The sequence below is a fragment of the Halobacterium rubrum genome (assembly GCF_021729015.1).
GTDB lineage: Archaea > Halobacteriota > Halobacteria > Halobacteriales > Halobacteriaceae > Halobacterium > Halobacterium rubrum.
This window is the reverse complement of the sequence record NZ_JAJQQZ010000005.1, coordinates 1-57,671: the sequence shown is the minus strand read 5'-3', so window position 1 is coordinate 57,671 and position 57,671 is coordinate 1. Positions and strand designations below refer to the sequence as shown.

Annotated in this window: 51 protein-coding genes and 2 pseudogenes (1 of these 53 running past the window's edge); 7 read left to right on the top strand and 46 right to left on the bottom strand. The window is 60.8% G+C overall.

Annotation, left to right across the window (positions count from 1 at the left end):
- Nucleotides 1-628, bottom strand: partial view of a hypothetical protein gene (locus tag LT971_RS15620; RefSeq protein ID WP_237007878.1) — the 5' portion only. Its footprint begins 86 nt before the window's first position; the window shows 628 of its 714 coding nt (coding positions 1-628); the start codon lies at nt 626-628; the stop codon falls past the left edge of the window.
- Nucleotides 629-1,496: 868 nt separating this feature from the next.
- Between LT971_RS15620 and LT971_RS15615 the strand changes: the two genes are divergently transcribed.
- Complete coding sequence (locus LT971_RS15615; RefSeq protein ID WP_237007877.1) at nt 1,497-2,246, top strand: hypothetical protein; 750 nt, start codon at nt 1,497-1,499, stop codon at nt 2,244-2,246.
- A 24-nt stretch (nt 2,247-2,270) separates the two neighbouring features.
- Here LT971_RS15615 and LT971_RS15610 read toward each other — a convergent pair whose 3' ends face one another.
- The 12 genes from LT971_RS15610 to LT971_RS15555 all read right to left on the bottom strand — a co-directional run bounded on the left by LT971_RS15610 (nt 2,271) and on the right by LT971_RS15555 (nt 21,989).
- Nucleotides 2,271-6,470: a TraM recognition domain-containing protein gene (locus LT971_RS15610; RefSeq protein WP_237007876.1), complete on the bottom strand. Its 4,200-nt coding sequence runs from the start codon at nt 6,468-6,470 to the stop codon at nt 2,271-2,273.
- Nucleotides 6,471-8,039, bottom strand: a complete 1,569-nt coding sequence (locus LT971_RS15605) for a DUF8128 domain-containing protein (RefSeq protein ID WP_237007875.1) — start codon at nt 8,037-8,039, stop codon at nt 6,471-6,473. It abuts the gene before it with no gap.
- A complete protein-coding gene (locus tag LT971_RS15600; RefSeq protein WP_237007874.1) occupies nt 8,039-10,141 on the bottom strand; it encodes a VirB4 family type IV secretion system protein in 2,103 nt (700 codons plus the stop codon). The genes LT971_RS15605 and LT971_RS15600 overlap by 1 nt, the downstream gene beginning before the upstream one ends.
- A 179-nt stretch (nt 10,142-10,320) precedes the next feature.
- Nucleotides 10,321-11,433, bottom strand: a complete 1,113-nt coding sequence (locus tag LT971_RS15595; protein WP_237007873.1) for a TraC-like domain-containing protein — start codon at nt 11,431-11,433, stop codon at nt 10,321-10,323.
- 9 nt (nt 11,434-11,442) lie between these two features.
- Nucleotides 11,443-12,585 carry a TrbL/VirB6 family protein gene (locus tag LT971_RS15590; RefSeq protein ID WP_237007872.1) on the bottom strand — a complete coding sequence of 381 codons (1,143 nt, stop codon included), beginning with the start codon at nt 12,583-12,585 and terminating at the stop codon, nt 11,443-11,445.
- 121 nt (nt 12,586-12,706) lie between these two features.
- Nucleotides 12,707-14,641 carry a DUF8186 domain-containing protein gene (locus LT971_RS15585; RefSeq protein ID WP_237007871.1) on the bottom strand — a complete coding sequence of 645 codons (1,935 nt, stop codon included), beginning with the start codon at nt 14,639-14,641 and terminating at the stop codon, nt 12,707-12,709.
- Between the two features lie 81 nt (nt 14,642-14,722).
- Nucleotides 14,723-15,160, bottom strand: a complete 438-nt coding sequence (locus tag LT971_RS15580) for a DUF7985 family protein (protein ID WP_237007870.1) — start codon at nt 15,158-15,160, stop codon at nt 14,723-14,725.
- Nucleotides 15,157-15,543, bottom strand: coding sequence for a hypothetical protein (locus tag LT971_RS15575; RefSeq protein ID WP_237007869.1), 387 nt, complete (start codon nt 15,541-15,543; stop codon nt 15,157-15,159). Before LT971_RS15575 ends, LT971_RS15580 begins: the two co-directional genes overlap by 4 nt.
- A 284-nt stretch (nt 15,544-15,827) precedes the next feature.
- Nucleotides 15,828-16,445, bottom strand: coding sequence for a DUF8048 family protein (locus LT971_RS15570; protein WP_237007868.1), 618 nt, complete (start codon nt 16,443-16,445; stop codon nt 15,828-15,830).
- A gap of 50 nt (nt 16,446-16,495) precedes the next feature.
- Nucleotides 16,496-17,698, bottom strand: coding sequence for an Ig-like domain-containing protein (locus LT971_RS15565; RefSeq protein WP_237007867.1), 1,203 nt, complete (start codon nt 17,696-17,698; stop codon nt 16,496-16,498).
- 158 nt (nt 17,699-17,856) lie between these two features.
- Entirely contained in the window at nt 17,857-20,235 is a 2,379-nt protein-coding gene (locus tag LT971_RS15560; protein ID WP_237007866.1) for a type II secretion system F family protein, read from the bottom strand.
- Nucleotides 20,235-21,989 (bottom strand): type II/IV secretion system ATPase subunit, encoded by a 1,755-nt coding sequence (locus tag LT971_RS15555; protein ID WP_237007865.1) that lies wholly within the window; start codon nt 21,987-21,989, stop codon nt 20,235-20,237. Before LT971_RS15555 ends, LT971_RS15560 begins: the two co-directional genes overlap by 1 nt.
- 212 nt (nt 21,990-22,201) lie before the next feature.
- Here LT971_RS15555 and LT971_RS15550 point away from each other — a divergent pair, with 212 nt between their 5' ends.
- Nucleotides 22,202-22,957 carry an RAD55 family ATPase gene (locus LT971_RS15550; protein ID WP_237007864.1) on the top strand — a complete coding sequence of 252 codons (756 nt, stop codon included), beginning with the start codon at nt 22,202-22,204 and terminating at the stop codon, nt 22,955-22,957.
- 94 nt (nt 22,958-23,051) lie between these two features.
- On the opposite strand, the gene LT971_RS15545 is transcribed toward LT971_RS15550, so the two are convergent.
- From LT971_RS15545 to LT971_RS15520, 6 genes are all read right to left on the bottom strand, one after another.
- Entirely contained in the window at nt 23,052-23,681 is a 630-nt protein-coding gene (locus LT971_RS15545; protein WP_237007863.1) for a CAP domain-containing protein, read from the bottom strand.
- Nucleotides 23,682-23,782: 101 nt separating this feature from the next.
- Nucleotides 23,783-27,607, bottom strand: a complete 3,825-nt coding sequence (locus tag LT971_RS15540; RefSeq protein WP_237007862.1) for an RHS repeat domain-containing protein — start codon at nt 27,605-27,607, stop codon at nt 23,783-23,785.
- A 325-nt stretch (nt 27,608-27,932) separates the two neighbouring features.
- Nucleotides 27,933-28,208 carry a hypothetical protein gene (locus tag LT971_RS15535; RefSeq protein ID WP_237007861.1) on the bottom strand — a complete coding sequence of 92 codons (276 nt, stop codon included), beginning with the start codon at nt 28,206-28,208 and terminating at the stop codon, nt 27,933-27,935.
- A gap of 74 nt (nt 28,209-28,282) precedes the next feature.
- Entirely contained in the window at nt 28,283-28,648 is a 366-nt protein-coding gene (locus tag LT971_RS15530) for a hypothetical protein (protein WP_237007860.1), read from the bottom strand.
- 193 nt (nt 28,649-28,841) lie between these two features.
- On the bottom strand, nt 28,842-29,333 hold the full coding sequence (locus tag LT971_RS15525; protein WP_237007859.1) for a type IV pilin domain-containing protein: 492 nt from the start codon (nt 29,331-29,333) through the stop codon (nt 28,842-28,844).
- A gap of 85 nt (nt 29,334-29,418) precedes the next feature.
- Nucleotides 29,419-29,766, bottom strand: a complete 348-nt coding sequence (locus LT971_RS15520; RefSeq protein ID WP_237007858.1) for a hypothetical protein — start codon at nt 29,764-29,766, stop codon at nt 29,419-29,421.
- Between the two features lie 699 nt (nt 29,767-30,465).
- Between LT971_RS15520 and LT971_RS15515 the strand changes: the two genes are divergently transcribed.
- Nucleotides 30,466-31,005 (top strand): hypothetical protein, encoded by a 540-nt coding sequence (locus tag LT971_RS15515; RefSeq protein WP_237007857.1) that lies wholly within the window; start codon nt 30,466-30,468, stop codon nt 31,003-31,005.
- On the opposite strand, the gene LT971_RS15510 is transcribed toward LT971_RS15515, so the two are convergent.
- From LT971_RS15510 to LT971_RS15470, 9 genes are all read right to left on the bottom strand, one after another.
- Nucleotides 31,002-31,307, bottom strand: coding sequence for a hypothetical protein (locus tag LT971_RS15510; protein ID WP_237007856.1), 306 nt, complete (start codon nt 31,305-31,307; stop codon nt 31,002-31,004). The genes LT971_RS15515 and LT971_RS15510 overlap by 4 nt on opposite strands.
- A 17-nt stretch (nt 31,308-31,324) precedes the next feature.
- Nucleotides 31,325-31,741 (bottom strand): hypothetical protein, encoded by a 417-nt coding sequence (locus LT971_RS15505; protein WP_237007855.1) that lies wholly within the window; start codon nt 31,739-31,741, stop codon nt 31,325-31,327.
- A gap of 4 nt (nt 31,742-31,745) precedes the next feature.
- The gene (locus LT971_RS15500; RefSeq protein WP_237007854.1) at nt 31,746-32,936 is read right to left on the bottom strand and encodes a hypothetical protein; all 1,191 of its coding nucleotides are present in this window, start codon (nt 32,934-32,936) and stop codon (nt 31,746-31,748) included.
- Nucleotides 32,937-33,007: 71 nt separating this feature from the next.
- A complete protein-coding gene (locus LT971_RS15495) occupies nt 33,008-33,463 on the bottom strand; it encodes a protein-tyrosine phosphatase family protein (protein WP_237007853.1) in 456 nt (151 codons plus the stop codon).
- 65 nt (nt 33,464-33,528) lie between these two features.
- Nucleotides 33,529-34,440, bottom strand: a complete 912-nt coding sequence (locus LT971_RS15490; RefSeq protein WP_237007852.1) for a hypothetical protein — start codon at nt 34,438-34,440, stop codon at nt 33,529-33,531.
- Between the two features lie 264 nt (nt 34,441-34,704).
- A complete protein-coding gene (locus LT971_RS15485) occupies nt 34,705-34,917 on the bottom strand; it encodes a hypothetical protein (protein ID WP_237007851.1) in 213 nt (70 codons plus the stop codon).
- 116 nt (nt 34,918-35,033) lie between these two features.
- Nucleotides 35,034-35,717, bottom strand: coding sequence for an HNH endonuclease (locus tag LT971_RS15480; RefSeq protein ID WP_237007850.1), 684 nt, complete (start codon nt 35,715-35,717; stop codon nt 35,034-35,036).
- A 321-nt stretch (nt 35,718-36,038) separates the two neighbouring features.
- Nucleotides 36,039-36,413, bottom strand: coding sequence for a hypothetical protein (locus tag LT971_RS15475; protein ID WP_237007849.1), 375 nt, complete (start codon nt 36,411-36,413; stop codon nt 36,039-36,041).
- Nucleotides 36,414-36,424: 11 nt separating this feature from the next.
- Nucleotides 36,425-36,637: a hypothetical protein gene (locus LT971_RS15470; RefSeq protein ID WP_237007848.1), complete on the bottom strand. Its 213-nt coding sequence runs from the start codon at nt 36,635-36,637 to the stop codon at nt 36,425-36,427.
- On the opposite strand from LT971_RS15470, the gene LT971_RS15465 reads away from it, so the two are divergent.
- Together LT971_RS15465 and LT971_RS15460 are read left to right on the top strand one after the other, a co-directional pair.
- A complete protein-coding gene (locus LT971_RS15465) occupies nt 36,611-36,868 on the top strand; it encodes a DUF7692 domain-containing protein (RefSeq protein WP_237007847.1) in 258 nt (85 codons plus the stop codon). The two genes, LT971_RS15470 and LT971_RS15465, sit on opposite strands and share 27 nt — an antisense overlap.
- A 105-nt stretch (nt 36,869-36,973) precedes the next feature.
- On the top strand, nt 36,974-38,026 hold the full coding sequence (locus tag LT971_RS15460; protein WP_237007846.1) for an HNH endonuclease: 1,053 nt from the start codon (nt 36,974-36,976) through the stop codon (nt 38,024-38,026).
- Nucleotides 38,027-38,082: 56 nt separating this feature from the next.
- Here LT971_RS15460 and LT971_RS15455 read toward each other — a convergent pair whose 3' ends face one another.
- From LT971_RS15455 to LT971_RS15420, 8 genes and pseudogenes are all read right to left on the bottom strand, one after another.
- Nucleotides 38,083-39,771, bottom strand: a complete 1,689-nt coding sequence (locus LT971_RS15455; RefSeq protein ID WP_237007845.1) for a ThiF family adenylyltransferase — start codon at nt 39,769-39,771, stop codon at nt 38,083-38,085.
- Between the two features lie 3 nt (nt 39,772-39,774).
- Nucleotides 39,775-40,251, bottom strand: a complete 477-nt coding sequence (locus LT971_RS15450) for a hypothetical protein (protein ID WP_237007844.1) — start codon at nt 40,249-40,251, stop codon at nt 39,775-39,777.
- Nucleotides 40,248-40,919, bottom strand: coding sequence for a hypothetical protein (locus tag LT971_RS15445; RefSeq protein WP_237007843.1), 672 nt, complete (start codon nt 40,917-40,919; stop codon nt 40,248-40,250). Before LT971_RS15445 ends, LT971_RS15450 begins: the two co-directional genes overlap by 4 nt.
- 1,228 nt (nt 40,920-42,147) lie before the next feature.
- The gene (locus tag LT971_RS15440) at nt 42,148-42,510 is read right to left on the bottom strand and encodes a hypothetical protein (protein ID WP_237007842.1); all 363 of its coding nucleotides are present in this window, start codon (nt 42,508-42,510) and stop codon (nt 42,148-42,150) included.
- 23 nt (nt 42,511-42,533) lie between these two features.
- Nucleotides 42,534-43,212 (bottom strand): annotated as a pseudogene (locus tag LT971_RS15435) (IS6 family transposase).
- 351 nt (nt 43,213-43,563) lie between these two features.
- Nucleotides 43,564-44,013, bottom strand: coding sequence for a PH domain-containing protein (locus tag LT971_RS15430; protein ID WP_237007841.1), 450 nt, complete (start codon nt 44,011-44,013; stop codon nt 43,564-43,566).
- A 191-nt stretch (nt 44,014-44,204) separates the two neighbouring features.
- The gene (locus LT971_RS15425) at nt 44,205-45,686 is read right to left on the bottom strand and encodes an outer membrane protein assembly factor BamB family protein (protein ID WP_237007840.1); all 1,482 of its coding nucleotides are present in this window, start codon (nt 45,684-45,686) and stop codon (nt 44,205-44,207) included.
- 237 nt (nt 45,687-45,923) lie between these two features.
- The gene (locus LT971_RS15420; RefSeq protein WP_237007839.1) at nt 45,924-46,574 is read right to left on the bottom strand and encodes a CBS domain-containing protein; all 651 of its coding nucleotides are present in this window, start codon (nt 46,572-46,574) and stop codon (nt 45,924-45,926) included.
- A 205-nt stretch (nt 46,575-46,779) separates the two neighbouring features.
- Between LT971_RS15420 and LT971_RS16590 the strand changes: the two genes are divergently transcribed.
- Nucleotides 46,780-47,106 carry a HalOD1 output domain-containing protein gene (locus LT971_RS16590; protein ID WP_425293293.1) on the top strand — a complete coding sequence of 109 codons (327 nt, stop codon included), beginning with the start codon at nt 46,780-46,782 and terminating at the stop codon, nt 47,104-47,106.
- 197 nt (nt 47,107-47,303) lie between these two features.
- The gene (locus LT971_RS15415) at nt 47,304-48,173 is read left to right on the top strand and encodes a M48 family metallopeptidase (protein ID WP_425293292.1); all 870 of its coding nucleotides are present in this window, start codon (nt 47,304-47,306) and stop codon (nt 48,171-48,173) included.
- Nucleotides 48,174-48,300: 127 nt separating this feature from the next.
- Here LT971_RS15415 and LT971_RS15410 read toward each other — a convergent pair whose 3' ends face one another.
- The 10 genes and pseudogenes from LT971_RS15410 to LT971_RS15365 form a co-directional block, all read right to left on the bottom strand.
- Entirely contained in the window at nt 48,301-48,507 is a 207-nt protein-coding gene (locus LT971_RS15410) for a hypothetical protein (protein WP_237007838.1), read from the bottom strand.
- A gap of 131 nt (nt 48,508-48,638) precedes the next feature.
- Complete coding sequence (locus tag LT971_RS15405; RefSeq protein WP_237007837.1) at nt 48,639-49,241, bottom strand: TetR/AcrR family transcriptional regulator; 603 nt, start codon at nt 49,239-49,241, stop codon at nt 48,639-48,641.
- A 241-nt stretch (nt 49,242-49,482) separates the two neighbouring features.
- Nucleotides 49,483-50,259: a TrmB family transcriptional regulator gene (locus LT971_RS15400; protein ID WP_237007836.1), complete on the bottom strand. Its 777-nt coding sequence runs from the start codon at nt 50,257-50,259 to the stop codon at nt 49,483-49,485.
- 3 nt (nt 50,260-50,262) lie between these two features.
- Nucleotides 50,263-53,280: an MMPL family transporter gene (locus LT971_RS15395; RefSeq protein ID WP_237007835.1), complete on the bottom strand. Its 3,018-nt coding sequence runs from the start codon at nt 53,278-53,280 to the stop codon at nt 50,263-50,265.
- Between the two features lie 112 nt (nt 53,281-53,392).
- Complete coding sequence (locus LT971_RS15390; protein WP_237007834.1) at nt 53,393-54,001, bottom strand: polyprenyl synthetase family protein; 609 nt, start codon at nt 53,999-54,001, stop codon at nt 53,393-53,395.
- A complete protein-coding gene (locus LT971_RS15385; RefSeq protein ID WP_237007833.1) occupies nt 54,001-55,461 on the bottom strand; it encodes an MATE family efflux transporter in 1,461 nt (486 codons plus the stop codon). The genes LT971_RS15390 and LT971_RS15385 overlap by 1 nt, the downstream gene beginning before the upstream one ends.
- A complete protein-coding gene (locus LT971_RS15380) occupies nt 55,458-56,075 on the bottom strand; it encodes a TetR/AcrR family transcriptional regulator (RefSeq protein ID WP_237007832.1) in 618 nt (205 codons plus the stop codon). The genes LT971_RS15385 and LT971_RS15380 overlap by 4 nt, the downstream gene beginning before the upstream one ends.
- Complete coding sequence (locus tag LT971_RS15375) at nt 56,072-56,482, bottom strand: DUF7575 domain-containing protein (protein ID WP_237007831.1); 411 nt, start codon at nt 56,480-56,482, stop codon at nt 56,072-56,074. Before LT971_RS15375 ends, LT971_RS15380 begins: the two co-directional genes overlap by 4 nt.
- Before the next feature lie 97 nt (nt 56,483-56,579).
- On the bottom strand, nt 56,580-57,284 hold the full coding sequence (locus LT971_RS15370) for a DUF2705 family protein (RefSeq protein ID WP_237007830.1): 705 nt from the start codon (nt 57,282-57,284) through the stop codon (nt 56,580-56,582).
- A gap of 104 nt (nt 57,285-57,388) precedes the next feature.
- Nucleotides 57,389-57,671: pseudogene (locus LT971_RS15365) on the bottom strand (hypothetical protein); the annotation flags it as partial.

Sequence of the window (57,671 nt, the reverse complement as noted above, 5' to 3'; positions counted from 1 at the left end):
CAACTACCGAACGATAGGTAGTCTGCATCTCGCTGGCCGACGTCGACCGTGGCGTCACTGCCTCCCGCCATCGTCGCAGGCCAGCAACCCCCTGGACGTTCCCGGGCATATCCAAGAGCGTCCACGGCCCGGTGGCGCCGATGACGACCACGGGCAGCCCTGCGGTCTCCCGCTGGATTCCACGGAGGTCCTGATTCAGTGTCGCCTTCCGACGCGTCCACGGTGTCGTCTCATACTGGCCGCCGTAGAACGCGACGATGTCCACCCCGAGGTCTGCGGCTGCTCGCTCGGTGATGGCCCGGATGTTGGGCGTACTCCCCTTGATGAGCGGCACGACCGTTGTCTCGTCGGGCACACGGTCCGCCATCCACCGTGTCCCTTGAGCGCACGCTGTCGCCTGCTCGCGCTGCTTCGACAGTGGGTCGTCTCCATAGACCGCGTAGTCCGTTGGAACGTGGTAGTCCGGGCGGAACCTCTCGACAATCTCTAACTCGGACTCGTGGCCCAGCCGCGCCAGCTTATCGTCCGCTATCGTCGTGGTCGTGATAACCGCGACTCCTTGGCCGGCCCACGTCGACGCTGTCTCCCCCTGGTTCGCGAGTCGACGAGCGTGGGTGATGGGGAGCATCACTGACTCGGGACTGACGGCTTCAACAAAGCGTTCGTGGGCGGTTTGGGCCTCAACGCGAGGAATGAATCCTGTTAGTGAGGTCTCGGCAGACCGCGTCATCAGTATCTATCCCCCACTACGGCTTTGCTGCACCCTAAAACTAACGCAAAAAGCCTCCTCCCCGACCTGCCACACCGCCCCGATTCGAGCTCGAGGGTCCTCCTTCGCTCGGTAGTGATAGCGTCGTCGACGCGACACACACTGGGCCCTCCTCTCTACACTATCTGAACCCCGAGTTGTCGTAGCTATATTCGACCCCGTGTTCGAGCGTTTCGAGTTGGACAGTCAGTGTTCGTCAAGCTGGGTTCGACGTCGAATCCTCGAGCGGTCGTCGACGTCGTCAGTACTGTCCGGGGGGCTTCAGCACACTCGACCCCTCACAATCTCGATACATAGTGATAGTTCAACCCAGTATCACGACACCTCGACCCCAGACAGAGCGCACACCATATCCGACACTCAGCTATAGCACACCCGACCCCCAGATGAGCGTATCCAAGTTGTTAGCGGGGGGGTTACGAGCTATTATTGTGGCAGGTGTCGACGTATCTGCGAACAGACGGGGTGAAGCATAGCTTCTGGATGAGGTAGCTGTAAACAGATGGGGTGAACGTAGGGTGTCAAACTGATAGCTGCTGGAAGCTATGGGGGCTCGGTAGAGAACTGATAGGGTAGCTGTTAACAGACGGGGTGAACTGTAGGTGTCTTCGCTGTATATAGAGTTAGCTTCTCTGCCTAATAGCTGCTTAGGCGGTATCTTTTTTGCACTTCGGTGTCACCGTATCCGTTAACGGGGTATCTGTTGGGAGATACCCGGAGTGAGTACATGACCGACGCCGAACTACCAGATTTAGAACACAAAGACATAGAGTTCCTCGAAGCCGTCCGAGCGATCAATGCGGACCCGGACGCCTACGAGGAAACCGACCCGGGAGAAGTCGCTGCGAACAGCACTTCCATCCGGAGCGCGACCAACCTATCTCGGTCCGAAATCAAGTACCGAATGGGTGCCGACCCAGACGACTATCGGGGGTTCGGCGAGGAAGGCCTCGGGCTACTTCGCATCCACAGTGCGTCTCTTGAGAACGGACGATTTGGACCCAAGTCAGCCGAGCTCACAGAGCGTGGAGTCGAGGTGCTGGACGAAGCGAAAAGCCGAGTCAGGTTCGGGGGTGCGCCCGGACAGGCGACGGAGGAAGGAACCGCGGAAACCGCAGACCAGATGGCCGAACTTGAGGCCGAAGTGGAGGCCCTTCAGCAAAACATCGCGGACGTCGCGGAGTCCGTCCAGTCGGTCAACGAGACCCTGTCGCGCTTCGAAGATCGCGACCGCGGCGCACTCGACTCCGAGTTCGCGGACAAGCTCAATGCTGTCCTGAAGGCACTTCCACGCCACGACCAGGCACTCTCCGAAGTCCTGGGTGTAGACCTGGACCAACTCGGCAGCGACCTCGACGACGACCAGAAGCAGGCACTCCGAGCAGGGGTCCTTGACACTCTTCAGACTGCAGAGGGAGCATCCGGGACACAAGCAGACCGCTCGACTTCGGGGCCGTCTGGAGCAACTGGAGAGTAGGGTCACGCCACCCCGGGTCGTCCCCTAGTTGTAGCGTTCGAAGAACGAGTCCTCAGCGCCAGACTGGTCCTCTTCCGTCTCGTCCTCGGTCGCTGCACCTGCAGCCTGCTTCTGGTCCTCGTCGATGGTGTCTTCCTCTGTCGGGCGCGACGGTGCCTCGGAACCGGTTGTCTCCTCAGGCGTATCCGCATCTGTCTCCGCCTGGTGTCTCTCCCGGGGTGTAGACCCAGGGTCGACGACTTCGTCCAAGGAGTCTCGATGCTTCGGAGTGTGTTCTTCCTCCCCAGCGACCGCACGAGCTTCAGCGAGCGACACTCCAGGGCCTGCGTCGCTATCCTCAAGCGACTCGGTCGTGGTCGGGGAAGTTTCGTTGCCCGTGTCCGCTGCGGGCTCCTCACTACTGTCACTCTGGTCGGCACTCGTGGTGTCTTCCTCGTCGCTATCCGGACCGACTTCGTCGGTGTCGGCGGCGTCAGCGGAAGGGGCTGCCGGACTGTTCATTGCCTCCTCTCGCTTGAACCACGGCTCGTTGAACACGGGAGGCAGGTCCTCGGATGACGCATCCTGGGGGCGGAGTGCCTTGAGGGCCTTCCGGAGGCCTTCGCGGTGCTCTCTCCGCGGCTTGTACGTCCCCTGGAGGATGTCCGCGCAGAGGTCCTCGTCGACCATCGTCTTCGCGGACAGCGCCCCCGGCGAGAGCCGATTCTCTACGACGTCCATCGACTGACCGTCGGTGGGTTCCTCGACCTCCGTGGACTCGGCCGCCTCGGGCGGGTCCTCCGCGTCCTGGTTGTCGCCCCTTGTCGGCGCGGCTGTCTCGCCGAGCTCGGGCATGTCCAGGTTGACATCGGTGTACTCGAACAGCGGCGTGGTTTCTCCGCCTTCGTAGACCTGCGGTTGATCGTACTGAGGGTTATCGTCGTCGGGGAAGATGACGATGAGGAAGTCGTCCTCCGAGGGCATCTCAGGCAGGTCGGCCTCCGGGATGTACGGCTTGTTGAACCGCTCCCATTCGTCCTCGAGTTCTTCCTCGGATGGGTAGAAATTCTTGTCGCCCTCAGCCGTGTAGACGACGTACTCGCCGTCGGACTGGTCGTACTCGTAGTACGCCGGCACACTCGTCCGGCCGTTGTCGACGACGTCGTCGACGTCCTCGAACCGGGCGAACTCCCCATCTCCGGGGATGGACCCGGACTTCGAGTAGCACGCGACGATTTCGTCGGTTCCGGGGTCCCGATACCAAGCCGTCGAATCGTACTGGTCGTCACGCCGCGGCCGCAAGGCCTTCGACCCGTCGTCGACCTTGTAGTGTGACCCCTGCGTATAGAACCGCTCTCGGTCCTGGTCGTCGCGGTGCTTCATCAGCGTCAACCGGTCGTGGTGGATGGTCTTGTTGCCGCCACGGAGGGGGCCGGTCGTGTCATAGAGGACCTGTTCAAGGCGCCGGCCGTAGTGGCCGAAGTCTCCATGATCTGCGCGGCCGTCTTTCGTCGCGAACACACAGAGGTCGCCGCTCTCCATCGCTTTCCCGAGGTTCCGGAACGTCTGGAACGGGTACGTGAACGTGCTCGTTTCAGCCTCGATGCTGACGTTGTCGGCGCCGGCGAGATTCCAGACGCCGGGATACTCCTCTCGAAGTTCCTCTCGGCGGTCCTCCATCGCCGCCATCATCTCGTTCGGTGAGAGGTCGTCGTCGACGTCGGTGACGTCAATCGGGGCTTTCGAGAGTCCGTCTGGCTGTTCCTCACCTTCCTGCTCGGGGAGGGTGGTGAGGTAGCCAAGGCGCGTGAACGCGACGAACACCTGACTGAGGACCCACCGATGGTCTTCGCCACCGCCAGACCCGGAACTACCGGTGTCTTGGTGCGTCACTTCGCCTCGACCACGCGCGGTCAGGCCAAGGTGGAGCTCTCCATCGTTCCGTTCCCGGATGACGTGGTCGCCTGGTAGCTTCTCGATGGCGTTTGAGAGTTGCGAGAGGTAGCCAGTGTCGCCGAGACGACGCTCGATCTCTTGCTCCGCTGCCTCGTAGGGCACGGTCTCACCGGGCTCGAGCCCGGCCTGCAAACGCGCTGCCCAGATAGACTCGAAGATGTCCGTCTGGTAGTCCTCTGCGAGGCGCTCTGCATCAGTCGGCTCGTCCTCGCCTCCAGCTCCCGTTGCAGACAGAGACTGTGACTGGGAAGGGCTGGCCTCGTCCCCCTTCGACGTGCTCAAATTTGGTTCGCCAGTGACGAGCTCGCCGTCTTGGTAGGCCTGCCGAAGCTCCTGTTTCGCGATCTCGATAAGGGGGTCTTCCCCTTCGGAAATCGCCTGGACGAGGTCTCTCCCGAGACCGGACTCCCAGGGGCCGTTCCCCCTGTTGTAGAGTAGGGCGCGTTTCTCCTCGGAGTCCGTGGGTTCCGGCTTCCCGTACTTCTCGAGACTCCGCATGATTTCGGCGTCGCGCTCCTCGCGACCCCGACGCGGGGGATATGGTGGGTGCGTGTAGACCCGGAATGGGTCGCTGCGTTCGTTCGTCTCGTCGATAGTAATACGCATCCAGAGGTGGAATGGCGACTCGTCCAACAGCGGCTGTGAGTCCTTCCCGATTTTCGGCCCGATGATACGCGCCTGTTTTTTCGAACCGGGGTTGAACGACAGCATCGTGTCGCAGTTCACCATCATGGCGTCCACGATGTCCTCGGGGAGTTGGCTCGGGTACTGACAACAGAAGGTCAGCCCCATCCCAAGACTCCGAGACTCGGAGAGCATCGTCGGGATCGCCTCGCCCGTCTTCGCGATGTTGTCGAACTCGTCGACAAAGGTGTAGAACTGGTCGCGCTCCCACTCGTCCATTTCGGCACGCGAGCGGATGGTCGACCAGATACGCCGGAGGACCGCCATGCCGAGCATCCGCTTGAGCTCCTTCGGCTGGCCGCCCATCCGGACGATGAGGATTTTGCCCTCCTCCACGACCTTCTGGATGTTCACGTCGGAGTCCCGGAAGCCAATCATCCGGCGGGCCATGCGGTCCTGAACCCACTGCTGGAACCGACCAAGGAGCGGCTCCAGATCGCCGTCGTCGAATTCAGCGATGTCCTCAAGATAATCCTCGACGAAGTGGATGCCCGCGGACTTGATTCGGTAGTGGAACTCGTGGCGGGACTCTGGGGACTTCAAGACATAATACAGGTCCACCAGATTGAGGTCTCGCTTCTCGGGGAACCGGCGGTTGTACTCGTTCATGGCGCGAACGAGCGTGCGGAACACGCGGTCCATCCGGGGCCCCCAGTAGTCGCCTGCGCCGAGCAGGGCGACGAGGTCCTCGATGAGCGCCGAGAGCGCAGTGTCGAAGTTCGGGTCGTCGGGGTCTAGACCGACGTTGATGAAGTTGAAGCCGGAGATGTACTCGTGGCTTCCCCCGGGTTCCAGCCAGACGACATCGTCTATCCGGTCTTCCGGGAGGATTTCCATGAGGCGCTCGGAGTCGTCACCCTTCGGGTCGATGAAGCAGAGGCCGCTGCCGGCACGTGCGAGTTGGTACGCTGCGTTCGTCAGGTACGTACTCTTGCCGTGGCCAGTGATCCCGAAGACGCCCTGGTGGCGGCGCAGGTGGTGTTTCTCGATGCTCGCGTCTCGGCCGGTACGAGTCCCGGTCCCGACCCAGAGCGGACAGTCGGGGTTCTCCGCTGCTTTGTCGAACTTCTCGCGAACACGAGGGCCCGCGTAGATGTCTTCCCGGTCCCCAGGGGGAACTTCGTCGCGGTCTAGGTCAGTGCGTTCGGCGTCCGCCTGGAGGTCCTTTTGATACTTCGTGATGACGTCGAACTCGTGGATGACGTGGTCCAGCTCCTCTGCGTCCCGAACGAGAGCGAGAGTATCGTCGACGTGGTGCTGGAACTGCTCAACTTCCCGCTCGGAGACCGAGTCACGAACTACCTCCGGAACGAGTGACCCGGCGAGGTTGTTCAGAGCGGCAGCGAGGTCTTCTGTCCGGGGATTTTGCGCCGGGTCAGGGTATGGAAGCTCGGCCGATGTGACTTCCGCCGCCGAGTGCGCGATCTGCTCGACCTTCTGGCTAGCTGTCCGGTTCACCTCTGCGGGGAACCGCTTTCCCTTGATCTCGAGACTCAGTTCGTTCACTCGGCCCCGGAGGTCCGCGAGCTCGTCCTCGGTGAGCGAAACCATCGCGAGTTCGTCTTCTGAGCCGCCGCCAAACCCGAGCTTGTCTCTCAGCCTCATCTATCGGCCTCCCCGCCGGGGCGAGTCTTTCGGCGGCGTTTCCGGCTGCATCCAGTCGTCGTCCTCACTGGTATCGTCGGCTTCTGACACCGAATCCTCGTCGTCGACCTCTCCTTCTCCCTGGTTCTCCTCGATGGCGTTGTCCCCGCCGAAGGCCTGGTCGTCACTCGCCTCGTCGCCATCTCCGTCGGCGCCGTCTCCGTCGACGTCGTTCTCTTGCTCGCCGTTGTTGTCACGGGAGTCAGTGCCTGGCGGTGTGGTTCCGGACATATGCTCCGGCCGGTTGCCACCCTCGTTCGCAGTCTTCCAGGCCCGGCGGCTGTCGTCCTCCTCGTCGCCGTGCTTGATTTCCTCGAACTGGGTGGAGTCGGCCGGCACCCCTGCGCCGGATTCTTGCTTCGCCCAATCGACTGCAGGCGTGTTGATGTCAGCGTTCGGGAGGTGAGCGAGGCCACCCAAGGCGGCGACAGGCTGGAGGAACTTGTCCCCCGAGTACCGGTCGGTAACGCCGATGGAGTGTTCTCGCTTCACCGTCGACGACAGTACGTCGACGATGTCCTTGGGAGGGACTCGAGACGGCTCAAGGCCTTGTTCCGTGAACGAGTTGTAGTATTTCTCCATGTCCGTCGCGATGGTCCGGACACGCCGCTCTGCAATCTCTTTGTAGGGACTGAACCCGACGACGCGAACGGTCGCGTAGTAGCCTTTCATCCCCCGCTGCTTCTCGATGATCTTGGCCGCGGTCTTGTCCTTCGACCCCGAATCCTGCATCCGGTAGCCTTTGACCATGTTCCCCTTAAGCCGCCCCTCTTTGACCTGATGGGCGACTGTGTCGACGTCTTTCCCCCAAGGGCGTTGCTTACTCCAGACGTCGCGAGCGGCCTCGAACAGCGTCTGGATCATCACCGTACATTCGTCGCCGGTGACGCGGTGGCCGTCCGAGGTGGTGTCTTCCTCGACGACCATGTCGGAGGTGATGTCCGCGTACGGGTCGCGTTCGAACTCCTCGCCACCGTGGTTGGTGGTCAGCTCGCTCTTGATGGGGTAGTAGAAAGGCCGTTTCAGGTCCAGAGTGGCAGCCGCGACGTAGTCCCCCTCGTAGAGATCCGGGAACGGCTTGGCCGACTCACTGACGTCGGCATTCTTGTAGCTGTTCCGTATCTGGCGCCGGAACTGGTCGCCGGAAATGTCGGACTGCGGGCGGTAGAAGAACTGAACCTTCGAATCCTCATACCAAATTTCGTGAGCATGGGTTTCGGGGTTCGTCTGGATGCCGGCCAGCCGGTCTAACCCCACAAGCTGAGTCAGCAGGTTCGATGGAACACCAACCCGCTCGGCGTTCGGCTGGTGAATCGTCTCCAAGAGGTCGATACCAGCGTTGATATGGTCGTTTTCCCGGGGCGGCCGGACGTTCAGGAGCGGTCCATCGTCGGCCTGGAACTCCGAGATAGCCGTCTGATACGCCTCGTAGTCCTCGCCGGTGAGCTCTCGTGCCGGATACGCTGCGGTCTTGTCCGTGAACAAGCCCACCAGTTTCTCGCGAACATCACCACTGCCGAGGTCCGCCATCAGTCGGACACCTCCCGGCCGCCGTCGGTCTCTACCGTGGCCGCTCGGTCGTCGCGCTGCGAGGCTGTACCGACGTCCGTGGGCTCTTCGCCTGGTAGCGGCTCGTCTGCATCGTCCTCGCGGTCGACGACCTTGTGTTCTTCTGGGAGCGTGTGGACTTCGACCTGCCTCCAGTCTCCGTCGATGCCGAGTAGCGAGTCAGCGTACCCCAGCGATTCGCTGCCCGGTTCCGCTTCCTGCCCGACGAACTTCGCCTGGGCGCTGTTCAGGCGGAACTCCTCGGCAATTTCCTTGTCCATCCCGTCCAGAGCCAGGAATTGCTTGATCGTACACTGGTCCAGGATGGCCTCGGATTCACGATGCTCGAGGAACTCGTCGACAGTCTGCGTCATCAGAATCGGGATGATGCCTTGGTGGCGGTGGTGACGGAACAGCGTCTCCATGAACTCGAGGTTCGCGGCGTCCCGCAGGATGTACCTGAACTCGTCCATCGCGAACACCAGCCAGTCGTCCGTCTGCTTTGCCATCTCGTAGACCTCCAGCACGAGCAACTGCATCGTGAGGGCGGCCTTCTCTGAGACCTCGCCTTCTGACTGACCGAGATCGAGATACACGGTCTCGCTGCCGTGGAGGTCGATTTCGCTCTCGCGGCCAAGGTTCTCGTACTGGCCGTCCTCCATGAACGGCTTGAGGTTACTGAGCAGCCACGACGAGTCGTCTTTGAGCTTCTCCGCACGATTTTCGGACTCCGCGTAGTCGTGGGGATTCTGCTCGCGGTCTCTGAGCGCCTCCCGGAGTTCGCCCTGAATCGTAGGGCTGTCCCGACCGTGGGTGTCTAACTCCTCGGTGATTCCGGCTGCGTCATAGGCGTCAGCGACACTACTCTCGAACACGGCCCGGCGTTCCGCGAACTGGTTGTCCAGCCCCCGCATCGCAAAGAAGTTCTTGAAGAACGAGATGACGCCCTCCTTCTTACTGGCGAGCGGTGTCTCACCGGCGGCCATGTTCCGACGGACTCGCTCGGGAGTCGGCCGAATCTCCATCGGGTTGATGCCCTTATCGCCGCCGATCACGACGTGCTCAGCATCGAGCGCATCGGCTGTCCCCTTCCAGTTTCCTAGCGGTTCTAGGACGACACCCTGCGTGTCCTGACGTTGCGTGATGAGCCGCTGGAACACCGTCTTCCCGTTGACGGACTTCCCGGAGCCGACGTCCGCAATCACGAACCACGCATGGCCGTTCTCACGCTCGGTCGGGTCGACGATGACCGGTGTCTGAGTCGACTTGTGCTTCCCGACTTCGATACCAGACGATTCGGTGAACGTCGGGTTCGTGGGCGACCCGAGCATCGCGCCGATGCCACCCGCCATCGCCTGCAGATTGTAGTATTTCGGGTCGCGCTCACCGAGCTCGTCCTGTCCGAGCGGCGCCGCGCTCTGAAGCGCGGGGAGTTGCTTCCCGATGGGGGTTTTCGGGACGACCGATGCCGGGTACTCTCGCAGTGCCTTCCGAACCTTCCGCTCGTTCTCCTCGAGTTCCTCCAGCGAGTCACCACGGACTGTGACCCAGACAGAGAGGTCGAACACGGTGGTTCCACTCTCGGCCGCTTCGTGGACCTGTTGGGCCCAGTCTGCCTCCTTCTGGAGGTGGTACGCTCGCGACGAGTCTTCCGAATCCGCGTCGACTCGCAGGTCGTCGGCGCGGTCGCGGAGGTTCTCTCGAGCGCGGTTTTGGTTCTTCTCGTTGACGTATGCCGTAAAGTCGAACCGGGCGTCGGTGAGCTCCCAGAGGGGGCTGAGGAACCCGTCAGTCGGCTCGTCTCTGCTCCCCTGGACGTGGAGGACTTTGACGTACTCGCCCGCCATTTCGACGTGACGGAGACTTTCGTCGACGCCGGCGGCCGCCATCAGGTCGTTGTGGTCCTCGGAAATGTCCGCGAACGTTTCCCCGGCGCCGGCGTTCGTGTCCCCCGGCCCCACCTCCTCTCCGAGAGTAGAGCCAGCCTCCGCCTCTGCACCACTCCGACGGTTTTCCTCCTGGAGCATCCCCGATAGCGTCGCTTCCCGGACTTCTTCGTCTCCATCGGGGCTAGGACCGCTCACCCATCTGTAGCCCTGGATCACGATGGCTCCGGCGAGGACGGCACCGAGAATCGCGACAGCCGGAAGCGGAGTCGGACCGGTGACTGGTTCGACACCGGGTAGCGCCCCGAAGATCGTGTTCCAGAGGCCCGGCGGAATCTCGGGTCCGACCCGCGGTCCTGGCAACGAGAGCGGGACACTCATTCTGCACCACCCCCGCGCTGACCGCGCCGCTGACGTGCTTTCACGGCCTGATTCGACACAACGTCCTCCAGGTCGTCGTAGACCGGCTTGTTCCCGTTCCAGAACCGGGCGTTCAGAGTGAACATCTCGAGCGTGCTCAGACGCCGTGCCGAGAATCCCGGCATCTTCTGGACGAACTCAGTCATAATCTCCTCGTGGACTCGACGGTCCAGTTCGTCCAGCATCTCCCCATGCAGTTCCTGCTCGGTGAGGTCTCTGGTAGTGGTCGTGAACGGGGAGAACAGCCGCCCGAGTAGAGGGATACGACCCAGCTTCTCTGCCGGCCCTGGCTCCCCCTGGTAGTTGTCCGTCACTTCCTTCTTTTTCACCGTCACGATCAGGAAGGAGCGGACAGTCTGGGTTCCGCGGTCCTCGATTTCTTCTGGCCGGCGCTGGCGGTATTCTTCCAGCAACGCCCGTTTGGTCGGCGATTCCCGAATTTCGGGGTCATTCAGACGGTCCTCCAACCGATTCACGACGTCGTCGATCTCGAAGGACTCCGTCGTTCCAGCGAACTTGAGCGAGCCGTCTAGGCTCTTGTTCGCGAACTCCTGCCCTATCTCCTGGCGGCTCGCCCATTCCTGCGCCTGAGCGAAGTCCATATTGTCCGCTTGCAGCTCCACAACGGCCTCCAGACGATTGTCGCTCCGAAGGACCGCTCCAGCCCCAGTCCACGCCTGCTTGATGTTCGTCAGGTCCTGCGTGGTGGTGTCCGGCTCGAACGGGGTGTAATTCGCGAGACCCCCCTCGTTCTTCATGTTCCTCGGCGCCTCGGAGCTCGCCGCGAAGAGACGGGAGGGACGCCAGAGGTAGTCCGCCACGTCCTGTAGGAACCGGTAGGTGAGGACGTGGCTCGGGCTCGCGTAGACTGCGGTCAGAGCCACGAACAGGCTCCCCCCGACTATCGGGTAGAAGAGGATGCCACCGCCGGCGAACGACTGGAGGACCAGGCCGACGAGCACACATCCGGCGACGAATTTTCCTTCGGCAATCGCTATCCCGAGGATTGGGACGACTTGCTGCTTGTCGTTCTCGCTGAGAATCGCTCTGTCTGGGTGGTGTTCTGCCATTGGTCTGGATTACTGGTTGTGACCCCAGGGGTCGAGGGGGTCGTTGTCTGGGTTGTTCTCTGTACGCCGGACGGAATCCCGCGCATTCGACACAGCTTGTGAGGCGTTACTGGCGGCGTTACGGATGTTTCCGGGCTGTCTCGCGGCGTGCAACAGTGCGGCGCGACCGGTGTTTCCAGAGACAGCCTGTGCTCCGAGGTAGGAGCTCCCGCCAGATGCCACGATAGCCCCGCCAGCGGCTACGCCTGCGGTCATTTTCGCTGTCCCTCCGATGGCGGCTGCCGTCCGGGGAGACGCGAACTTGAACATCCGCCACGTCGCCCACAGCGAAATGGCGAGGAACGCGAGCATCAGCACGTTCCCAGAGACTGTCCCTGCCGTGACGCCACCGGTCGTGTCGATGAAGATCCAGGAATACAGCTTCGCCATTCCGAGGGTTGGAATCGGCATCAAGCAGACCGGAACCAGGCGTGTCAGCGCCCGTGAGCCGATGGTCTTGGCTACCGGGAGGCCGCTGTATCGGAGAACCAAGAAAAACTGGCCGAGGGCCAGGTAGAAGAAGAACAACAGCGGCCGAATCTCGAAGAGCAGCTTCAGCACTAATGCGAGAAGGGCGGTAATTCCGATGATCAACCAGCCCAGGGGACCGGAGACAGCAGCAGTAATCGCGCTCGAGGTCGCGAACTGCGCCATCGCGTTGGCGAACTCTCCGACATCAGGGGCGAGCTCAAGCGCCATCCAGTTGGAGAGCGCCCATGTCCCCAGGGCGAGGGGATACCAGCCGATGATGAGGAACGCGCCCCGAATAATCTCTTTCCGCTGCTTCCGCATCTCGTAGCGAGACCCGAACCCTGCGAGAGCCCCGGCAACGCGAATCTGGAACAGTAGGTAGAGTGTGAACAGCATCAGGCCGGTCATTTCACCGAACCACACCTGGTCTTGGATAGCCGCGATCTCACAGATGGACTCGCCAGCGCAGGTCGGTTCGCCGAAGATGAACGGCCCATCCGTCTGGGGGATTCGGATGTTGAAGAACCACTCAGTGAATCCTCTCCAGACATTCTCGACGGCGTCAATGGCTCCACCCACGAGTTTGTCGGCGAGCCACTTGAGCGGCTTATTCGGGATGCCGATTCCCGGGATGTTCACCATTGGAACCACCTCCGGTCCTGATGCCCCGGGGCTGTTCGGCCAGCCGCTCGGGTCGTGCTCTGGCGATTGACGGACTGTTCCGTGATGTCGAATTGTACCTTGCTGTGGCTGTTGGTCGCGGTCATGTGAGGTCCTCCAGGGTGATGAGTTGGCCAGCGAGCTGCGACAACCGGTACACGAAGTAGAGCGGCGCTATCCAGGCTGCTGCACGGATTGCTTCACCCAGGATACCGCCGACGTCTTTCATCGGGGTCCTTCTGGCAGTCGCTCGCGTGTGCTCGTACACGATCTCGCCACCTGTGCCCGCCCATACTCCTGGGGTGTAACGTGCTTCAAAGACGCCGGAGTAATCTATCGCGACGGTTCCGACACCGTCTTCGTTCAGTTCAACATGTTTGTGTTGCGAGCCGTATGCGATAGTGACGGTGCGAACGGACGCCTCCTCTGGGAGGGGTTCTCCAGTAACCCCATCAAGGGCTGTAGCGCGTAGAGTCGTCTGCTGCCCACTCTTCTTGATGACAGACAACGACAGGTCCACCGGCCGAAGCTCTGATTCCGACAGCTCACTCCACTGCAGAGTCGCTGTCTGGCCGGACACTAGCCCCTGAACCCTGACGGGGTAGGTTCGGTCCAGGCGGTGAACGTCGGCCTTGATTCGCTGGTGAGACTTGTACGGCTGCGTCGCTGCGTCGACGTTGACGTGCTCCGGCAACGTAGCCGGCTGACCGAACTCATACAGCGGCTGGACATTTGTGACCGGCTGAACACCGTAGGTTCGGGTATAGAGCGAGTTATTCGACGGAAACGCGTGAACCGTAACTGGGACCGTGGTCCTCGACGTCGTCTCCGTGTCGGAAGGAGTGGCCGTCTTCAGCGTCTCCCAGGTTGTATTCCGGGCCGTGAAGAACCGCCACCGAGTTTGAACAGTGCTGGGACGCGCCGCCGTACTCGCTTTGACACTATATTTGGCAACGGGAGTCGTCGACTCAAGCGATAGCCGCCGCAGTTCTCCGTTCCTTTGGAGAACCGCGCCGTCGAGGCTATCACTGATGTCATACCCCTCGACGCTAATCCCATCCTCCACCGAGACCGTCTCAGAGACGACTTTCTCGATGGTTCCCGATTGAACCAGCGTCTCTGATGACTCGCCGGACTCCGAGCTCGTTTCATGACCGGTCTCCTCTTCCGTCTCCTGCTCACCGGAGCGGTCAGGGTCGGATGGGCGTCCTGGGATGCCGATAACCGGGAATTGGGTGTAACCGCCGCGCCGGGTCTCCCCAGGCTCTCGAATCGTCTCACCTGACCCGCTATCAGCCTCCGACTCGTCGCTGCTCGTTTGATCGGAGTCGTCTTCGACCTCCTCCCACTCGGTAATTGTCTTCGTCAGGTTCGCTCTGAAGGTCGCATGAACGGTGACGTCTGCTTGTTCCCGGTGAGCGACTTGGAAATCGAGCTTGGCCTTGGATTGTTCGCTCGAACCGACGGTCTCCCCGTCGACGCGAAGCGTCAGGCCGGTGACTTCCAATCCAGTGAGCGTCCAGTTCGTAGTTCTCTTGGCGATTCCGGGTTCGGGATTCTCGACGACCTCGGACTCCGGTAAGTCAACCCGAGCGTCGGCGTAGGCGGCCAGGGTCGCGTCTTCGCCCACTAGCCGCACCTGTTCGTCTCCCCTATGCAGAACCGTGCTCGGAGAGACGCTGAACACTGTGACGTGGGCCTCCTGGATGAACGAACCATTCTTCAATTCCGCCCCCTCCGGGTACGTGGATTCTGTCGCGGGCGTACTCTCAGGAAGCGATTGGAACGCGTTCTCCGTCCAGGTCTCCGCACGTTCAGGTGGGGCGGCGTACTCGATGTCCCCGTCCCGGTAGTATTCCAGTGCGCTCTCAGTGGAGGAATTTCGCACCAGCGACTCGTACGCCGGCGTTTCAGTGGTGGCCGACGGGTCGTCGACGTCCCGGCTGAACAGCGAGAGCGATTCGTTGTGCGAGATGCCATTGACCTGTGCAGTCGTGTGAGCGGGTGTCGCAACGCCGACGGTGATGAGCGAACCCACTACTAAACAGCAGGCAATGACCCGGATACCGGACGCGGGGAGACGGTTCATGGTATTCTCGATGGTGGGGGAAGGCGACCTCTAGAAGTACGGGACGACATCGATGCAGTCGGCGATTCCAATGCCGATCTCGGACAAGATGGCCTTGAAGAGAATCGGCCCTGCAATGAACAGGATGGAGTATTTCGCGATGCTGCGCTGCTTCTGTTTGAGCTTCTTCTTGGCCTCCTGAGTGAACGAGAAGATACCCAGAAGGTTGGTCCCTTGCCAGGAGAGGAACCCACCGATAAGGCCGACGGAGGTGACGAAACGGATGATGCCGTTGATCAGGCTTTGACCGCCCTCCGTGCCACATAGGCCACCTCCAGCCTGGGTCTGTGCCGAAACTGGTTCGGCGACGACCATCAGTGAGAGGATACCGAACAGGAGGAAGGTCCAGGTGGAACTGAGGGGGCCGGGGAGAACCCGTCTCTTGGTCGATTCTTCGGTGCCAGTGCTGTCGGATTCGGGTTTCGTCATTGGTTGATGATTGGGTTGTCTGCGATGGAGCGCCAGTCCTGCCGCTTGTCGGGGATGCTGCGGTCGTCTACCCGTTCGTCAAGACGGTCTCGGATGTATTGGCTCCAGAAGAACTCTGTATTGCTCTCGACCCAGGATTTCTGGTAATCGAGGAGTGTCAGATGCCGGCGGCTGGTGGATAGCGTTGCCCAGCCTTGTTCCTGGTACCAGAGGTCCGGAGTGACCTGCTCTGACTTGGGTAACCGGTCGGGTGGGATGCACCCAGGAGGGATGACGGCATCTAGGACCTCTCGGACGTATCCGGAGAGGTTGAACGAGTCAGGGGCCTCTGAAGCCAGCCAATCTAGCTGGTACTGGTAGAGGCGCGCGTGCTTGCGCTTCATGTGTGGTATCGGGTATCGGGTGTCGGTCTCCGCATGAGCCCGGTCGGGGGCTCTCGACCCGGGACCTCGCCCGTGGTCGACCCAGCATAGGGCGACGGCGAGGGGTGGTCAGACCCTCCCGGTCTGTTCGTCGACCGGTTGCCGCCGTCCCATTCGTGGGATACCCTTAGTTACCCACACGCCGGATAAATAATTTGGGGAGGGTCAGCCGCTAGAATCCGCTTGTACGGCAGGTTCTATGACGTGGAGGCGTCCACCAGAGACGGACGGAACGAAGAAAACGACTAGAGACTGGCGGCCTGCTCTCGCGCGTTCACAGAGAGGTCCTCCGTCTCCAGTTCCGGCGTGGTTCGGGTCACGATTTCAGCGACTCGCGCTGGCTCAATCGACACCGCCATCACACAGACCAGCGAGCTATACTCCTCGAGACCGCGTTCCCGAGCGTACAGTTGGTGCGCGTCGCGGACGGCTTTCTCTTCACGGGTGTTCAGCCGAAGCTCCTCGGAGATGGCGGCCCACCCGTCGGCTCCGACGACGAATAGGAGTTCGTCATCGCTCGCGTAGAGCGGCTCTCTGAGTGACTCTGGGTCGTTGAAGTCTGCGAGTAGCTTTTCATAGAACGCGTTGCCGGGGCGGTCTCGGTACTCGTGTTGTTCCACGTAGCTCTGGATGGCGTTCAAGAGCTCCACGAGCGACCGGTCCTCTTCTCCGAGGACGCCTCTGGCGTGCTGCTGGGCGAGCTGAACGGTCCCAGGGTCAATCGGTGTGTTCAGGCGGTCGGCAGCAATCCCTGCCGCAGCGCCGTCCTGCTGGCTTGCCTCGGCGCTATCAGCATCACTGCCTCGACCGAAGAGTCTCCCGATGACGGCGGATTGCGCTCCGGTGGTCTTGAGCCGGTTCACGGCCGATGAAAGCGAATTTTGTATCATTGATAGTTGAATCGGAATCGTATCTAGTTGTACGAGTTCTGGACCTGCACCTCGAACACGACGACGACCTGTGTCCCACTGCCGACGCCAATCTGGGTCGTCACCTGGTAGGTCTCGGAATCCTTCACTGAGGTGTCCGCGATAATCTCCGGCGCGGTGTACTCGAATCGCACCTCGCCGTCCGTCCCGGAGAGTTTCGCGGGCCGGGAGATGTCTCCGGCCGGTGCGGAGGCGCTCACCTTCACGTCGCTGACGGGGTTATTCATCGAGTCCCGCACCTCAACGGCCAACTCCACCGTGTTGTTCTCGACGACCGTCGGGTCCTGGTCGCTTTCCGCGGTCAGGTAGGTGACGTTCGGCTGTGACGCCTCACTGAGCGTGGGCTGCGAGGCGCGCTTGAACCCCAGTTTCGAGAGTTCCAAGAGGTAGCTCTCGCCGGTCTCGAACACCAGTTCCAGCGTCTCTCCGCTCTTGTCGACCTCTGCGATGTACTGCGAGTCGCTGTCAGATCTCGGGTTCGTTCGGGAGGTGTCGCTGTCGATCTCTCCCTTGAGGATTTGCCGCCAGGTGCTCAGGTTGAGCTCGGTATCCATCGTGACCGTGACCGGGGAGGCGTCCGTCTCGTTCGTCACGCGGACGGTCGTCGACGAGGTACTGAGCGGCATGACGTGCATCATCTGGGGCAGCCCTTGCGACGAGTAGAGCTCGCCGTCGGTCGCCGTCAGCGAGATGGTGCGGCCATCGACGATAGCCGGCTCGTTGATTACCTTCCGTGTGGAGGGATGGTCGGCATAGAGGACTCCGCTCGGCGTGATTTCGAGGTCCGGCGCTGACCGGTACTCGGAGTAGTCTGGCGAATATCTGAGACCGACGGACTGGTAAACGAGTTCCCGACCGTCGATATAGTCCGCCGTCTCGTTGTCTCTCGCGACGGCATTTTCGATGGACAGTGGCTTCGATTCGGTCGTTTTGATGGTCCCTGTCGGGTCGGTCGAGTGGATGAACAGGAATTTGAACGGATAGGTCGCCCCCATCTTGACGATAGACCCCTGGAGAGAGCCCGTGTCTGCTGCGGAAATCGTGTCTACCTGCAGGGACTGCATATCGGAGAGCGTGTCGATGGCGTGGTTGTACTCGGTGGTCTCGCGGACCTGTGGCGCAACCGTCGACTGAGCTATCGCGTAGACTGCTGCGAGGATGAGTGCAAGCAGCACGATACCCAGCATCACCACCTGGCCACGACTTGCCTCCTGGGGGCGCTTGTCTTCACTGAACAGTGCGGGTGGTCGAAGTTCGATGGAACGGTCGTGTTTGGACATTTCAGTCTCCGTGTCGGAGGTTCGTGCTTTCCGGTCGTTGCGGTGCTGAAGGGGCCACGGAAGAGTCATAGTAGGAGGAACACCCCCTCGACGAGCAGTAGCTGTGGGAGTGATATTTTCAGGCCGGAGAGGACGTTGTCGTATCCGATTTTCCCGGCGACGAGCCCGGAGAACAACGCCTGGAAGAGGGCGCCGTGGTAGAACAGCAATTTGAACTCGATTGGGGAAACGCCCTGTTGGAACGGAAGGGCGCTGGCGGCTCCAGCCCCGGCCTGCACGGCATTCGGGGTGGCCTCGGCCGCGTTCGAGAGCGCCGGGAGCATCACCACGACCAGGACAATCGAGATCAGAAGGAACACGCTGTTCCCGAAGATGGCGATAACGATGTGCGTCCGCGTCTTCTTCCGACGTTCCTCCTCGACGGCGAACGCCGTTTTGACGTCTGAGGCAGCGACTTCCAACACGTCGTTCACTCTCCCGGAGGCCGTGTTGGCCTCGAGAAGGAGGTTCACGACCCGAGAGAGCCGCGGGTTCTTCACGCGGTTTGCGAGTCTGGTCATCGCGTCCTCGAATGACACGCTCCATCCGGCGAGCTCGTTGTAGGTCGCTTCCAACTCCCGGGTGAGATACGTGTCCGATGACTCCGCTACCGTCCGCAGGTTCTCGGTGACGGAATCCCCGCGGTCGCTAGCCGACGCGAGTTTATCGAGGACGTTCGGGAGTTGCTTGTTGACCTTCCGCTGTCGACGAGCTTGTCGCTCGTGGTAGTACGAGAGCGGCGTCAGCGCCACGAACAGTGGAATCAGGGCACTGAGGGTAGTCGTGTAGACGGGACTCGTGAGGAACGCCGCCGGCGTCGGTGTGCTGATGCCGAGGACGCTCATGGCGAGAAGCCAGAGGCCTGCAACTGGAACTGTGACCAGAAGCGAGTATGGCGGGTACTCTCGAACCGCGTCGACTGGCTCTCGAAGCACCGATAAGAGGTGTCGCTTCCGCAGTGCGGAATACAGTTCTATGAGGCCAGAACGCTCGACTGGGCTCAGGGACCCGGAGTGGCCGTCGGTACGAGAGCGAACGGGTCGATGGTATCCGCCGTCCGTCGACGTGCCTCTCGACCCACGCCCCTCGTCGTTAGCGTGGCCTTCTAACCGCTTCTCGATTTCAGACGGGGTGACGCCGCCAGAACCCGTCGTTAGGGTCGGCGACGTCGTCTGGTCGTCCGTGCCGGTCGTGTCCAAGAACACGATGAAGAGCGCAGAGATGAACGGGAGGCCGAGGTAGATGATGATGTAGACGCGGTAGAGGCCCTGCTGCGTGATTGCAGACAGGACGAGGAACGTGGACATGACGAGCAGCGGGAAAATGACTCCCGCAACGATGTAGAATTGGCCGACCGTGTCGATTCGCTCGATGTGGCTGTCCTTCTGGCGGCGGGCACGTCGCTGGTAGCTCTCCGTCTTCTGCGCCAGATAGCTGGTCGCCCCACCGCCGCTCTCGACGATGGAACTGAGGTCGGAGAACAACTCCGCGAGCTCGTCACTCGGCGTTGCGTCTCTCGTCCTGTGGAGAGCCTCGCGAAGGTCCGCCCCGAGGTAGTCCATGTTGTTGACGACACTCTGGAACTCGACCGCGATCTCGCCGTAGGCTTCCTCGTCGCCGGCGAGTTTCCGAACGATGGCGGGGATGGTGAGGCTCCCCTGGGAGAGCGCGTAGATGTACGTCACGGCCTGGGGCAGCAGCATGTCGATTTGCCGGCCGCGTTTGTCTGCTCGAATCCTGGGGAGATACAGTAGGAGTGTGCCCGTTGGGACGGCGAACGTGAGCGCGGTGACTGCGACCACGAGGAACCCCGCCAGGGGCACGCGTAGGAGACTGGTGACAGATTCGACTGAAGCAGGTACGGCGACAGCGGAGTAGAGGGGGTTCAGGCCTGAGAAGTGGAGCAGCGTGGCGAAGATGCCGCCCAGAAGGCCGCCCATGCCGGCTGCGATGAGGGTGAGCATCGTCGCCCGCGCCAGGTAGAAGTCGTAGGACTCGTCCATCCGCGCCTGCTTGACCGCTCGCTCAGTGGACGCGAACCACGTCTCGTGGTCCCGAAAGAACCCGCTGAAGGTCCGGTACGCCCACTGGTCCAGGTCGCTCTGGTCGTCGGTGGAGTGCAGACGGTCGCTGACGTCCAAGGCACGCTCGAGCAGCCACTCGACACGGGTCTGTTCGCCGGGCCGGAATCCGGCTACCTCCTCGGAGTCGCCCAACGCTCGGAACTCGGCTGCCACGGCAGCCTGACCGCCAACCCGATTCGGATGGCCGTCTCCCCCGTCAATGGCAGTCTCGTCGCCGCCCGCCGGTTGACCGCCCTCCGATGTTTCCTCGTCGTCGCGCGGTGGAGCCTCCTCCGAACCGGATGAGTCACCCCCGATGTGGGGAGGGTCGTCTCCGGACATCAGAGGTCCTCCAGCGCGTCGAAGTCCAGTTCGCCGCGCTCTACCTGTTTGGACACAACGCCCGGGGCGCGCATGAAGCTCCGAATCGCCGTGGCGACGTGCTCGTACTCGGTGATGCCCTCGTCGACGAGATGCGAGAGTAGCCGTCGACGCGCCTCGAACGACTCGTCGGGGTCGCGGCCCTGCTCGCGAAGGCTGTCTCGATGGTAGCTATCCGCCACCTGATTGATGGTGTCGGACGCTTCATCCCACTCGTAGACCCGCCGGTGGTTGATACTGTTCGTGTCCGGGTCCAGCCGCTTGATCTCGTAGATGGACTGGTTCCGCCGGGTTCGGCGGGCTCCTTCATCACTCCCATCTGCGTTCAGCTTCGTCTGCACCGCGAGGAACCCTAACTCCGACACGAGTGGCCGTTCGACAGCCATCGGCTCGTTCAGGAGACGGCTGAATGCAGACTCGAGACTGTCGGCGTGAACGGTGGAGAACGTCGTGTGGCCGGTGTTCATCGCCTGGAACATGTCTCGGGCTTCTTCGCCACGGACCTCGCCGACGATGAGGTACTCTGGCCGTTTCCGCAGGGCGTTCTCCAGCAGGTCGTACATCCCGATTTCAGCCTCTGCTTCGTGGGCATACCCCTCTCGCGTCAGGAGCGACACGAGGTTGTCTTGGGGAATCTGGAGCTCTCTGGTGTCCTCGAGTGAGACGACCTTCTCGCCCGGCGGGATGAACATGGTGAGCGCGTTCAGGGTCGCCGTCTTCCCCGACCCCGTCCCGCCGGTGATGAGCCCGGAGTATCCGTTCTCGATGAGCAGCCAGAGGTGGGCCATCTGGTCGACGCTGAATGTCCCGAGGTCGATGAGCTCAACCGGCGTGAACGGGTCTTCCGCGTGCTTCCGGACGGTGTAGTTCGCCCCTCGGGGCGAGATGTCGTCCAGTGAGAGCTGCACTCGGGAGCCGTCGGGGAGCGACATGCCTTCCGTCGGATGCGCGGTAGAGATGTCGTTCCCTGCCCGCTGGGCAATCTGGTGGATGAACCGGTCCAGTTCGTCCTCCTCGTAGACGATGTTCGTCGCGAGGTTCTCGTACTCGCGGTGGTAGATGTAGACGCAGACGCCGGGGCCGTCCGCGGAGATCTCCTCGATGTGTGGGTCCTGCATCAGCGGGTCGATTCGACCGTAGCGGGACGCCAGCAGGTTCCGGTGCAGGTAGTACAGGACCTTCTCGAAGGATGGGTCCGCGACGCTGAACCCTGCGAGCCCCTGGACAACTTCGCGGGCCTGCGCTTCCAGCGTGGCCGCCCGGTCGATGTCCTCGTCGGCGGGGACCTGGTACAGCAGCCGGTCGGTCAGTTGGTTCTCGAGGTCTTGGTAGAGCTTGGCTTCGTGCTCGTCCAGGTCCGGCTCGACGACTCGGTACGTGAGCTCGTTGGTCGTCTCGTCGCGGAAGATGGCCGCGTACGCGAATGGCCGATTGAGCCAGTACCTCGTTTCGAGACTGTACTGGTCCTCGGAGAGCGTTTCAGCCTCTTCCTCTCTGAACGCCAGGAGGTAGCTTCGCGACCGAGTCGTGGTGAGGTCGTGTCCCTCGAGAGGGACGGACTCGTCGGGGTCGACGTCGTCGACGAGAGCCTCCCCCTCCGCGCTATGCGACTGAGTTTCGCTGTCTGGTACGCCAGGTCCCTCAGTTGGGCCGTCCTCCGCTGTGGCAGCCTGTTCTGCGGAACCAGACGCTGTGGTGTCCGGTTGGTCGGGCATGGTGGTCTCGGTATCGGGTATCGAGCGCCGCGTCAGCGGTTCAGACACGGCCACGGAGATGGCTCCGTGTGAGCGGCTGGTCAGGCCGCCAGCGATGCTCGGTACATCGCACGCATTAGCCCTGCTCCCTTTAAAACTCCCGTCTGGCGTGGTATACGCCCCTCCAGTATTCGGTGAGACGCCTTTTACCGGAGCACGAGGGAACGGGAGATATGGAAGAAGGCTACTCGACTGGCCTCCCGAAACTCGACGAGGACATCGGCGGCGGGCTCCCACCAGGGTCCCTCACAGTCTTGACCGCCCCTCCGACGTCCGCGGCCTCCCTTCTCGGGTACTCTGCCGCGCTCGAAAATTCGGGAGTACACATCCTCACCACGTACCGTGACCCGGACCGCGTCCGGTCTGAACTAACCGCTGCCGACCGCGGATCTCTGGATGCCGCTGCCGTAACCGGAGAGGGTGGAGCTGAAAACCAGGAGGACTCGACAGAGCTCCGGATTACCCAAGTGGACGCCTCGGACCTCACCTCCTCCACAGACGCCATTCCTCCGGACTGGTTGTCTCCCGCTGCGGACCATCAGGAGGCGACCAGTACTAGCGCAGAGTCTGACGCAGACTCCCTCTCGCTGCTCGTGTTCGATTCGTTATCCTCCGTCGATACAGCCGGGGGCCACGACGCCGTGGTGGACACGATTTCTGCCCTTCGCAGTTTCGCCGACACCCACCAGACCGCGGTCCTCGTGTTCCTCGACGAAACTTCGCCTCTCAGCGATGGAAGCCGGTACGCAGTCCGTTCCGCTGACCTCCTCTTCACGTATTCCTCGGCAGGCCAGCATTCGGATACGGACGCTATCACCATCCGTCGCGTCCGTCGTGCAGTCGACCCCGCGAAAGTCTCGGACCTGCCGCAGAGCCTTCCACTCAAGTTGTCTACCGAAATGGAACAGAACCCCGACCGTGGGTACTAGTCCGTCTCCTCACCGTATTCTCTACGCCGAGACAGATTGGAGCGGCTAGAAAACAGACTGCCGACTTGGAGTACAGGCGAACGGAATACTCGAACTAAGCTGGTTCGTTGGAGAGCAGGAACAGCGTAGCGTACAAAGTGCCGTCCTCGCCAATGTAAACGCCGACCCCCTGGATTGCGTACGGCCCGAGCATCGCTTCGTTGTGGGACTCAGACGTTTTCCAGAGAGTGAAAATCTCCTTGGCGAGGTAGGCACCTGTGTCGTTTCGCTCCATTCGCCAATCATCCACCACAGTCGAGGCGATATTCTCAGCGTCTAACCCCGGGCTCGAGTAATTATACTGCCGAAGCCAGTTATTGTGGTCATCACCGTCGACCGCTGATTCATGGGCGAAATATCCGTGTTCCTCCATCTCCCAGGAGTGGTAGCGAGCGATGTTTCCGACCTTCGGGTCGTAATGAAGTCGCGAGAGATTGTTGGCCTCTCGATGCTGGTTGATCTTCTGGCCGACCAACTGTTCGATCCTGGTGACGTTCAGCCCAGCTCCGTATTCGGATTTCGTCGCCGGTTTCTCTGGCTTCGTGTAGTCCTGCTCGTACACTGGGTCCGGATAGGTAGTCGTCGACTCGTCTACGGAGGTGGTCGGCGACTCGGTCGTGGTTGCACACCCAGAGACGACAAGCAACACAGCAAGTCCGACGGCAATCGCACGGTGCTCCATCATGGGCGCTCTTTCCGCGTCGGTTGGCTTAAAGAATCGGACCTCTGCTAAGAAATTAGTCCGCGTCGCAACGCGTTAAAATCCTATCGCGATAGGCGCGTCGGCTAGCAGGCCTTCTCGTTGAGTGGCGCCTCCGGATTCGTGCATCTGTGCCTGACTTCCCGTACGCCGTCTACCACTGCGCTCTCTGGGGGCCTCGTCAGACTGTATTCTTGGGTGACTCCGGACTTCTCGTAGACATAGTACAACGTCGTGTTGTACTTCGCCTTCCGCATATCGAGGAACAACTGGTCCTCGTACTTGTCCTTATTCCAGAGGTGAAGCGTCTCCTGGCGGTAATCCTTGAACTTGTACTTATAATCGTACTCGTAGCGAGTCACCGTCTTGTGCCACTCGTAGACGTCATCATACTCCCCCTCCCTGTACTGGTAATCGGTATCGTATTCTGCGGGGTCCACGTCGGTGTCAGTGGCCACCTGAGTCTCGTAGGGCCCACAGGGACTGCCACTCCAGGAGGTAGAGCCCGTAATGTAGTTCTCGCACTTGTAGCTGGTATCAGTGGTTCGCGACTCGATTTTATCCTGACGGGTATCCACCAGTGTCGGGGACGACCAGCCCGAATATTCGTTGTCTCGCCAGTAGTAGTCCCACCCGGTTCGGGTAGTTCCTACATGATCTCCTCTGGACCACTCGTATCCGGGACTGGACGTGGACTCCGTCGTTTTCGTGGTCTCGTAGTAGTCTTTGACCTTCCCCACGTAGGTACCCGGCGTCCCCCCGTCAATCACATGGCCAGAGTCGTCCTGTTTGTCCTCGTAAACCTCATAGCTCCAGCCGTCGCGAACGCTTGTCGTGCCGATGTCGTCCTCGACCTTGAACCAATCTGACCCTGGGGACTGCCAGTCCGATTGCTCGTAGTACCCAACATGAACCGCCTCGTAGTGCGACCCATCCGTCTCCCACCCGGCCATCAGAAGCTGCTCTTTCCGGAAGTTGTTGCTGGCCTTGATGTCCTGAGTCTCCTCGCTGATGAGCTCACTCTCGGAGTGGTGGAACTCCTTTTTCGTCCACAGGTCGCTCGGCGGGGAAGCTGCCACCGTTTCCTCGGAGACCACCTCAGACTTGTATTTGTAGACTTTGTAACTCCCGCCCTGGACCGAAATATCGACGCTCGTAACGTGTGAGCCACCTATGAGGTTCCCATCCCGGTCCAGAGGATAAATCTGGATAGTGTAGTCTCCCCCGTTCTCGTACTGATGCCTGAGATCAAGTGCCCTATCGTAGTCATGGCCCTGAACAGTATCTGTTGTGCCGTCCCCCCAACTCACCCGCACAGAGACATCCTTCATGGGGGGTTCCACAGGCCCATCACGATTGCGCGAGGGCGTGTATGCCAGAGTGACCGTTTCGCCAGGCTTCGGATAGCTCGGCGAGACCTCGAAATCTGGGACCCAACTACTGTATCGCGTCGTCGTATCCTGCTCCCAGTTGATAGTTTCCGTCTTTGTCACCGTGTTACCGCTGCTGTCCGTAACAAGCAACGTTACCGACCGAGAGTCTCCCTCATTGAGGCTGCCACTGAACGCGTAGGGAACCACCGATGCTCGCCCCTCGGTTTTCTTGACGTCCCCGTTCGGGAACTTCCAGACGTACGTCAGAATGTCGTCGTTGTCGTCATTTGCGTTGGCAGTGAACCGGAACAGCTTATTCGTGAATCCTGCCGGACTATCGAAGTAATCGGTCGCGGACGACTGGTCCGGGTCGGGGTTGGTCGCCTTCATCAGGTCAATCGAAGGGTCGCTGTCAGCCTGCCGCTGGCAGACCAACCGACTCAGGACCTCGGTAGTAGACTTGCCGCTGTTGTCCCAGACCTTCGCCGCGATCTTGGCTTGTTCGCCAGGTGCGACGTCTGGCGTGTACGAGATCGACTGCCCGAACCCAATCGGGTTCGTGTGCATCTGGTCGAACCAGCGAACCGAGTCGATTCTCCCGGACGGGTCGGGGTCGTTAGCGACGACCCTGATTGTACTCGGTTTATCCGGAGGGAGACAACGACCCTCCTGACCCGTGTTTACGTAGATGTCCTCGACTTCTGGGGGTTCGGCGCCGGGGACCACGTCGACGGTTTTCGAGATGGACACCGTGTCGCCGTCTCGGTCGGTGACCTGGGCCGAGATGGTCGCGGTGTCGCCTGGGTGAGCCGAGAAGTAGAAGGACGCCGAGTCTCCAGTCCCTGTGGCCGTACCCGCGGCTGGGCTGGTCTTCTCCCATTCGACTCGGGTAATTCGTTCACTCGCGGTTACGGAGAACGACGCGCTCGACCCCGACTGGACTTTTGAGGGGCCGAGGATCGTCGCACTGAGCGGCGGCTCGGTGATTCGGACCGTCTTCGTGGCCGTTGTGGTCCCTCCATCGTTGTCGGTGACGGTCACAGAGACCGTATCCGTTTCCCCGACGACGCCGTCGATTTCGATATTCTCGCTGGTGCCACTCCCCCCGTTATTCCATTCGATGTCCCTGACCGAGCCGTCGGGGTCTGAAGCGGACACGGTGTACCTGGCAGAATCACCCAGGTCTACCCTAGAGGGGCCACTAATCGAGACTTCCGGGTCCTGGTTCCCACCGCTGTACCCGTCGTCTACCGGGTTGATTCGGACGGTCCGGCTCGCGGTGGTAGTTGCCCCGTCGTTGTCGGTGACACTAACGGAAATTGTCCGCGTAGACCCTGCACCCTGGAAGAACGACACGGAGGACTGCGGGCCGCTATCGCCGGTGCTCCATTCGATATTCGTGATCTGGCCGTCGGAGTCGGTCGCATCAGCAGTATAGGACCGTACGTCTCCGAACTCGACGGACGTTGGCCCGTCGATGGAGACCTCTGGTCCGATGTTCGGCGGCTCGACGATTCGGACGGTGTGTTTCGCGCCGGTCGTGTTCCCATCGTCGTCGATGACCGTCGCGGACACCCCTACGTAGGCACCAGGGCTCTCTGTGAACGAATAGTCCGCAGTCGGGCCCTTCTCACCGTTGCTCCAGATGATTTCCTCAATCGTGCCGTCGACGTCGTTGGCCTCGAGAATGAAGGTGACCTCCTTGTTCGGAATGGTCGTGTTCGGGCCGAAGATTTTGGCGGTGGGCTTCGTCTTGAGATCTCCGTCCGAGCTCTCTTCCTCGCCGAACTCGAAGCCTGTGTAGGGGAGTCCCTGAGCTCGCGCTGCTTTATTGAGGACGCGCTTCTCAGAGCGAGCGTCGTAAACCTGGACGCGTACCACGTCGCCCTCGTTGATGATGTCGTCCCGCAGGTCAACGATGAAGGACTCGCCTGCACTCCACATTCGGGGGTTATCTGCGTTGAAGGAGCCGCCGACTCCGGAGACGACGTTGCTCGCGAGCGTCTTCTTCTTCCCGTTGCCGAGGCCTGGGATACTGGAGAAGAAGCTGGTGTCGTCGTCGTCGCCGATTGACTCAACGCTATCCTCCTCGCCGCCGGAGTTGTTGTGCCACTCGTCAACCTCGAATCGGTAGGCGGTCTTCTTCCGGGTGACGTTCCGCTTTATTGGGCGTTCGACGTAGTGGTCTAGTTTCTTCCTGAGGCCTACCCCGGGGATAGAGACGTTCTTGTAGATGGGTTTCTGCTTGACTCCAACAGTGACGTTCTCGGTGACAGTCTGTGTGGCGACTTGCGTCTTACCGGCTGCACCCTTCAGATTCTCGACTGTGATGCCTGATTTGTTCTGCTCAGGGAAGGTGACGTGAACGCGGAGATGTTTCGTCGGTAGTGGATTCCCGACAAGAGGGGTGACACGGACCTTGTCCTGGGAGATCACTTCAATCTCGGATTTCAGGACTTTCTCCGTCTCGGCGGTCTTACCCATCCTGTCGGTGGCGACGCCGGCGGTCACACCGGCCAAGACGACGACGCCCGCCATCGCGAACAGGACGCTCTTGGTACTCGTAACGCCTCGCTCGTCTAAGTTGAAGGAACGCTGGTTTCTCCTGGTCATTGGTATCGGTATCGGGTTCCGGGTTACTCCGCCGGGTAGCGGAGGGGGGCTCACTCGAAGGCAGGGGCGTGGTCAGCGCCTCTGCGAATGTCCGTGGGGGGACGACGGGTGGTCAGCCCGCCGTGGGTCAGTCACGGAGTTAGTTGCGTGCGTTTGAGAACGGGATTATCAGCGGCTCTACTTAACTCTTTACGCTGGAGAGACTCGCTACCAGCCGTGTGAGAACATACCAGATTCCCGGGGTCGTCGGTCAGAATGAGTCGTCCATCGAATCGGATTCGTCGCTCGACCCCGCCGCCTGTCGACCAGAGGATTCCTCTTCGACGAACGCCGCTAACGACTCGGTCTCCATGTCTGGCCGTTCCGTATCCGGGAGATCGGTCTCGACGGTTTCGTGCTCCTCCGCGAGGGATGCCACTAGATGAGACAGGGCGATGATCGCGTGTTCGTACTGCTCCATCCGAGTCTCCATATGAGAGACTCGGTTCTGGAGGCTGCGAATAGCCGGGTCGTCAGTTCCCGTCATACTGAGCGTTTCGGCGGGCCCGCTCAAAAAGCGTCGTCGTCGTGCTATCCCGACTGTCGGCTGCCGGGGCCGAGTCAGAACAGCTCGTGGCGCTCGAAAATCAGCACCGTGGCCGTATCTGTAAGCTGAACCGTCCTGTCCTCTCTCTCATGGAGGAAGTCGCGAAATTCATCTTCGAGCTCGGAATGATGGCTTGCTCCGCGCTGGTGAATGGCCATCGGCAGGTCTCGGACGGTCTCCGCCGCAACTTCCTTCACCTGGAGGCGCGCGAACTTGTCGCCAGCCTCGGTGTAGGCCCTGATATAGTCGTAGACCGAGACAGAGCTCGGCTCAAGGAACCGAACTGTCGCATCCATTTGGCCGCCGCGGATGAGCCGGGGGCCGGGATTTTGGAAGGTGAGGTCGTGCCAGGCTGGTTCACCATCGGGAAGTTGACTCATTCTGTGTCCTCGAGTTGACGAGAGGTATCCGCGTGTCGTAGTATAATAGCTCGGCTACACCACCGCGGCGTTGGCCCGCCGCAGTGGATACACGAGACTCTCTCGTGGTGGCGATGGAATCGTGTCGGAGGGTTTGGTAGGAACGAGCTCTCGGGACAGTGGGCGATTCGGCAGCGAGCGGGTTGTTGAAGTGTTAGATTATGACTTTCTGCTTCTGGAGGACTGTTTCGGTTTGGCCTTTCACGCCGAGGACTACAATGGTGATTTCGGAGTCCCCGCTTCCGGGCGGCCCGACGAGGATTTTCCCACCGGATTTGGTGAGTCCGTCTACACTGCTGTCCTCCTCGATGAAGGCGATTTCCCCGGTTTCAGTGAGGGTGGTCGTTGCCGTGGTGCCGTTGTAGTTGACGGTGACGTTGATTTCCTCGGCGTTCCCACCGTTCACCCAGGTTACCTCTGAGGTGCCTGGTGAGCCCTGGTCGCGTGTGATGTCCGCGCCACCGTTGACGGGCGTGTTGACGTTGCTTCCGAATCCGAGCACGGAGCTCGCGATGATGGCGGCCAGAATCACGGTGATGGCCACCATGAGGACGACTCCGATGACAGGAGAGACGCCCCGGTGGTCAGTCCGGAGGTCCTCCATGTCGAAGGACGGTACAGAGATGGTCAGGTCGGTATCGGGCATTCCACGCAGGGGTTTGTCGGTTCCCCTCAAAAAGCGTCGGAACTCACGAGCGTAGGTGAACGGTTCCCAAAGCCTCCCTCGGAGGTCAGAGGTACCGGTGGACGATGCCCTTGATGGCGAGGGGGAGAGAGCAGGCGACCGAGAGGATGTACCCCGCTATCGCGAGAGCGGTCACTCGCTGTGCAACTTGCTTGCCGGTCTCCAGTTCCTCGGGAGTGAACAGGTCCTGATAGAGTGGGTTTGACGCGAGGACAGGAACTGACTCGAGATACATGATGGAAGCCATGTGGCTGAACGCGGAGAGCATGGCGACGGCGAGAATCACCGTGCCGACGTTTGACGACGGGACCACCCTCTGAGGTAGGGAACGCTTGTTCGCCTCCGTCGGGTCGAAGAACTGCTGGTCTTCCTCGTCGGACTGAGATTTCGACATGGCGTTAGCTGTGCCTCGGTTTGTCGTTCCCCTTGAAAGGCCTCCGGACACAACTCTGGCTGTCGGCCGGTGCAGGTCGCAGTGGTCGCCTCTGGTTGCGGCGAGCTCGGCGAGACGAGATACTCGCTCGGTGTCGCTGTGAGTTGTGAGTAGAGAACCCGCGTATAGGGTCGGGAACGTGTGCGTGCGTTAAACCGGTAGAAACCGGTTCCTCACACGCCGAGCGGAGGGATGCGGATTTAACCCGATACCGATACCACTTGTCTGGCCATCACGACCAAGCGATGGACAGCCCCAGTTATGCCGCTGCGACCAACAGCGACGGTCACCGTGACCAAACGGTGAGGCACGGCAGAGCCGTGCGATGACCGCTCGCGTGTGAGCATCGGAATTACGATTTGGGTTGTACTTAAACCATTGGCTACCCCGTCGTAGGCGGCCATAGTCTCGAAGCCCACGCTGCTCGACAGAGAGCGATGGTTTCCGGTAGCCGCTCGTCCGGGGTCGTAGACGTGGTCGGCCGCTGACCTCTGCAGCAAACGGCAATAAGACTATTCAACTTACAATACCTCCCAGAGAAGTACACCAGCGTACAACACTCTGGACACAACAAACGTTTATAACATTAGTTTTGCATGTTTGAATCAAGATGGCAACCAAACGCTCTGCCGAATCTGGCAGCACCTCTCGAAGAAACGAATGACCCCTCCATCTGACGACCCAGACGCTTCGGCTGAGAACCCCGACGAGGGATTCTCAGACCAGCCGAAAGAACCTGACAACCTCCCCCAGTCACTCATAGCACGCCTCCGGACCCTCGACGAGGAAGAGCTACGCGCCGTCTCCACCTTCTCACTCGACCTCGCCAACACCTCCAGCCACGACCCGAACGACACCACGGTCGAAAACCCCGCCGAAGCCACGGACGTAGAAATCGAGAAATACCTCCTCGTTCACTACGGCAAGACCGAGCTCGAAGCGGCCGAGAAAGCCCACTACACGGTCAAACACATCAGCGGCTACGACTACTTCTATTGGCAGTGGCGTGACACAGAGACAGGGAAAATCAAGAGCAAGTATATCTGCCCCGTCAGCGACACTCCCTTCGAATCTCGGAACTTCGACGACAACGACGACGACGACGACACCGACACAGACACCGACACCACCGGCGAGGCCGACGAAGAAGACCAATCCGACGGTGAGAGCCGACAGAACAACACGACGTCCGCCAACTAACTCGCCTCGTCGTCTTCTTCGCAGCTCCCCCCTGTTCTTTCGGTCGCCTTCGCGGAGATCTCCTCGATAGCCTGCCCCAGGACATCGTACTCGACATGGTGAGTCCTGGTGAGCGACTCCAGCCGTTGTCCGTCTGCGTACTGGTGGATACAGTACGCGATCACGTCCGGGATGGCAGAGACGGGAGTATCCTCACGCTCGGCGACTTCCTCGGCGACGTTCTCGATGACGTCCTGGCCGTCGGGCCGGTCGCGTAGCTGCTTGATGTGGAGACGTGCGTTCAGGAGATTGTAACCAGGCATCAGTCGGTCCTCCTGGGTTAGTCCTCGTTGACGGCTGCGGCTACAGCCTCACGAATCGCTGCCTCCTGGTCATCGGTTGCGACCTGATAGAGCTTGGTGGCTTCCTGTTGTCCTCGTTCGGTGAGCGCGATTCGCTCCCTGTCTCGGACGCGGCCGATCAGATTCTCCGCACCCAGTCGCTCGAGGATACCCATGAAGCCCTTGTAGCCGTCCCAGGTTTCCGCGAACGGGAAGGGGTCGCCGTCGATGGCCTGGATGGCATCGGAGAGGCTGGCCTTGTAGAGGCCGTTGTTGGCGTGCCGCCAGTCCGGAATGTCTTCCTCTACCATCTGCTCGGTCATCGCGTCGGACAACGCCAGCACGTAGAGGTGGTGGTGCTGCGTGATGTTCTCGTAGCCGTTCGTCTCTGAGGGAGAGTCCTGTGTCGTGGTCATCCTTCTATGGGGTGGGGTCGGCGGTCGTCGTCTGTGCCTCGTCTCGGAGCGTCTGGACAAACTCCTCGGCAGTCCCGTCGAAGCGCGCCTCGCCGCGGTGCTGGCGGGCCAGCCCGCCGCCGTCTAGCGACCGTCCGGCGGCCTGAACGCGAGGGCCGACCGCCTCGGCTGTCCGGGTTGCCCCGGCAGCGTAGCCGTCAGTGACCGCGTAGCACGTCGACATGGGCGTCCTGAAGTCTCGAACCAGGCGGGCGACCGTCGGGAGGGCTGCCTCGACGCGGTCGTCGGTGAGGCTCTCGCCGTCGACGCGAGCGACGGCGAACGAGTCGTACTCGAACACCTCTGCCCGGCGAACGCATTGGTGGGCAGCCTCGGCGTGCTTGCCGAGGACCTCCAGTGCTTCCGACTCGTCGACGTCGTCGAGTACCAGTCCGAACCCGATTCCAGGGGCGTCACGGGCGACGGCCCGGAGAACGTCGCCGTACCCAGCGAGCGTCTGGAACCGGCCGTCCTCGACGGCATACGGACGAATGCCTGTCTGAAGCGCCTCCCGTGCGCTCGGCCGTCCCGTCGGCGCCGTGGCGGTGGCGGCGAACGCCTCCAGCCGCCGGTGGCCGTCGACGTCCATCTCGACCGGGAGCTCGAGTTCCGCGAGGTTCGCCTGCGCGCGGTCGGGGCGGCCGGAGAACGGGGAGTGGATGGTAAGGGCGTTGGCGAGCCCGTTCATCAGGTCCTGGGTAGCCGTCGCGACGCCCGGCCGCTGCGAGAGGTAGCCGAGGTCCTCTGCGAGACTGCGAACGTCGCCGGCGGTCTCGTCGACGGGAGTCGGGAGTGTCGTCAGCCCAGCGAGCGCGAGGACCGGGTCGGCCTCCACGCCGTCGACGTCTCGAGTAGCCTCGAAGGCGTCCTTGCTCGCTGGTCCGCGGCCGCCGACGTGGATGTCGTTTGTCTCCGGGTCTGGTCGGTGGTGGCCGACGACGATGACAGTCGTATCCGCCTCGGTGTCGGGGTTGGACGCGGGAGTGCCAGCGCGGAGTCGGAACGGGACCTCCAGGGCACTACAGGTCTTCGCGAGGATGCCGGCCGCTGCGACCGAGTCGCCGTCAGGGTACGCGGTGATACGGGCGAACTCGGCGTTCGCGAGTTCGTGTTCAAGCTGGCTCGCGCCGGTCACATTAGGCGAATCCCCGGGCATGGTCGCGGTACTCGTTGGTGCTGCGCCTTCCCGTATAAACCGGGGCCTGGTGTCGGAGAGACGGCGAGGAACTATTCAGCGGCCCGGATGGCACTCCGGTCGACGGTCGTCCCGAGGTACTGCTCGGCGGCGTCGATGAGCGCATCTGCCGGTCGCGCGTCAGGCCGGACCTCGCGGACCTGCTCGACGGCGTGCGCGAACGACCGGGCCTGCTTCTCGGCGACGAGAACCGTCGCGATGACTGTGGTGCTGCGGGAGATTCCCGCCTCGCAGTGAACGAGCACCTTCCCGGGGGATCGGTAGTAGTAGCGCGCGGACTTGACAGCCTCTGCGAACGCCTCCGGGTCGTTGCCCTGGCCGTCCCGCATCGGATAGTAGGCTGTGGTCATGGGCTCGCGGTCCCGGGACACGGTGACGACGTACTCGAACCGGTGGTCGTGTTCCTGGCGGACCGCGGCGAGCCGGTTCCCGAGGTAGAGGTTTTCCTCCACCTCCTCGAGAACGAGCCCTTCCCGAAGCGTGGTCATGTGTCCTCCATGTCCGCCGTGTTCCGGGATAAGCCGTCGGGTGTGGTGGGGTGGTGCATCGGTGGCTACCGCACCCGGGGCCTGACGCCGACGTTCTGGTACTCGGCCTCGGCGGTCCGGTCAACGCCTGGGTCGGCGTAGAGTTCGTCGCCCGGAGTGACCTTCGTGCCGCCCAGGCGACCGTCCGGGAGGCGCTTGTGGCGGCCGACCCCCTCCCCGAAGCCGGCGAGTGTGGACTGTTCACTTGCGGGCACCGGGCAGGGGACGGACGGACAGTGGGAGAGCAGCCAGTAGACGTATTCACGGGGTATGGCGCTGCGGACGCCGGATTTGCCCCAGGAGGCGGGCACGTTCTTGGCGGCGGCGAGCTCCTCGATGGACTGGTCGTCTCGGGTGTCGACGGTGATGCTGGCGTTGCCGTCTCGGTACGCGTCGGGGACCTCGAAGGTGGTCTCGAAGTGGCGTTCCAGGTCGTAGTCTTCGCCGAAGTAGAGGCCGTTGCAGCGACAGTTGGCATCGAGGTCGCCGGCGCGGGAGGCTCCGGGGACGTTCTCGATGATGTAGTGTGCGGCGTGGTCCAAGAGCCATTCGCGGAGTTCGTCGGTGATTCGTGGGTTTTGCCTGAGCGCGGCTTCCCGGCTTCCGTAGGCGGTCGCGGAGAGCGGGGTGTAGGCGAGGCAGGGGAAGCTCACCCAGATGACGTCGGCGACGACCCCGTCGAACGGCGGGCCCTGGGGGCCGAGTAGGTCGGCCTGGATGAACTGGCCGGGGTACTGCTCGTGGTAGGGCTCCTTGTCGACGCCGACGTAGTCGTAGTGGGTGTACCAGTCGGCGAGGGCGCGGCCCACCCCGCCGCGGCCGCTGAAGAAGTCGGCGACCATGTATCGGTTCTGGGTGTGCCAGTGTTGCGGCCAGTGGGTCCTGTCGAACCGGGGGGTGTCCCGGAGGTCGATTGTAGGGGTGACGGAACGCGCCATCGTAGCTTGATTAGGGCAAGGGACCGGACCAAATTAGTTGTTTTGCATACGAAACTGCCGGTATTATTTTCTCTCTCCTCATTGGCTTCTGCTACCAGTTGGGGCAGAAACATTATGTGTGACAATCACATACTACAACGTGCCTGAAGCAGCCATCATCCACACTCAGCGTGGAGATGGATCTTCGGGGTGGCCAGTTCAGAGCAGGAAGGCACGCAAACCCGTTCCCGGGACGAGACCCCCGCAGGAGCGGAGCGTGCCTTCTCATATCTGGTCGCGCTCGAACACACCCTCCTCTACCTCTACCACCGCCAATCCGAATACCAAGCCACGCGTCAACCCCAGTTCAATATCGCCGCCTTCACTGGATTCACGCTCCTCATTATCATCCTCGGAACGCTTCTCCAACTGCCACAGCCGTACATCGCTGTCATCGCCGGGATACCAGCCCAAGCCGCAGCAGCAACTCTCTACCACGCAACTCAATCAGGAGACAACTCCTAAAACGAGAACCCCAGGAGGCGGGCCTTAGAGGCCGCCCGGATTCTCCACGCAGAGATCGTGAGCGCGACTCAAACCAGCCACCACAGAACTCAGACGGCTTTTAGACGGGTTCCACTGGAACGATACACCTCGCCGTGGTTAAGCATGGACTCGATAGTGGATTCAACCTCTCCCTTCGCAACATCACACTGTTCTCTCACGACAAAGCGAACAACCCTCTCTGGGACGCCTCCACCGTCCGAATACTCTCCGCTGGCCTGTTTGATGGCTTCTTTCACGGCTACTCGCGGATTTACTGAGCTGTCAATCGAGGCGTCGACGTCAATCGGCTCCCCAAGATTGGAGTCCGCATACGGGCGGGGATTCGAGGGCCTCTCGTCTTCAAGCAGCCGGTCACAGAGACCCACAATCTGCTCCGCCGCGTCACCGTCGGTCGCATCAAATCTCTCACGAAGCTCAGTAACGTACTCCTCCCAGTCCAATCCGGAGTGGCTCTCCCACTCCCAGGGAGCCATTACGTCCACGAAGCGGTGTCCTGTGTGGTGCTGGTGGTCGCTACATACCGGAACCAGATTCACCGGGTCCCCCGAGCCACCGAACATAGGCGGCACGATCCGATGGACTGCGTCGGCTTCCTGACCACAGGCGATGCACGTCCCGTCCGTTTTCTCGAACGCTGTCTCCCGGGCCTCGTCAGTGATGTTCTCGTAGTCCTCCTGCTCGAAACTCTCGTACCCGAGTGCGTGAGCGTGCTGCTGCTTGTCCGTCGACACTCGCTCACTGCATTCTGGACACCGCTTCTGGCCATCTCCCCGCCACGATTTGCAGTCCGGCCATGACTGCTTCCGGCGGTCCCCCAGGTCCAGTTCGAACGGTGTCATAACATTCCCGCACTCGCAATCATACGGCTCCGGCTCGATTCTCTGTAGACCGTGGGATTCAGCGCCCAACACGACGAATACGAGAAGCGTGTGGCCGGGTTTCGAGCTCCCGCGAACGTCAAGTAGCATTTAGGAGAACCATCCAGGGCATTCCATATAAAACACGGAATGGAGGGCAGGTCGAAACGAGAGACGTCCCGACCCAACCGCCTTTCAGCGGGCGTCGGGGTTCTCGACGCGGAGGTCGTGGTCCTGGCCGGTGTCCAGGTCGACGTAGTCGCCGAGACCGACCGTCTGGGTCTTCTTGCAGCCGTCCTTGCAGGTGGTGCGGCGGTCGCCGTTCGCCGTCAGCCACTGCATCTCGCCACTGCTCGGCCGGTACATCTGCCGGCCTGCGAACGTCGACGTTGACGTGCCCAGGGCGAGCGCCTGGAACCGCTCCATCATCAGCGACGCCACCAGCCCGTTCGTCGTCACGACGCTCGGATCACGCAGCTCGTCGCTGCCGTCGACGGCCTCGCCAGGCTCCTGCTGGACGTAGAGCCCGCCGTTGTCCGCGCGGTTCTTCGGCGGCTTTCGGTCGCGCACGACTCCCGCTTCTAGGTCCCCTCCTTCCACGCCTCGAGACAGTGGAGGCACGCCAGGCCGGGGCCTGCGGTCTCGACCGTGGACCGTGCGCTCGAACTGAGCTCGTCGCTCGCCTCGTCGACGCGGAGGTGCGTCCCGCCGGAGATGACCGGAATGAGGTGGGCGTACGCCAGCCGGTCGATGACCTTCTGGACCCAGTGCGGGTCCGCCGCGCTCAGGATCACGTCGCAGTCTATGACTGCGCCCAGACCGGCGTAGTCGTCGTCGTCGTCGCGCTCGACGAGAACACGAAGACCGCCGCGTTCCTGACCGCCTGCGAGCACGCCCGTCAGGACCGGCGAGCGAAAGAGAAGGCGCTGGCCAACCCCGACATGACGCCCGAGCTGGCCGAGGTTTTGAGTACGACACAGCTGCAACTGAGCTACGAGATCACGACTACGCTCACTACAGAGTAGCCGAATTTTACCTGTCTATCCGTACGAAACAACCGAGAAGTTGATTTGCAGACAGACAAGTTTTTTAGCCATATCTGTTTGCGTGATTAACAGATGAGTGGCTCGATGAGCGAGGCCAGTCGTTACGGCCCCGAGTGGGATTCGCTTGCGGCTGAAGTGCGGAAACGCGACGACTGGACGTGCCAACGGTGTGGGGAGAAGAGTGGGCCACACGCCGATGAAGATGGGCGTATCCTCGATGTGCATCACATCACATGGAAATCTCGGGGCGGAGGGGATGAGAAGGAAAATCTCGTTACGCTCTGCCGACCCTGTCACGGCGTCCAACACCCCGACAATGAGAACTTCGACCAACACAGAACCCGCGCCCGCATCTATCCCTCACCAGAGGCCCAGAGTAGTGTTGCATTCGTTAACACGGACACGGAAGGCGAAACCATCTACGAGTTCTTTCAGGGGCTTCGAGACCGCTGTAGACGATGTAACCACACTCCTAATGACGGGAACTCACTCCTCGTCTACCCGAACTTCGACTCCTCAAAGCTAAACGGGACCCCACCCGGCGAAAAATGCGTCCCGCTTTGTGAACCGTGCGCCGGACTAGTTCTTGACAACGATGACGAAACGCCCCGTGAAGCTTTGCGTACCACGGAAAATTCCCGAGCGCCCCAGAATATCACTACACGCACTGAAGAAGCACAAATATCGGGGACTTGGAAAGGAGCGAAGCTCGGAGTGACTCGAGAGGCCGTCAACCGAAAGGAATGGGTCTTATTCAAGAGCCCTTACCGCTTCGTGCATTTCTTCTGGCGAACGCTTGGAACTCTTGGAATCTTTCTTGGGCTATCGTATCTATCGATACGCAACCTCTCAAGGGTGTCTCCGTGGTTGTCCTCAATAGATCCACTCTCTACAATTGGGTGGGAGTCGTGGATGACGAGGACTCTCTTGCTCGTGGTTGCAATGTTGCTTGCGTATACGATTCGCTGGAGTGTTGCTGGGGTTACGCAGTGGGTGTGGAGGCAGTTTGACGGGAGCATTGAACCGCATCACTTTGAGAAGGATGTCTGGGATGTGTACCGGTGGAAGATCACCTACCGTCTCAAGTGGATAGGTGTGCCGTATGCTGGACTGCTCGCCCTTAGCGCGCTCGTCTAGCTGTTCCTGGTAGTACTGAAACTGGGGCAGCTGAATCGGTAAAGAGGGATGCGAACTTACTCGCCGAGCAGGTCGTCGTCGACGAGGCCGCTAGCGTCCTGAGTCTTCAGCTCCGGCATCTCGATGTCGTCGCGCTCGTACCGCATCGCCCAGTCCGTCCCGGTCGGCAACTGCTCGCGATCCCCGACACCGACACGGGGCGCACCACAGTCCGGCTCGCAGCCCCACTTCGTGCTCCAGTAGGTGTCGACATCCTTCAGACGGAGTCGGAGCGTCGACTCTACGCCGTCGACGACGCCAAGGACCACGCCGAACAGTCGGCGCTGCATGAGGCCGGCCACGATCTTGTTCACTCCGATTACCGACGGGTCCCGGTCCTCCTCGTCGGGGTCGACACCACCGTCGACGTAGCCGCGTTCACCCCGGAACTCGGGGTGGTCGCTCTCCCAGTCGACATCCTCCTGGCGCCACACGCGCTGGCACTCGAAACACGGCCAGCCCGGGCCCGCGACTGCGGTTTCGACCTTCGCTTCCGGCTCCAGCACGCCGTCGTCGGCGGCGTGGAGACGGCTTCCGCCGTCGATGACCGGAATGGAGTGGGCGCGAGCGAGCGCCCCCAAGACCTGCCGAGGGCGAGCAGCGTCGACACCCGAGAGGATGATGTCGCAGTCCAGGAGCTCCGGGACTGCCATGTACTCCGGGTCGTCCTCGACGACGCTACCGTCTACGACACGGGTCGCGAACGACTCGGCCGTCGCGCTCTCGTGGGCGACGCGTTCGGCCACTCTCGTCTTGAGCCGCTCCTGCTCGACCTCGATTCGCTGGGCGCCCTGCGCGCGGTTGAAGTTTGCGCGCTCCAGGCGGTCGAAGTCGACGAACACCAGCTCCCCGACGCCGAGTCGGGCGAGGTCTTCGGCGAGAACTGACCCGACGCCGCCGCAGCCGACGACGCCAACCGTGAGCTCGCTGAGGACCGCCTGGCCGTCGGCGCCCCACAACTGGATGGTGGAGTCCTGCTCCTCGGCGTTCACCGCGTTCCCGCCTGTGAACCCGCTGCCCGTGGGCCGCTTCTCGAACGGTGGTCTGTCGTGGGTCGGGCCAACAATTCGGACGGCGTCGGCGTGTGTGACTGTCGGCTCGTCGCTGTCGCGAGTTGGCTCGTAGACGCGCATCGTCCAGTCGTCGTCGCTGTTCGTGATCGCCGCGCCGAACGGGGCGTCCGGCGGTAGCCGGCTTGCATCCGCCTTGTAGACGCGGGCCGCGGACTCCGTGTCGATGGAGCTCGCCGTCACGCCACCAGGCTGGGTGTGAACCCGGAGGAGGCCGCCGCCGCGCTCCTGTGCGCGCTCGATGGCGCGTTCGTGGTAGTCCTCGCTGAACTGGTAGCCGAGCATCGAGTCGCTGCCCGCGATGTCGCTGTCAGAGTTACCCCCGAACAGCGACCCGATGAAACCACCTCGGGTCGACTCCCCGACAGAGTCGCCGGACGTCGACCCACGGTTCAGGCTGAGGTCGTCGCTGGACTCGGGATGCACCACGTCTTCGACGATGTAGGTGACGCGGCTGGCGCCGGTGCTCTTCGCGAGCACGGCGAACGCGCCGCGCTCGCCCATCCCGTGGAACGGGTGGCTCTCGTCGGGGAACAGCACCGACAGGAGGTCCTCGTAGACCTCCCGCGGGAACGCCAGATGCACCTCGTCGGCGTCGGCGGCTTGGAGCCAATCAGCGGGTGTTCCGTCAGGCACGGTTCAGTCCTCCTTCTCGAACCGCGACCGGACGATTTCCAGGGCCTTCGTCAGGTCTTCGGGTTCCATCCAGCTGATGTCTTGCCACTGGTAGCTCCACATGCCGGTGTCGTCGACGCCCAGCGCGTCTTCGACTGCTTCGGCCTTCTGGTGGTTCCGGTGTTCACTGTCGACAGTCTGCCCGCCGTGCTTGGTGACGTACGGAATCGTGATGATGCCGTACGGTCGCCTGCCGGTTGGGAAGTCCGTCGGGATGCGGATGACCGCATGGGCCTTCTCCTCGTCGAACACGTCGTTGACGTGCGCGGGACGGACGTTGCCGATGCTGACCCAGGCCCAGTCACCGCGAACAGCGATGAGCTCTGCTTCAGGACGGACCTCCTGGAGCGCGTCGATGGCGTCTCGACACTGCTCCGTGAGCTCGGCGCGGAGGGCGGTCGCGTCCGTGTCGTCGGAATCCCGGGGAGCGGCTTCGCTCATGCGATCTTCCCACCGTCGCTGGTGGACTCGAAGTGGGTTCGGTTGGGTCCGTCGAGGTCGAGCGTCTCGTTGGCCGGGAACGCCTGGTCGGTCTGGCGGGAGCCGCGGAAGCCGTCCAGGGGGAACAGGCCGAGTTCCTCGGGGCTCTTCTTCCCCGCGTCACGGAGGATGGTCTCGACGTCGACCTGGTCGTTGGTGTAGCGGCCCACGAATTGCTGATTCACGTACACGATGTACGCGTTGGTGGTGAACGTGAACGCGTCGACGGTGTCCTCCAGGTCCTCGAGGGAGTCCTCGAGGGTCTCGAACTTCCGGAGCAGTTCGCCGCGGCCGTCGGGGGCCTTCTCGCGGAGCAGTCCTACGCGGGTCTGCTCGGCGTCGACGATAGCCTGGGCGCCGGCGATGGCGTCCAGGTCGTCGTCTTCGGCGTCGTCGGCCCAGTCCTCGATGGCTTCGGCGGCGCCTTCGAGGTGGTCCAGGCGCTTGAACAGGTCGATGGAGACCTCGGGCTCCAGGTCGTCGATGCCGTTCTGGACTCGTTGGACGACCTCCGCGACCTGTTTGAGGTCTGCGCGGTCGTCGCTGTCGCTGTTGCCGTGCTGTTCATCTGCCGATTCTTCCGGCTGATCGTGCCCGCTGTCGCCAGCGGATGACTGTGAATCCGTCATTGTTCGGGTGGTGCCGGAGACCACCCCTTGATGGGGCCCGTGGGCCGGTGCCGCCGCTCTTCATGCCAGTCACAGCTCCGAGAATGGCGACATGGTCGTCGCTACAGGGTTCCCGGGTCCGCTTCCGGATGAAGGGGCGCACTCGGCCGGCCCGCGCGACCGCGGGCGTAGGCACGGGTCAACCCATCTCGCCGCAACCGGACCGTCTCCGGTTGGCACCCGACGAGATCGGGGGTCACTCCGGCATCAACACGTCAACACTTCGGACGTATAAGTCTGGCGCCCGTTGGCGTTACAACACTGCTACCGTAGAATGCACGGAGAGGCTCGTAGAAGGCGTCTATCCGCTGAATGAGCAAGACGAATTTAGCAGACCTTTACACTCGCTCTGTATAAAGCATGAGCCATAATTGTACGAAAACCGCACACGAGATTTGGCCGATGTTTTTCGAGCCAATTTGTGGGTCTTCTCATCAGCCACTCTCGGTCGATGGCACTCACACTGGCCGGCACACAGTGTGCAATTTCGAGACTGATTTGTGCACAATTTCACCGGGAGTGATGTGGACTGAAATTCGAAGCACAAGGCGGTCGCTGACGAGCCTGAAACACCGGGAGACAGTAAAACTGGTCCCCCGATCTCGTCGGGTGCGTCCTCCCATAATTCCTCACGGGTTGTTAAATCCTCCGGCAGAACGGCTGAGAAACGGGCTTAAACAGGCGAATACTATCCCGTTAGTCCTTGAATATCGTCTCCACATGTGGTAAACACTGTGATTATACTCTCTAATTCTCTGTCCATGAGTGCCTGTAGCCTCGAATAAGGTTTTCTAGAGCAGTTTCGAAAGTAGCCGAGCGGGGCAACCTTCAGAACAAGTGCTGGAAGTGGGGCGGATGAATCGGTAAGTGGGAATGCGAGCTTCGAGGCATCCACCCGTCAGGAGTCAAGGTAGTTACTGAGGAAAATTGTGAGGTTGACTGCGGTGTAGAGCGTATATCCGAGTAGAAGGATTATAACGCCCATTATAATCATCCATTCGAATTGCCCTTTCATAGTGTGGAGAACGTGTCGTGAAGGTATAGACTTTCTGTACACCGGAACGGAGATTCCCTGCACTTGCCGGGCGTTTCATCTCATCCACTGGATAAAGAAAACGTATTGGAAACTACTGCTAAGCCAATTCCAGCAGAGGGTGAGCAGGGCGCGGTAGTTCAACGGGTGTTCGAATTAGTGGGTGTTTTGCGATTCTGGCATGGGAACCGCTACAGTACAGAGTTCGTCGTCTTCGACACAGCGTTCACAGAGCGGTGACTGTGCCTCGATGTCGATAGCATCCCACGCGTAGGTCCCTCCGCATGTCGGGCAGTGCCAGTCGTACACGCCGTGTTCCTCTGCGAGTGCCGGGAATTGATGTGCTAACGTCGGTGTGAGTTTCGCGTCAGGATACGCATCGAAGTATTCCACGAGCTGGTGCTTTCGATACCTATCCACCCCGGGCAACAGTCCGGTGAACCCGACATCTTCGTAGCCCTCGTTAGCCTGTCCACAGCGAATCCGGAACGGACAGGTGTCGCACTCCCAGTCAGACACCGGATCAGCAGGCGGGGCACTGTCTAGTTCTGAATCTCCTCGATCGGCGTCTTTCCGTCGAGAGCATGGTGCGGTCGCTGTCGGTTGTAGTAATGCATAAACTGTTCAAGCCACTCTCGGACGCTTGACCGACTGCCCACCCACGAGGTATGGAAGCGGTCGATGCGCATTTTGAGGGTGTGAATTCACTTCTCGATGAGATTTCGCTCAGTATAGTTGATTCGACCGCTCAACCCTAATCGAGCAAGGGCAGTCCGATACCCAAATTGATTCACGAGAAATACAGTGTCCGAGAGGTCGTATTTCTCGTTGAGCCGATGCAGAAACGCAGCTGCCGGACCGGTACCATGCCGATCAAATAACGCGACATCGAGAATGAACTTCGTCTCGGTGTCTATTGCAGCGTACAACCAATACCACTCACCGTTAATTTTGACCGCGGTCTCGTCAACGGCGACCCGCTTCGGCTGCGCCTCAGGCGGGTCGCAGCCGCTGTCAGCGAGCCGATGTACCCAGTTCCAAACCGCTCCATGCGAACGTTGTACGCCTAATTCCGCTAAGATCGTTGTTGTCTCACGGAGCGAACAACCGGTTTCGGGAAGGCGGACGGCGAACGCCCTAATGGGCGTTCGCCGTCCGCTCGTTCTCCCAAGGTTCTTTTGAATCCGCATCATAGCACTCGCTGAGCAGGTCTGCGAGCATCTTGGTCGATCCACTCAACGACCCGCTCACTTCTCAAACTGGCTCAACTAGACAGTGCCCACGGGGGATATCAAGGATAAGTTGATAGGAGAGGATCTGATTCTTGAGTTTGGTGATGTTCCAGGGGAGAGTTCTGAGGTGTTTGAGGGCCGGATTGAAGATCTTCGTTCTCGCTTGAATCAACTACTGTAGCGGTACCTACTCTCCTTCTTTATTTAAATTCAATACCAGTAAAATTGAACTTCTAATATTCTACTATTTTTGCTACCAGGATCTCGTTTAAATGGGGTCTACTGCACTTACCGCTTCAACTAGTGTGGCATTGTTCTATGATACCCTCACCAGAAGAATTCAGAGTAGATTCCGAACCTTATCTGCGAAATCCCTAGAATTTTCAATATTACGAACAACAATTTCTAGAGTGCCACTCCCGCCTCCACTTGCGACGCGAATATTCCCAAGTCCAACGAAAGATTCGATGAATGATTGCCGTTCTTCCACCCCTCTCACCTTCTTAAGCGGAACCTCTCGCTGTACCAACGAGACGAATCGATAGGCCTTGACAACGCGTATAGTCGTGACGTAATATGTAGTGAGAGTGTTTTTCCAGTAAGTGATTAAACCGCTGGAAAGGCCATATAATCCGATAAATAGAGAACCTGTTGGGTAGACGTATGGTTGACGAGTGAAGTACATAAGATAGATCGCCATCAAAACAAATGGAAAACCGACAGCAATTTTCACGATAGCCACTTTCTGTGTCGGGGACCGAGTATCGATAATTTCCTCACCGTCACGCATTGTTGGGGGATCTGGAGCGGTGACGAAGTGAATGTAAACCCCTAGCAAAATAATGAATGCTCCAAACAAGAGGAATGGCAGGCCGAATAGGATTGGATACCGATTGGTACCAGTATACAGATAGAGCCCGGTCAAGCAAAATACGCCCCCAATAATAGTACTCCATACGGCAGGTAATCCACGTGCCATAATTAATCACCACTGAGTAACTGATGAAGGATCCCAATTACGGATAACATGAACCCTCCTACAGTCAATAAGAATGGGTCATTTAGATATGACATCGTGGGGTTTCCGGAATTTGTGAAAAATCCCCGTGACGGCGTTTGATCATTGGTATTGGGCCGTGTTGAGGTTTTGGAAGTAGGTGTTGTCGATTGTTTAGTTGTAGTTACGGATTGCCCTGACTCTGTTTCTTGAGTAGTCAAAGAATCCGTTTCCGTTCTGTCTGAGGTGGGGGTTGCTGTCGGACTCGTAGATGTGGGTGTCTTACCATTGTCACGAAGCATAACAGCGTAGCCGGAAGTCGTCCCTGTTATTAATTGGTTCCCGACAAGAGCGGGGGGTGCGCGGACGGGGCTGCCAACTTCCAATGTCCAGTCTTTAGAAAGTTCAGATCGGTTGATTGCTGATACCCTTCCTCCGTCGGTTGCTACATAGATGTGGTCATCAGTTACGCCAGGTGAACACTGTATGGGGTTATAGAATTCCACTCGTCCATTAATTTTTCCGGATACTAGATCGAGATCATAGAGGTAACCGAACTCGTTCCCACCCTGAACAGCGACGTAGACACTTCGGTCGGCGACAGCTGCGGACGTATTTGCCCACAGGTTATCTTCATCAGGGAAGTTGACGTCCCACTGGGTCGATCCTGTTGATTGAGAAAGAGCCGTAACGGTCCCTCCAGCTGTCGAAATTACGGAGTTCCCAGAGGTCGTTATGCCCCCGGGCCCCCGGTTCTTGCCGCCAGCCCATTCCAAGTCTCCATCTGCTGTACTCAGTGCGAGCACAGCTCCATTAGCTCCATCTTGTTCACCAACACCGAAGCAATAGATCGTTTCGTTATCGATTGCTGGCGTGTGAGGAGCAGAGGAAATTAGCGGTTCACTCCAGATTTCTACGCCCGCATTTGGATCTATTGCGGTAAGCTTCCCCTCGTTCCACCCATCAACGGGATCATATTCACCGATGAGGGCGTACAACGATTGACCGTCAGAGCAGGTACCCGAGAGCATTCGTTTTGAATCTGACTGTGCGAGAGAGTACTCTAAGGTAACTGTCCCGTCATCACGTACTCCGTATAAGGTTGATTTTCTGCCACCAACGTAGATTGTCCCATCAATTATCGCAGGAGTTGTGTCGAGTGGCTTACCAAGATTCTTTGACCAGATCTCACTTCCGTCTTCCAGTGAAATTGCGGTAAGAGTACCATCTCGGCTCGGTACATATGCTCGACCGCTGTCAATGACCGCTCCTCCAGTAATCTCACCGCGGGTTCCGTACCTCCATGCAGTTCCAACGTCTGTGGTCGGCCCGCTAGCAGTTGTCGTCCAGCCGGTATTTTGGGGATCCGATTGGAACGACTCCCAAGACTCCTGACTCGTCTGTCCAGTAGTCTTAGAGGGGATTATCAGCCCTCCACCAGCGAGAAAGCCAGCGGAGGCCAACACACTCCGGCGTTTCATAACCTATAGTGATCATCCCAATATATCAAATGCCGTGATAGATGCTTAGAGAAAGTATTAGTAACTTTATAATTTATAGGTTGCCACCTTCCGAACCTGTGGGGGGGCAACCCCCCGACAGTAGTTGAGACTAGCTATCTCAATGCATAGGGCCCAAGTCAGTTCTTCAATTTGCCGTCGAGCCGTCTGATACTCAGGCCACTCCGCTCACGAACGCGGCAGTTACACTGAGGAGAAGTACGACTGACCGAAGCGAAGCAGGTCTCTGTCGAATTCCTCCGGGTCGTCGACTCGAAAGTGGAAGAGCTGATTTCGCATATCCCCGATTTCAAGCACTAGCTCGCGAATTACATCCTGTTGATCATCGAAGAGTGATTCAAATTCTCCCCAGTGAATCGAGATGAACTGTGCGTAGTGTGCGTAACTGCAGTGCTCGATTGACGCCGGGGTTGGCAGAGGGTGTTCCTCGTCGAACGTTTCGGCCAACTGCTCCGACAGCGAATCCCCAAACACTCGCGTGAAAATCTCCCGCAACTGCATCTCGATCGACTCGATCAACAGAAACGGTTCGAGCATCTGCTTCAGTCGCGTCAGGAGGTCGTAGTCAGTCAGAATCCGCCACCCATCGTCTCGATTGACCACGATGTACGTGTATTCTGCGAGCGCATCGAATACGGCGAGGAGGTTCTCATCTTCGCTGATGGTGTGTGCATCTTCGACGGCCGCTCCGACCGAGATCTTATCGAGCGTTTTGTGCCCGACCTCCAGCCGCTGGAATGCAAGAAGGGTCCGGACCACGGACCTGTAGGTGACAATCCCGACGAGCTCGCCGTCACGTTCGACACCGATCTGGGTGTAACTGTTCTCGAACATCTGACGGAGTGCCGATTCGAGCCCGAGGTCGTACTACGGTCTGGAGGGTGTTTTCGATGGGCAGGTCAGCGATTGTGTACATGGTAATCTCGAGCGCTGGTGAGCACATAAATCGAAGGTCGGTGCGGATATTGGTAGGGGAAGATTGATAGTTACTGAACGTTCAGTCAGCACACGGGCAAACCTCGAAACGCCCCAGAACGCAATGACCGGGAAATCACGACCCCCAGAAAAGTCGACGGCGACGTGGCACGGCCGTTATCTCGCTCGATGGGGTGATGAGACCCCACTTTACGAGGCTGTCACCGACGCCGTGTCGACGGTCACCGGCGATGCCCGCTCGGCAGTCGCCAGTAAGTATGACCGGGCACACGCGGTGGCGCTCTCCCATCTATTCGGTGAAACAGCCGAAGCATCGCCGCCCTCAACTGGTGAAGTCGAGTTCGCGCTGTCCGAGTGTATCGTCTCGGTCCACAGTAACGGACACCTTTCGGTCAGTCTTGCCAACCAAGGACCGAACACGAGTACGTAGACCCCAACAAATGACCTCATCCACTGACACTGGCAGATCGCGTACAGAACCGACGACAACAATCGGAGCAAAGAACGGTGGCGTTACCCCCCAGTGGCTACAGAACCAGAGGACTGGTACAGCTATCGTTAGTGCCCACTCGCCCACCGGCGATATCCCTACTGTATAATATGCGTCATTTTGGACTCAAAGTACGGATGGCGGTGGTCGGTGCGATTCTTGCTGGATTCTACCTCGTCGCCGTGGCGGCAGCCATGGTCGCGTTCGGTCAAGGCATTCTCCCTATCGCTATCGTGGGCAGTATTGTGCTCGTCGCCGCCCAGTACAAGATTGGAAAGTGGGCCGCATTACGAAGCGTCGGCGCTGAAGACCTCCCCGAAGACCAGTACTCGGAAATTCACCAGTTCGTCGAACGCGTGTGTCGAGAGAAGGACCTGAAAAAGCCCTCGCTGAAAATCGCCAGTATGGGCGTCCCGAATGCGTTCGCTGTCGGTCGCCGCGGCAACGGAACTGTGGTCGTCTCCCAGGAACTCATTCAGCTCCTCAACCGCGATGAACTCGAAGGGGTCATCGCCCACGAGCTGGCACACATCGACAACCGCGACGTGATCACGATGCAACTCGGCCAGGGTATCGCATCGATTGTCGCCATCGTCGCACAGTACATCGTCCTGTTCACTGGGGAGAACGACCTCGCGGACTTCTTCCTCGCGGTCGTCGTCGGGAATATCGTCCAGTTCATCGTGATGCTGTTCGTGCTCGCCGTCTCACGGTACCGTGAGTACGTCGCCGATGCCGATGCCAAAGACGTTCTCGGACGGGGGGAGCCACTCGCTCGCGCCCTCGAAAAAATCCAGCAGGGCAACCAGCAGGCCCAACAGACGACTCAACGTGCACAGCGGGCCCAGCGCGGACGCGGTCGGGCCTACGAGAATCGACGCCGTAACTCGAATGTCGACCAGCAGGTGAGTGCGCTCTGTATCTCCAGTTCTGACAGCGGTTTTCTCCAGCAAATTGTCTCTACGCATCCTCCGATGGAGAAGCGCATCCGGCGACTCCGCTCGTAGTCGTCTACGTCTATTGACGTTTGACGGCAGTCCTCGACGACCGTTCAGTACCCCAGCAGATCTAACCAACTGATTCTCACTGTACTGTGTTGTCTAGTCGAATCTGCAAACTCGCAATCGTTTGGCGTCAGAGTGTCAGTAGGTATACAGCCCAGAGGGCGACTGAGAACGCGCCGACGCCGCCGATGAGGTAACTGTACAGTCGGGAGACCTCATCGTGGAGTCTGTACGCGCTGTACATTGAGACCAACCCGGAGATCGGGAGCACGAATAGCGAAGCGATGGCGCTGAGTACACCGAGCCCGAGGTATCGTCGTGTCGTCGTGGAATCCATGAACATGTTAACTGAACGTTCGGTTAACAAAGGTACTTCGCTTCTCACCTACCTGAACGAAGCAACGACAGAAGCCAGCCACTGCTCGCTCGTGAACTGTCTCCACAGACAAACCGATGACGTTGCGTCGTCTATTCGTAGATGTTCTCAGCGATGTAGGCGTGAACCTGCTCTCGCGTCAACGTGATAACTGACTCCTCCCCGAGGGTGACGTCACGTTCCAGTGCACCGTAGATGAGCGTGTAGAGGAACTGCGCCGTCTCTGCGGGGTCAACGTCACGGAACTCCCCAGCTTCGATGCCCGCTTCGATGGTTTCGCGTAACTCCCGTAGAACCAGCTCGTCGGAGTGGACGAACTGGTCGTGGTAGGTCTCGTGGTAGGGGGCTTGCGACCGCATTTCGAGAAGTGCCCGGCGAAACTGGAACTGTTCGGCTTCACCTGGCTCGGGAAGCGCTTGCTCGATGATGGCCTCGAGCCGTTGCCGGTGGTCGGCCGGTAGATTCTGCTCGAGTTCGGTCTCGAACTGGTCGATGAGGTAGGTGAGAAAGTGTGCGAGGAGGTCTTCTTTGTCGTCGTAGTGGTGGTAGAGGAGGGCTTTGCTCTTCTCGAACTCGTCGGCGATTTTGGAGATGCTCGTGGCCGGATAGCCGTGTTCGCATAGCGCCCGGTAGGTCGCCTGCATGATGAGGTCCTCGGTGTCGAGGTCCTCGCCCTCTGTATCGGCTTCACTCATGGCTGAATGTACGTCTAGTAGGAGTAAAAGGTTGCCCGGTCGGGCGTGTCGCCGATCGTGACCGACACGATTAAGTTAACTGTACGTTTAGTCAGTACTGCTGGGGTTGCCACCGTCTCACCACTCCCCGGTGGGACCGCTGGCTGGCCCTCCCCAGCTTCGTCGTCCCCGCTCGGATCAAAGTGCCTGCTAATTGCTCCACGATCCAGCCCACCTCACACGAGCGGGGGCGGGCAGCAATTTATAATACTGCCCGGCCCAGATGCATCTCGAACCAGCTCGACAAGAGCAGCGTAAAGGTCACCGCGAACCCGGTCCCACTGCTCCAGATGGCCGTCTCCTCGGGCACGGAAGGCGTAACTGAAGCACCGAGCACACTCAGTAGAATCGTGTCACCATCCGCCGAAAGGACGCGGCCCGCCTGATTCCGAGGCGAGTCGACCTCACTGGGAAACGCGAGTGTGCCAACGCCGGTGTCCGTGAACCGTGAGCGAACCGTTTCGTCCCGGCTCATGACGGTCACGTCGACGCCCTGGTCCGCACGGCCGACCAGCGTCTCGGCCGTCTGCTCATCCAGCAGAGCCTCGCCACAGCCGTAGACGACGTGCTCAGTCGCGTCAGTGGCCAGTTGCTGCACGCGCTTGTCGATGTGGTCCGAGCCGCGGACGGTCCAGATATCTTCTTGCTGTTCGGCGCTGTGTGGTTGCTGCTGTCGGACCGATTCGAGATAGTCGAACGCGTCTCGCTCGGCCGTCTCGTACTGGTTCCGGAGCGTCTGCTGGGCCTCGTCCAGCCCGACGGGACGGTATCGAATCGGGTTCGACTGCTGGACGTCGAGGAGTCCGCGTTCTTCGAGGGACTCCGCGGTGCCGTACACCTGTGACCGGGGGACTTCGGTAGCCTGTCCGATCTCGCTCGCAGACGCGATACCCAACTGCTGGAGCGCGATGAACACCTGTGCCTCGTACCTCGTGAGGCCCAGTTCCTCCATCGCGTCTATCGCGTCAGATTCGTCCATCAGTCAGTCCTCCGGAGCGGGCGTCGCCGCGCTGACGCTCGTCGCCGATTCGTCGACGTCCGGCCCGAAGTACTTCGTCCAGACGACGAGGAGGCTTGGTAACACCAGCACGCTCGCGAGGAACGCGTAGATGATGGTCAGCCCCGTGATGATGCCGAACTGCTGGAGCGGCGGCAGGATGGCGAACGCCAGCACGCCGAACCCGCCGACCGTCGTCGCTGCCGACCCCAGTAGCGCGCCACCGGTGCCAGTCACGGCGCGGTTCATCGCCGTCCACACTGAGTTGGTGCGTTCGAGCTCCTGGTTGTACCGTTCGCTGAGGTGGATGCTGTAGGCCACCCCGAGCCCGACAGTCAGGCTCGTAATCATCCCCGTCAGGATGTTGAACGGGATGTCCAGGAGGTACATCGTTCCGAGAATCCAGGAGACACTGAACACGACCGGCAGCAGCGTCACTGCGCCCAGCGTCGCGCTCCCCTCAGTGATACGGTACGTGAGCATCAGGAACGTGAACACCGCGGCGAGCGTGATGAGCAGGCTCTCGATGACCGTGTTCAGCAGCTGGTCCTGCACGATTTTGAACAGAATCGTCTGCCCGGTCGCGGTCGCCGTCAGGCTGCTCCCGGCCTCGATGTCGTCTGCGACGGCACGCATCTCGCTGGTGACCTCACCACCCGACGCCGCGCCGCTGGTGGAGACGACGAGCCGGGCGGCGCTGTACTCGCCGCTGTCTGTCTGCTCGATGATGCCAGCGGACTGCTGTGGGGCGACTGCGAACAGCTCCTCGAACACGGTATCGAGGTTCTCGTCGGGAACGCCGTCGCCGTCAGTGTCAGCGGCCGCGACCGTCTCAGCGAACCCGTCGTCGCTCGCTGCGACCTGCTGAATCAGCGAGAGCGGGCTGCGGATGTTCGCGTCGCCGTTCGAGAGTTTCTGCGTGACGGGGCTCGAAGCCGCCGTCTCCACCGCCGTGTCGATAGCTGCCAGCGCCCCCGGTTCCGTCAAGTCGCCTTCAACCAGAATCTGGGCCTGGGAGTCCTGACGGAGGAAGTTCTCGTTGACGTACTCGAGGTTACTCTTTGCCGTGTACTCCCCAGGTGCGAACGGCTCGGGGAGGTCTTTCTGCCAGTCAGCGGGGTCTTCCGCGAGGAAGTCCTCCTGATTGAACGACGTGTCGACCTGCGCGCCGCCGAACGCCGCCGCACCACTGACGACGATTGCGAGGGCAAGCACGACGAACGGTGCCTTCCGCGCGGCCGTGGACCCGACGGCCAGCACCTTGCTAAACCGGCCGCCGCCGGTACCGAACGCGCGCTTCTTGCGGTCCCAGCCCCGACCCTCGAGGAACGAATCGACCTCTAGCTTGAGGGCGGGAATCAGGACGCCGAAGACGAGCAGCGCCGCTGAGATGCCAACTGCACTGACGACGCCGAACTCCTGAATCGGCGGCACCGGGCTCGAAAGGTTCGAGAGGAACCCGATGACGGTGGTGGCGGTCACCCAGACGAGCGCCACGCCGACGCCCGTGAGCGCGACCTTCATCGCGCCAGCCGCAGTACTCGGGGTGTCGTCGTTGTGCCGCTCCTCGCGGTGCCGCATGAAGATGTGGATCGCGTAGTCGATAGACAGCCCGATCAACAGCACTGGCACCGCGATGAAGAGCTGATTGAACGAGATGCCCGCCCAGCCCATGAAGCCGAACGTCCACACGAGGACGACACCGATGCCGGACAGCCCCAGCAGGATGTCGATGACGTCGCGGTAGGCGATGGCGAGCGCGAGGAACACGAACAGGATCGCCAGCGGCCCGACGATGAGCAGGCTGTCGGTCATCGAGGAGTTGATTTCCTCGCTAATGATACCGGTCCCGAACACGAGGACCTCTGTGCTCTCGATGGTCTGCTTGGCGAGATCCTGCATCGCCAGTTGAGCGTCGACGAGCGCGTCAGAAGCTGCGCCGGCCCCGCCACTGCCAGACTGCTGTGTGACCAGCAACATCGTGGCGTTCGTGGCGGTGTCGCCGGGTTCGTAGTACGTCGGCATGAACGCGAGTGCGCCCGAGGACTGTCCGTCGCCGCTGAGCGCGGCCTCGATAACCGAGTCGATTTGGCTCGCGTTCATCGACTCGAGTTGCGTCATCTGTTCGTCTAGCGACGCGCTGGACGCGTTCTGGAGCGCAGCGCGCTGGTCTTGAAGAGTTGCGGCCATCTCCTCGAGTTTCGCTGCCTGTTCCTCGAGGGCGGCCTGGCGCTCTTCGAGCGCCTGTGCCCGCTCGCTCAGGCGCTGGAACTGGTCCGCGAGGACGCCCTGCGTGCCGAGCTGGTACGCCTCCGTGGCTTCCTGTTGAGACTCCGCGTTCCGGAGTTGGTCAGTGGCAGCCTGGAACGTCGCGTAGTCTTCGTCGGTGAACTCGACGCTCGTCTCACTGGCTACTTGCTCGAACTGCGTTCGGACATTGACATCCGGGTTCTCGCGCAGTGTGTCGAGCGCGCCACGGAGCGCCGCTGCGGTCTCGTTGAGCGTCTGGCTTCGCGCGTCGAGTTCCGCACCGAGCTCCTCGAGCGCGGCTTTCTCCTGTTGGACCGTGGCGTTCAGTTGCTGTAACTCGGCCGCGGTCGCTCGGACTCGCTTCGCTTGTTCCTGCTGAATCGCGCCGACAGCGACGACGTTCGCCACGCCGTACACTGGCTGTTCATCGGCCAGCGTGCTGTCGATGGTATCGTTTTGCAGGAATGCTTGCTCTGTCCGTAGTTGGGCGAGTAGCGCGTCCTTCGAGAGGACGTTGTCGCCACGGAGGATGAGTTGTGCCGACGTGGTGTTCTGGTTGCCCGTTTGGAAGTTCTCGTTGATGTAGTCGAGTTTCTGTGACTCAGTTGTCTCGCCCTGGAACTGGTCGAGCGAGGACGACTGGTCGACCATACCTGCTCCTGCTCCGGCAACAACCGTGAGCACGAGCATGACAGCGATTGCGGCGCGGCTGTGTTCGGTGATGGCAGTACTGAGCTTGTCTATCCAACTCATTCCGCCACCCCCGGATTCTGTGTTTGTAGTCTCATACTGACAGTCGTTCTCCAGTCGAACGTCTGTCTGAGCGGTACATAAAAACGTCGAATTTGAACGAACGTTCAGTAAACTAGCGGCATTCAGTGCCGGAAACCGCCCGCAGAGCTTCCCCGACACCCTGTGGCACATCCTCCAGCACACCCGGAACACACCACTCCTCCTGCCATCGAACTTCACGCCCAACCTCCCGCACTGATACTGCAACGTCGTCCGAAAGCGGGAACAACGCATCCGCCAGCCTCGCTGCGTCCGCAGCCAACCACGCGTCGATACACACCGCCGCCGATTCGGTCAGACTGGCATTCAAGCACGCGCTCGCGTTCGCCAACTCTCTGACGGCCAGCAATCGACGCTCCGACGGCCACGGCCCGTCCAGCAGTACCCAATCGGCAACGGACCGCAAGCCGTCCCCCACCAGCACACGCTGTGCTTCGCCGTGGCAGACGGCACGTAATCGATGCAACTCCACGACTGTGGCCGCCCGCACCGGCGCAACCGCACCGTACCGGTTACCGACAGCAGCGGTGAACAAGGCAGCCCGTCCTGGGGCTCGCTCCTCGACAAACGCGCTGGCGTCCTCGCTGAGTTTTCCGTCCGGCTTTGTCGCCAGCACCGATTGAACGGACTCGCTGACCTCCGACCGCAACCGCTCGACGTCGACAGAGTGTGCTTCGGACATCAATCTGCGGGAGTAGCTGTCCCGGGTTCGATTACCTCCGACGCCCACGTCCCGCGGTAGTACCACGCGGCGGCCGCCAGCAAGGCGAGTACGTTCGACGCCGCAATCCCGTACCAGACGCCAGCCGCGCCCATTCCAGCCCACTCCACCAGCGCGTACGCTATCGGGAGCCGGAACACCCACAGCGAGAGAATCGAGAAACCCATGGCAGCCCGTGTACTGCCGCTTCCACGGAAGGCGCTCTGCACCACCTGGAACACACCGAGGAACGCGAACGTCGGGCCGATGATACGGAGGTACTCCGCGCCGAGGGACACGACCTCCGCAGCATTCTCCCCGCCGGAGATGAACACGCTCGTGATCGGCTCGGCGAACACGTAGGCAACCACACTCACCACCGCCAGCACTCCCACGACGAGCATGCTGCTGACGGTCACCGCACGCTTCGCGCGCGCAGTCTGCTTGCTCCCGAGGTTTTGCCCCACGACAGTCTCGGTCCCCTTGGCCAGACCGAGCGCCGGGAGAAACACCAGCGAGTTGAGTCGGTTCCCGATACCGAGGGCCGCGACGGCCGGGTCACCGACAACCGCCACCAGTGCGGTGAGAACCGTGATGCCAAGCGCCCGCGTCGACTGCTCGACGCTGGCAGGAGCCCCGATTTTCAGGATGCGCCGAATCATCACCGGGTCCGGCACGAGGTCACGGAACGAGAGGTGGATGCCGACGCGTCCCGAGAACAGCCATATCATCCCGAGCATCGCCCCGATGCCCCTCGACACCACGGTCGCAATCGCTGCGCCCTGCACACCGAATCCCGCGAAGCCAGTGACACCGTACAGCCACGACTGCAGGCCGTCGAGGCCGAGGACTTCGAGAAGGAGGTTGCTCTCGAACCCGAGAATGAGGAACGGGTCGAGCACGACGTTCAATGCGACGCCGAGTGCCATCACGTACATCGGCGTTCGGGTGTCACCCCAGCCGCGCAGGAGCGCCTGGAAGACGAAGAACCCGAACATGAACACGACACCGACGAAGATGGTTCGCGTGTATTCGACGGCGAGTGCGTACTCCGGCGTGCCGATTGTCGCGCCGACGAGTGTGACCAGCCGGGGCGTCAGCAGCCAGCCGAGAATCGAGAAGACGAGTGCTACGAGACCGACGAAGCCGACGGTCTGGGCCGCTGCATAATCTATTTTGTCGTCGTTTCCGGCGCCCTTGTGTTGTGACACCAGCACGGTCCCGGCGACGGTGAAGCCGCCGGCGACACTAATCATCAGGAAGACCAGCGGCCACGAGTACGACAGCGCCGTCACGGCCTCCTGTCCGAGGCGCCCGACCCAGAACGTGTCCGCGAGATTGTACCCGACCTGAAGCATCTGCGAGAGAACGATCGGGAGGGATAGAACGAGGAGCGGCTTCACGAGGTTGCCGTCGGTGAGGTTCACGTCGCGCGTGCTCACAGCGACACCCCGAGTTCGGCCGCTAGATACCCTTCGAGCCCGCGACGCGCGTATTCGACGCCCTGGTCGCGGTGGGTCGTAAGTCGCTGGAGAGCCGCTCCATTCGCGGTTGCCAGTACGTGGTCAGCGATGCACGCAGGGTCGGCTGTCTCGAAGACGCCAGCCGTGATACCGCCAGCGACGACGTCCTCGATGCGTCTTGAGAGGCGCTCGTCGAATCTGGTGAACTGCACGCGGTACGCGCCGTCGACGAGAGCCCTCGCCCGTAATTCGAAGAGAATCTGTTGCGCGTCGTGTCGCCCCGCAGAGAGCGACTGTGGAAGCAACAGTGTGAGTAAGTACCGGAGGTCGTCGTGATGTCCCTGCCCCGTGTTTGAATCGAGATTCTCGAAGAGCTGGTCGGTGGCGTACGTGAGTAGCTCCAGCAGGAGGTCGTCTTTCGAGTCGTAGTGGTAGTAGATGAGTGATTTGCTCTTCTCGAACTCGGCGGCGATGTCGGTCACGGCGAGGTCCGAGTAGCCGTGTTCGCGGAGCGCCCGGTAGGTCGCTTGCACGAGGGCTTCTTTCGTCGGAGGCGAGTCGACGGACGCGGAGGTAGGTTGGTCACGGGTCACTGCCCTGAGTCGACGTTCGCGTCGTCTTCGGGAGTCGAGAAGTCGGCAGCACACCACTGACAGAAGTCGAGTGACGGATCGATATCTTTCCGGCAGTTCGGGCACGTCGCCCAGTCTGTCTTGTCTCGTTTCGTTCTGAGTTTGAGGTTCTCTACTCGAGCGACGACGTATGCGTCGAAGGCCGCTCCTGCGGTGGTGGTGAGGATTGGTGCGATGTCCCAGATGTTTGCGTTACCGGCCTGGTACGCGGTGAGCGTCTCGGGGCCGACGAGGTAGGTCGCGGCGATGACGAGCAGTATCCAGCCGAGTGCTCGCCGCCAGCGGCGCAGGTAGAGGTGGCCAAGGCCAGCAGCGAGCGTGGAGAGGATGGCTGCGAGCCAGGGGCGTTTTCGAGAGTTCGCGCTCATGTGTTGAATGAACATTCAGTTACCTATATTCGTTTCGGTCACCCACCAGCTACGAGGCGGGGCGGACCGAGCGTCGCCTGACTCGACCCACAGCGAGTCACAGGTCGATTCGGCGAAACGACACGTACCCCGCAGCGACCGGGAGAACAGCCCATCCAGCGAGCCCGAGTACCGCTACTGCCGGCGAAATAAACCCGGCAGAAGACGTGGCTGCGACGGGCGGAACTCCGCCAATTCCAGCCACTTCTCCGAGGACGTAATTGTAGGCCGTGAACGGTCCAATAAACGTGCTGAACGTGGCCCACGACTCGGGCTGTTGTGGGGGCTGAAACCGGAACAAGATCTGAACGGTCAGGGTCACCAGCACATTCCAGAATAGGGTGAGCCCGACGTACGCACCGAACGCAGCAGCAATCACACGCCGAGCCGTCGACAACGCCATCGAGAGTCCCACCGAGAGCCAGAGAAACACCGCCCCGTATCCGGCAACACCAGCAACCAAACCCGCGTACTGCAGGCTATCGAACGACGGATACGTGACCAGCATTCCGAGCGCCGTCCCGACCGCGGCAACGACGACCGCAGTGACCAGCAGTACGGTCCGGCTGACCAGCTTCCCGAACAGGATATCAGCGCGAGACAGTGGAAGCGATAGCGAGAGCACTGCAGTCCCGGACTCCCGCGCCCCGATGACCGCTCCGTAACCGAGCACAATCCCCGCGAGCGGCACCAGCAACCCAGCGCCGGCCTTGACCAACACGACATACCCCTCGAAGTTCGGCTCCCCGACGTAGAGCAGCAACGCCGCAAGTCCACCGAATCCGAGTACGAATCCGCCCAGTAGGCTCCAGATGGCTCGCTGACTGGTCGCGCGGCGGATGTCGTTTTTTGCGACAGCTCGCCAATTCACAGGTCGGCCCTCCGAAATCGAACGTATCCTCCGAGCGCTGGGAGCAATGCCCACACGGCAAGTAGCACAGCGGCAGTGCCACCACCGAGATACCACGGTGCCGACGGCCCGAGATACGGCCCGACAGTGACATCGGCGACGAACGCGTCCATGACACGCTGGTAGAGCAGGGTCGGTTCCGCGCCGTACACGAAGCGCGCCCAATCCGGGAGCGTCTCGCCAGCGAGGTTCACGTACTGCAGGGCATCGAGGAGGTATCCCTCGAGCTGTGGCCAGGCT

What these genes read in the sequence shown, in the direction of transcription:
- LT971_RS15615 (WP_237007877.1), top strand. Translation starts at nt 1,497, where the DNA reads ATGACCGACGCCGAACTACCAGATTTAGAACACAAAGACATAGAGTTC.
- LT971_RS15610 (WP_237007876.1), bottom strand. Translation starts at nt 6,470, where the DNA reads ATGAGGCTGAGAGACAAGCTCGGGTTTGGCGGCGGCTCAGAAGACGAA.
- LT971_RS15605 (WP_237007875.1), bottom strand. Translation starts at nt 8,039, where the DNA reads ATGGCGGACCTCGGCAGTGGTGATGTTCGCGAGAAACTGGTGGGCTTG.
- LT971_RS15595 (WP_237007873.1), bottom strand. Translation starts at nt 11,433, where the DNA reads ATGGCAGAACACCACCCAGACAGAGCGATTCTCAGCGAGAACGACAAG.
- LT971_RS15590 (WP_237007872.1), bottom strand. Translation starts at nt 12,585, where the DNA reads ATGGTGAACATCCCGGGAATCGGCATCCCGAATAAGCCGCTCAAGTGG.
- LT971_RS15580 (WP_237007870.1), bottom strand. Translation starts at nt 15,160, where the DNA reads ATGACGAAACCCGAATCCGACAGCACTGGCACCGAAGAATCGACCAAG.
- LT971_RS15575 (WP_237007869.1), bottom strand. Translation starts at nt 15,543, where the DNA reads ATGAAGCGCAAGCACGCGCGCCTCTACCAGTACCAGCTAGATTGGCTG.
- LT971_RS15565 (WP_237007867.1), bottom strand. Translation starts at nt 17,698, where the DNA reads ATGCTGGGTATCGTGCTGCTTGCACTCATCCTCGCAGCAGTCTACGCG.
- LT971_RS15560 (WP_237007866.1), bottom strand. Translation starts at nt 20,235, where the DNA reads ATGTCCGGAGACGACCCTCCCCACATCGGGGGTGACTCATCCGGTTCG.
- LT971_RS15555 (WP_237007865.1), bottom strand. Translation starts at nt 21,989, where the DNA reads ATGCCCGACCAACCGGACACCACAGCGTCTGGTTCCGCAGAACAGGCT.
- LT971_RS15550 (WP_237007864.1), top strand. Translation starts at nt 22,202, where the DNA reads ATGGAAGAAGGCTACTCGACTGGCCTCCCGAAACTCGACGAGGACATC.
- LT971_RS15545 (WP_237007863.1), bottom strand. Translation starts at nt 23,681, where the DNA reads ATGATGGAGCACCGTGCGATTGCCGTCGGACTTGCTGTGTTGCTTGTC.
- LT971_RS15540 (WP_237007862.1), bottom strand. Translation starts at nt 27,607, where the DNA reads ATGGCGGGCGTCGTCGTCTTGGCCGGTGTGACCGCCGGCGTCGCCACC.
- LT971_RS15535 (WP_237007861.1), bottom strand. Translation starts at nt 28,208, where the DNA reads ATGACGGGAACTGACGACCCGGCTATTCGCAGCCTCCAGAACCGAGTC.
- LT971_RS15530 (WP_237007860.1), bottom strand. Translation starts at nt 28,648, where the DNA reads ATGAGTCAACTTCCCGATGGTGAACCAGCCTGGCACGACCTCACCTTC.
- LT971_RS15525 (WP_237007859.1), bottom strand. Translation starts at nt 29,333, where the DNA reads ATGCCCGATACCGACCTGACCATCTCTGTACCGTCCTTCGACATGGAG.
- LT971_RS15520 (WP_237007858.1), bottom strand. Translation starts at nt 29,766, where the DNA reads ATGTCGAAATCTCAGTCCGACGAGGAAGACCAGCAGTTCTTCGACCCG.
- LT971_RS15515 (WP_237007857.1), top strand. Translation starts at nt 30,466, where the DNA reads ATGACCCCTCCATCTGACGACCCAGACGCTTCGGCTGAGAACCCCGAC.
- LT971_RS15510 (WP_237007856.1), bottom strand. Translation starts at nt 31,307, where the DNA reads ATGCCTGGTTACAATCTCCTGAACGCACGTCTCCACATCAAGCAGCTA.
- LT971_RS15505 (WP_237007855.1), bottom strand. Translation starts at nt 31,741, where the DNA reads ATGACCACGACACAGGACTCTCCCTCAGAGACGAACGGCTACGAGAAC.
- LT971_RS15500 (WP_237007854.1), bottom strand. Translation starts at nt 32,936, where the DNA reads ATGCCCGGGGATTCGCCTAATGTGACCGGCGCGAGCCAGCTTGAACAC.
- LT971_RS15495 (WP_237007853.1), bottom strand. Translation starts at nt 33,463, where the DNA reads ATGACCACGCTTCGGGAAGGGCTCGTTCTCGAGGAGGTGGAGGAAAAC.
- LT971_RS15490 (WP_237007852.1), bottom strand. Translation starts at nt 34,440, where the DNA reads ATGGCGCGTTCCGTCACCCCTACAATCGACCTCCGGGACACCCCCCGG.
- LT971_RS15460 (WP_237007846.1), top strand. Translation starts at nt 36,974, where the DNA reads ATGAGCGAGGCCAGTCGTTACGGCCCCGAGTGGGATTCGCTTGCGGCT.
- LT971_RS15450 (WP_237007844.1), bottom strand. Translation starts at nt 40,251, where the DNA reads ATGAGCGAAGCCGCTCCCCGGGATTCCGACGACACGGACGCGACCGCC.
- LT971_RS15445 (WP_237007843.1), bottom strand. Translation starts at nt 40,919, where the DNA reads ATGACGGATTCACAGTCATCCGCTGGCGACAGCGGGCACGATCAGCCG.
- LT971_RS15430 (WP_237007841.1), bottom strand. Translation starts at nt 44,013, where the DNA reads ATGCGTGACGGTGAGGAAATTATCGATACTCGGTCCCCGACACAGAAA.
- LT971_RS15420 (WP_237007839.1), bottom strand. Translation starts at nt 46,574, where the DNA reads ATGTTCGAGAACAGTTACACCCAGATCGGTGTCGAACGTGACGGCGAG.
- LT971_RS16590 (WP_425293293.1), top strand. Translation starts at nt 46,780, where the DNA reads ATGACCGGGAAATCACGACCCCCAGAAAAGTCGACGGCGACGTGGCAC.
- LT971_RS15415 (WP_425293292.1), top strand. Translation starts at nt 47,304, where the DNA reads ATGGCGGTGGTCGGTGCGATTCTTGCTGGATTCTACCTCGTCGCCGTG.
- LT971_RS15410 (WP_237007838.1), bottom strand. Translation starts at nt 48,507, where the DNA reads ATGGATTCCACGACGACACGACGATACCTCGGGCTCGGTGTACTCAGC.
- LT971_RS15405 (WP_237007837.1), bottom strand. Translation starts at nt 49,241, where the DNA reads ATGAGTGAAGCCGATACAGAGGGCGAGGACCTCGACACCGAGGACCTC.
- LT971_RS15400 (WP_237007836.1), bottom strand. Translation starts at nt 50,259, where the DNA reads ATGGACGAATCTGACGCGATAGACGCGATGGAGGAACTGGGCCTCACG.
- LT971_RS15395 (WP_237007835.1), bottom strand. Translation starts at nt 53,280, where the DNA reads ATGAGTTGGATAGACAAGCTCAGTACTGCCATCACCGAACACAGCCGC.
- LT971_RS15390 (WP_237007834.1), bottom strand. Translation starts at nt 54,001, where the DNA reads ATGTCCGAAGCACACTCTGTCGACGTCGAGCGGTTGCGGTCGGAGGTC.
- LT971_RS15375 (WP_237007831.1), bottom strand. Translation starts at nt 56,482, where the DNA reads ATGAGCGCGAACTCTCGAAAACGCCCCTGGCTCGCAGCCATCCTCTCC.